Here is a 56,188-nt window from a genome sequence, read left to right as displayed (position 1 = left end):
CCCCCGCCTCAGCCCACTTCCAGGAGAGACCGCCATGCCCAACTTCACCGCGTACGCCGCTCACGAAGCGCTCGCGTTCGCCCAGCTCACCCCCAGCACAGACCGCCTGGACAATCTCCACCGCCACATGACGGCCCTGGAACCTGATGTGCCCCCCAACATGCGCCTGTTGATGCTCACCGTTGCCTCCGCCCTGGCGGCCGCAAGTGAGGCCACGGCCAAGGCCGGGAGCCTGTCAGGAAGGGACCGCACCCGGGCCTACGCCGAGGCCCGAGAGCTCACGGAGCTTGCTCTACGGGACGCCGAAGAACTCATCTTGGCGATCGAGCCGACCGCCGCACGCTTCCGAGGTATCGACATGCCCGTGACACCGGAGACGATCACCGCTGCCACGTTGGCCTATGCCAAGGTCACTGCCAGCACTGAAGAGGTAGAGGCCATCCGCCGGGGGACACCGGTGGTGCGGGTATGGTGCAGTTCCGACAAGCAGCAGGGCAAGCGGATCACGGCCCGTATCTCCGCTGGAGTGCACACCGACAGCGGATGGCAGGACGCCCATCCCCCCATCCTGTATCACTTCTGGCGAGTCGACGGCCGGAGGGACGCCGCAGCGAACGCACGCCAGCGGCTATGGCGCAGGAACCCTGCGCGGCGATACCTCGCCGTCACTGACGTTGACGTCGAGTTCTGCAACGACCCCCGGGTGTAGATCTCTCCCACGCGTGGGGTTGCCAACCTAGCTGAAAGAGCGTAGATTTATCACTGTCGGAACGGGGAGGGCGGCAACCACCCCGAGCCGGCTCCAACCCACCAACCAAGGAGTGTCGTGGACTACGCGAACACCTTTTACCGGGCCCGCATGGGCGAAAAGGCCCTGACTGCCTTCGGTTTCCTGGCAAGCGAGCACCCGCCCACCAATGAGGTGCTGGAAGCCATCGCGGAGAGGGTGGCCAACGAACACGCGGTGCAGAAGGGCAACAAGGAAAGGAAGTTGCCCGAGGAGGAAGAGATCAACCCCGACGCGACAATGGCAACCCTCATCGACGTTGCCACCGACGTTCTGCACCACATGGATGGAGTTGTGCACGCTGACGCGCTCGTATCCGTCGCGCATCGCGTGTTCAAGGTGAGGACGGGAGAGGACAAGGAGTACGGGGGTGTTGCGCTGGTGGCCGGGCCCATGTCGGAAGTCGAGCACCGGGAGACCAACGACACCGTCGAATTCCTCGTAGCTCTGTGCCATGTCGCCGTCTCGTTCGGATGCGATCCGGTGCAGGTGCTGTTCGATTCCATGTCTTCCTTCGAAGAGACCGTTGAGGCCGAGCGGTTCGAACGCGCGGCGCGGGACCGTGAGAAGCGCCTGAACGGCTGAGTTCAACGGGTGTGGTGCGGGCGCAACCCGCACCACACCCCCGGCCCAACGGTTCTCCAACACCGCATCAACCGCTACGGCCCATCGCCCCATGTCAGGGAGCAAAGATCGTGATCACTCTTGGACTCACCCGCACTGACGCGTCGCTCTCTGTGTGGCAGCGTTCCGAACGATTCGCCACCATGCGCGCGGCCCAGCGCAAGGCGTACAACCTCCGTGGCGACGCGGACCACATGGCGGGGGTACCGGCGATGTTCGGCCCCCAGGAAATCAGCGCCGTGCGCCAGGAGGCAGCCCAGTGGGAGCACCTGGCCACCTGGCTTGGCCAGTCCGTGCGCACTGCCTAGCGCCGCTCCAACACGCACTGAGGCCCAGCCGAGCTCACCGGCCGCGCACCGCATACCACGCGCCACGTTCGGCCCGGGGGGCACCCCCGCCCCCGGGCCCGCCTTCCCTTCCCCAGGACTTGTCTCCAGGAGATCTCCGTGAAGCTCAGCCCCCCTCAGCAGCGGGCCCTCATGACTGCCGTCAACGGCCGGATTCAGGCCCGGCCCAACACCCTCGAGTTCCTGGTCCGTCACGACCTGGCCGAGTGCCGTACCGAGCAGTGCGGCACCACGCGGCGCACCGTGGTGCACCACTACGTCACCGACACCGGTCGTGTCGCGCGTGGTGAGATCATCGCTGCCCGGGCCACGCCCGGAACGCGGATCAGCACCCCGATGGGGAAAGGCACAGTCACGGGGAAGGAAGGGAGAGAGGGTGGGTCGTGGGTCGTTCTGTTCCGGCCGGACGGACAGGCCGAGACGAACATCCACGCTATTCCTGCGATGTCTGTGTACCTTCACCTGCTGTGCGCGCGGTGCGACGCCATCGGCGACAACTCCATGCCTGCCCGTGGCATGCTGTGTGGATTCTGCGCGGCCCAGGAGGACCGCGAGGACTCCCCCGAGACTCGGGGCCGGACCGCCGCCCTCCATGTGCGTTCCGGTCGTCTCAGCCGAGCTTCACGGTCTTTTGCCGACCAGTCCGCTCCGTCATCTGAGGACGGGGCGAGGAGGCCGCTTCCTCGGATTGCCTTCGAGTCGGAGGTCTGTACGCGCTGTAGCGGGACCGGGCGCCGCTCGTTCGGGCGGGTGTGCTTCAAGTGCAACGGCACGAAGCGGTCGCTTACTCGCCGGGGACAGCGAGCGTGCACGGCGTATCAGGCTGCGGTGGCGAAGCGCTGCACCGTAACGATGAGGGAGTTGGAGCCGGGCGACGTCATCTGGCACCTGACATCAGGCAACCGCAGAGGATGGGTGACCGTCCGATTCAAGCGGGAGTACGAAGCTGACCCCGCACGGGGCGTATTGGAGACCAGCGGGAAAGGCTATCTGGGGCCGTTCGGTACCCGGTTCACGATCTACCGCCCGGATGTGCTGCGCGAGATTCGGACCGACATCGCGAAGCGCTTCAAAGGCGCATCGCTGGCAGAGCCGGAACCCGGTGACCCGGAATCCGATGACCGTCGAGCGGCAACGTCCGCCGCCCACCCCTGACCAACTCAGCCCCCCTCTCTCGGAGTGCTGGCTGCAATCTGCCCTATCTACCAGCCAACCCATCCCCTTGGACGAGACAGATGCTCAACGAGCCCATTCCTCCCGACCTGTGCCCATCCCACCGCGATATGGCTCTCAGGTGGAGGGACAACCACTACGACCGGCGCCATCCGGGTGAGTGGCCAGCCGGAATGTCGATTCCGGCTAGGGGCAGAACCGAGTCCGACGACTGGGGCCGGGGTCACGGGATCATGGACAGCCGCACCACACACTCCGAGCGTGACGCCGAGTTCGACCGGAAGAACTGGGCAGAGGTGGAGCGGTCCATAGCCGCCTGCCGGTCGGGGGACTCGCCGCAGTGCACGCCCTACGAGGAGTGGCCCGCCTCTGCCAAGGCCGCCCGCAATGCCCTACGCACACGGTTGCAGTTGCCCACCCCGGCCCGCGCGGTGCCGCGGCCCGGCACCGATGTGCCGCCGATCGCCCCCGTTCCCGATCTGGCCGATCTGACGGGTATGCCCGACGGGGGAGGCTACCGGCGGGAGGAGGCCAACGCGGCAGCTCGCCGAGCCGGGCGGACTCAAGCCACCGGGGAGGGGATGCGTCGATGGCATGCCAGCGTCCACGATGCAGTGATGTCCAACCTCGCAGCCGCCGAGACACTTGCCCCGGCAGAAGACCGGGCGTGGCACGCGGCGCGCCTGGACGCCTACGCGGCCGCCTACGGACTGCGCGGCTGGCACCGGTACGCCGACCGCGCGGGAAAGCACATGGTTCAGTGCAACCGGATCCGGACCCATCTGGAGGGGGATCGTGGCCGTTACTACACGGTGCGCCTCGGGCCGCGGGGGGCCGGGATGGACCCCGGTCCGCGTAGCCACGCGGTGATAGACCGGGACTCCCAACGCACGGTCTACGCAGCAGTTTCACAGGGCATCGCTTGGCAGTGGATCGAAGCACACGAGTGCGGCGCAGCGGTGTTGCACACCACTCTCTGAGGCGTAGAATTATCACTGTTGGACCGATTGGGCGGCAACCCACCGGCCCGGCACAGCTCATCCAACCCACCTCCGCACGGCAGCGGTTGCACGCCAGCCGCCCCGCCGAAACCGAAGGAGCCACATGTTCCACGACGCGGACCCCCCGCAGCACAACGCGCTCCCCGACAACTACCGCCAGCGTCGCGGCCACGACTTCTACCCCGAGCCGGAAGCCATCGCGCAGATTCCGCCGCTGACCGAGACGGAAGGCACGCCCACGCATGAGCTGGTGGTGCACCTGCATTACTTCACCGTCGCCGGTTCGGACTGGTTCGTCACCGAGCTGAACCCGAGGGACGGAATGGCGTTCGGATGGGCGCGGATCAACGTGCCCTACGGGGAATGGGGCCTCTTCCGTCTCCCGGATCTGGCGAACGTCTCCAGCCCGTTCCTCATCCAGCGGGACCTGTACTTCACCCCCACGCGCGTTGGTGACATCCCCCTGATCAACGTCGCGAACCGCGCGAGCTAGCCCCCAGCGCCGGGCCCCGAAACGGGGCCCGGCCACCGGGTGGCCGCTGCGCCCGGCAAGGCACGGTCGGCCACCGTCATCCACCCACCAAGGAAGGGAAGTCCCATGAGCGACACGCTCACCATGTCCCAGGTCACCTCGTTCATCGCGACGCACACGAGCGAGGACGACCTCGCTCGTATCCAGGAGGTCGTTAAGGAGCGCCGGAAGGCACTGGCGAATGCTGCTGCCGCCGCCGTGACCACCGGTGCACTGGTGGAGGTGGTCAACATCCGCCCCGCTGACTTCAAGGGCAAGCGCGGCACCGTCCAGGCGATCATCGGCCGGTCCGCAAGCATCACCTTCGACGAGGAGTCCACCAAAGAGCTGCGCTGGAGTGCCCGCAGCCGGAAGATCAATGTTCCGGACAACGTGGAGCAGTGGACGCCTGAGACCCTCTTCCCCCTGATCTGTCTGCGCGTCATCCGCTGAACCCCTGCTCACCACGGGTTCCGCCGGGCCCGGCAAGGCCCGGCGGACCCCACCGCCCGGCTGCGCACTGGCGCGCATCCCCGGTGCGGCGGCACCCAACCCACCAGGAGGCACCACATGGTCAATCCGGTCCGCACACCGTCCCCGTCCACCGCCGAGCGCCCGGTTCGTTTCAGAGCCCGTCATCAGGACCTCACCACCGCGCTGAAACTCACCGCTCTCGCCGTCCCTGCCCGTCCCGCCGTACCGATCGCCGGGGGCATCGTTGCCCAGGCGCAGGGTCGCGTCGTGAAGCTGCGCGCATCCGATCAGGAAGTCGCGGTCACGGTGAGCGTCCCCGCGGAGCCCGGCCCCTCCGGGTGCAGTGTGCTGGACTACGACGAGTTGAAGAAGGTCGTAGCCGCCGTCGTGAAGGGTGAGCCCAAGGCCGCCGCCGCCGAGACCGTCGTCACCGTCGAAGATGGTCAACTGTCAACGCCGCACGTGTCAGTACCGCTCACCACGTACCCGCTGGAGGAGTACGCCAGCCTGCCGCCCACCGTGCCGCCGACCGTCACCGTCGCCGGGCCGGAGTTCTTCGGCCAGCTGGCCCGTGTGCTCCCCGCCGCGAGCACTGACCCGACCCAGACCACGCTGACCATGACGCACTTCACCTTGTCCGGCGGAGTGCTCGAAGTAGAGGCCACCGACCGGCGCCGTGTCGCACGAGCCGAAGTGGCAGCGCAGCCACGACAGACCATGGCCACCGAGCCGCCCCGCAGCGCCCTCATCCCCGCTCGCGTGCTGACCGCAATCGTCAAGCACATGGGCAAGCACACCGGCCCCATCGGAATCGGCATCCGTGCGGACGACTCGAACGCGTTCATCTCCCTGACCATGGGGACAACAGAAGTCACCATCCACTGCGAAATGCGTGACTTCCTCTTCCTCAATCCCTACTTCCCCCGTGAGAGCCACACCGCCCTAACGGTCAACCGCACCGCCATGGTCAACGCCACCAAGAAGGGTCACGCCCTGGCCACAGCGAAAGGCGTGGCCGCCGAGTACGTCACGGTCACGGCACAGTGGAACGCTGACGGCGAACTGACCCTCGCCCCGTACGTCGGCGACGACGAGGAGCAGGCCAGGGTACGCGGCGTGAAGGTACCCGCCGACATCACCCACGGCCGCGGCGCTCACGTTCCCGGAGCCACCCTGACCCTGGGCACCGGCTACTTGCTGGACGCCCTGAGCGCGTTCAGCAGCGACACCGTCACCCTGCACCTTGGCGAGTCCGAGAACGGCCAGTTCCGCCGGCCCGTACTGTTCACCGAATGTGACGCCATCTCCGGCGAGGGATACCGGCACCTGTTGGTCCCTGTCGAGTTGCACTGAGTGCCTGTGCCATATCCCATGATCTGTCACCTTCTGTGACGGATGGCAGAGTCGTTCAGTTGTGTGCCGGGATCGGTGCTGCGCTCGGGCAGGAGCGGGACGGTTCGCACGTGATGTGGGGTTTTTACGGTCGTTTGTGGTGACCTTGGGGTGGGCGGCGGAGCCTGGCGGGCATATGCGGGCCGGAGTTGCTGCGGCTGGTGAGGGGCCAGCCCTTCCGCCCCGTCCAGGGAGTGGGTTGTCGTGCCCCAGACGATCGGCAGCGTGCCGGGTGAGCGTTTCGAGGATCTGGTGGACCAGTCGGTTCAGCTGGTCCATGTGATGACGGGATGCCAGTTCACGCTGGGTGACATTGCGTTGGAGATCGCACCGCTGCGTACGCACGGCGGGAACATGTCGCTCGAGGACGACGAGCTGGGGGTGGAAGGCTGTCTGCGGCTGTTCGCCGAGGCGATAGGCCTCTCCTTCCATACGGTGCGGACGTATCTGGGTGGCCGCGCGATGGCCGAAGGACCAGCGCCAGAAGGGCGTCTCGTTCGAGGTCCACCGGATCTTGGCGTCGACGCCGGACGCGTACGAGCTGATCCAGCATCCGCCGGCCGACGAGCGCACGGGCGAGTCCCGGTGGAGCGGAGACGCGGCGAAGCGGGCGGCGGGCTGGCCCACCGCGACGCCGGTCACGGTCGCGGAAAAGGTCGAGGCCATCCGGGACCTCGCGCAAGACGAGCAGGTCGCGGCGCTGGCTGCGTGTGAACTGCTGCACCGGCCGGAGGTCGCTTTCCGCGCAATGCGGGACCGGCAAGCCCGTGAGCTCGTCAATGAAGCCCAGTTCGACCAGGCTGAGCACGACGAGGACGATGATGAAGAGGACTGGTGGGACCAGCCGGAGGCGGACCAGGACGACGGTGTCCTCGATCCCGTCGCGATCGTGCGGGGCTTCCACCGCGCCATGGAGTTCACCGACCTGATCGGGGTGTGCCAGGGCTTCGTGGCCGGGGCGAGCCGGCTGGTTCCGAAACTACGCGGACGCGAGTTCTCCGAGTCACAACTCGATCTGGTGGCACGGAACTTGGAGAAGATCCGGGCGACCGCGGATTGGATCGAGACCGCGGTCTCCACCGGCAAGGTGGACCTGGACGAGGCCTTGGCTGAACTGCTGCGGGACCAGTAGCCATGAAACGGCGGGCGGGGCATCCCGCTCATGTTCATGCCGAAGCGATACGCAAAGCCCTGGAAGAGGCGAAGCCTGCCGGACTGCACGGAAAGCAGCTGGCCAAGGCCACCAAACGGAGTCCAGCACAGGTCTGGACGGCCATCCGGTTTCTGCGCAAGAACGCGGTCAAGGACGGACTTCCGCCGGTGACGCACAACCGCCGGGACGGGTTCCAGCTGTCCGAGGATCCCGAGGTGTGGATCGCTTACGAGAAGGCGGTCTTCAAGGCGGAGTTGAACCGGATGACGAATGTCATCGAGGGGATCGTCGCTCCGCACACCAAACGCAAGCCGAAGGACGAGTGGGCCCGCCTGGTCCTCGACCAGCTCGGCGGCGTCAGAGCGACCCTGGAAGTCCTCTGGCGCATGGAACGGCCATGACCTGCCCTCATACCCAGCAGAGCGCCGTGCGCGAGCGGCACTACCCCAGCGACACCCCGGACGCCGAATGGGCCGTCCTGGAACCTTTACTGCCCCGGCCGGCGTGCTGCCGACCGACGGGCGGGCGCCCCGAGGTGCACCCGCGCCGCAATGTCGTCGACGCGATTCGCTACGTCAACGACAACGGCGTGAAATGGAGATCCGTGCCGGTCGACTTCGGCATCCCCTGGCGCACCCTGTTCGGGTTCTTCCAGCGGTGGAGAGCCAGCGGGGACCTGGCCCGCATCCACGCCGAGCTGCACGAACAGGTCCGTATCCATGACGGACTCAATCCCCGCACCGTCGCGGTGATCCTGGACTCGCAGTCGGTCAAGGGCGCCGAGACGGTGGGAGCGGATACGCGAGGCTTCGACGGGCACAAGATGATCAATGGGAGGAAGCGCCACCTCACGGTGGACATGCGCGGCATGCCGCTGACCGTGATGGTCACCGAGGCCTCCCCGCACGACAGCGTTCCTGCCCGTGACCTGCTCTTCCGGCTCAGCCTCACCCACCCTGAAGTCACGGTCGTCTGGGCTGACTCCGCCTACGGCGGACCTCTCGCCGACTGGGCTCGCACCCGCCTCGGCCTCACCCTCAAGGCGGTGCCCCGCCGAAAAGACCAGGACGGCTTCGCCGTCCTCGCCAAGCGATGGCGAGTGGAACGCGCCATCTCCTGGGTCATGCGAGCCCGCAGAAACGTACGGGACTACGAAAGACTCATCTCACACAGCGAAGCCCACATCACCTGGACCACCATCACCCTCATGACCCGCCGGCTCACCCAGCCACCAAGACGGCCCCGCACCAACTCCCACCCCGTCGAGCCGGAGAAGGAAGCCTGCAAGCCCATGCCCATACGCCTGCGGACAGAGCTGCCCCGGCCGATCCGCCTCGCCCCCGCAGTCCTGCGCTGAAACTCTGAGCAGAGTTGGTGAATGTGGCCATCGAACTGTTGTCTTAAAATTGTTACTTGATGTGAAAGTGGGTGACGCGCAGCCACCGGCTATGACATGGTCGGGTCATGAAGAGGATCGCAACGGGGGCGGCGACCATTGCCGCAACGGCCCTTCTCACCGGAATCATCACTACACCCGCTCAGGCCGGCCCGGCCTGGGACAAGACCGTCAAGTGCCAACAGAAAGACTGGGACGGCCGAGTGGTTCCCACTCGGGTCGGCAACAGCGAGCTGGGATGGAAGCACTTTTCCGGCCGACACAACATCAAGAAGTGCAAGATCGTGAATGCGGCCATCGACGGCAAGCCCGACAAGGTCAGCGGCGCTCGCCTCGAGTACTGGGCATACGCGTGGAACGGCAGCCGCCGGGTGAAGGTCATCGTCATCGCCCAGTACGCCCGCAAGACCAGCGACGGACGTTACGACGCCGGCCGCGGCAAGAAGATCGGCGTCATCACCGCCTACTGCAAGGGCATGACCAAGTGCCCGAACTGGCTCAACCAATGACAGCATCAGCAAGTGACCTTCGAACCCGATGACATCGCGGAGCAGCAGGCGGACATCACCCGCCTGCTGCTCCACCATTTCCACATGCCCCTGCCCGGTGGCCAGTTCATCCGGGGCATCCTTCCTGCGCCTCTTCGGAGCGAGGCCATCCAGGTCGTGACAGGCCCTTTGCCGCGGGATGCAGCGGATGAGTTGACTGCCTGGCAGATCCCGCTGGCCTCCGTGCAGGACCCGGAGTCCTTGCTCAGCGGAGAGGATGTCCTCGCCATCGTGAGAGCCCTGCTCAGCGGAACCCATATCTACTCAAGCAACCGTGTCGACACGGTGATGGGCATGCCCCTGGTCCGCGTGGACGTAGCGTCTCTGAAGCCTGCCCCGGCCTCGTCGCACGACGGCGCCTTCACCATCCTGCGCAGCCTCACCTGCCCGTGGACCGAGGACCAGCCCGAACCACGGCTGCGGGGGTTCCTCCTGCACGCCCCCGACCGTCTGCGGCTCTACCTCGACAGGGAGGACGACACCACCGTCACGGCCGCCGACGTCCGACCATCCGGCGCCGTCACCGCCCTGGTCTCCGCCCTCGGCTCATTGATCACCGAGGAACCCCACGCCACGGACCATGGTGATCCATACTGCGCGACGCTGATGGACCTTACTCACTGGTGACAAGCACGATGGCCCAGACCCGGTCCCTGGCTGCCAGCGCGTGGCGTCAGGGAGCCTCACCGAACCAGTCCCAGCGGCGCGGCGGTGGGCCGCCTCCACACTCCTCACGGTGCGTCACAGATCATGGGATATGGCACAGGCACTGAGGGCATGTACCTGGGGACGGCCCGCCGTGACCGGACCGTCCCCGCCCAGGTCGAAGCGCGGTGGTTGACACCACCCCCCAAGAGCGTAGAATTAGCAATGTCGGAACGAGTTGGGCGGCAACCCACCCGTACCGGCGATCCAACCCTCCAGCACCGGGCAACTGGGCCCGACCGAAGGAGTCAACGTGAGTTCCCCCGAGCCCCCCGCCACTCCCGAACCGATCACCGTCACCGTGCAGCACGAGGGCACGGCGTTCACCCTCACCCTGACCCTGCACAGCATGGAACGCCGCTTGGATCGTGGTGTGCTCGGCGACGTGGACGGCATCGAGGCGCACCTCAAGCTCGCCTCAGCAGCCAGTGAGAAGCCGTCCACGCTGTTCCTCTCGCGGCTCGCGGGGGAGAAGCAGTGGGTCATTGACGCGAAGTTCGGCGCCAACGGCTTTCCCCACTTCTGTCACGGCTTCGGCGCTCGCTACCTGCGGTGCACCGCTGTGGTGGACGAGATCGGCGACGTCCTGGACCAGGCCGCCCGTGATCGTGGCCTTGCCGAGCAGATCGGCCGCGACATCCCGCTCGTCCCCGTGCCGATCAAGCGCTGACCACAGCTCACCGGCTGGCCCGGGACGGCAATCCCGGGCCAGCCACACCCGACCCACCACCTCAGCAGGAGCCCGAGATGATCGCCCCCCTATGGACCTCCTCCACCCGCACCGACCAAGGCCCGCGGTTGTACATGGCCGATGCCGCTCACGACTTTGAGTACCGGGCATGGGCTGTCGCCGACGGGATCGGTGACGACTTCGAGCCCGCCGACGCGGCCGCCACGGCCGCCGACCTCGCCCCCTTCGCGGCAGCTTCCGGCGGCGCCGCCTACGGCTTGGCAGCCGCCCGCAGCGAACTCCAGGACTTCTACCGGGGGTGTCCCAGCGGGCAGGAAGGCGATTGCGTCATGGTCACCGCGGTCCCCATGCCCACCAGCGGCGGATGGGATTTCGCCTGGGTCGGCGACTGCCGCGCCTACGTCGTCCAGCACGGGCAGCTGCGCCAGGTCACCGAGGACCACACCGAAGGCCAGAAGATGAGGAACTGGCAAGACCCCTACTGGGCAACGCTGGCCCCCACCTTTGACCACGTCGTCACGCGCACGGTGCTCCGCGACGATGAGATCGCCTCCGTGCGCGTACCCGGCCCGGTTGAACTCGTCCTGCTGTGCACAGACGGGATCTCCAAGGTCGTACCGCACGAAGTCATCGAGCGGATCGTCACGGCCCCGGTCCGGCCGCGCCACATGACCCGTGCACTGGTCGACGCCGCCCGCTCCCGGAGGAGCACCGACAACATCGCAGTCACCGCCATCGCGCCGCACACCGCGTAACGCTCCCCCATTCTCCTTCGGCCGGTCCGGGCGGTAACCCGGACCGGCCCCCAACCCGCCCAGCCATGGAGGCACCCCCGTGACACGATCCCGCCGGCCCCGCCCCCGCGGACAATGCCAGTACGACCTCAGCCCCAAGACGTCACCGGAGACCTTCGCGGCGGCCGCCGCGGTCCTGGCCGAGCGAGGATGGCGCGATGGTGAGACCTTCCGCATGCGCCCGTCGGCCCTCGGCCCCCATGAACTGCTGATCGCGCCCATCGTGGGCGGAAACGACATGGCGCCCGGGAGCGGCATGTACGAGTGGCAGGAAGGGCAGGGCATGGAGTGGTTCAACGCCGCCCGCCGTCTGGCCCGGGACCTGGCAAAAGAGGGGTGGACCTCCCACGGAGCCACCAACCGGGGGACCTACTTCCAGCGCCCCGCCCGTCCCGGCCTGGACCACACGCCCTACTCCGGAGATGTGGCCACCGCGCCGCCGGGTGCCCCCGTGCGGCTGCTGGCCATCGCGGCCGAAGTCGGCATCACGGACGCCGCCTTGGACGCGGCAGTCTGCGCAGCCGCGCACGAAGTGGCCGCCGACTCCTACAACAGCGGCGCGTACCCGGAGGTGAGCGACGATCGAGCCCACCGGGCGGTGCACGCCGACGCTGACGTCATCGCCAGCAAGATCAATATGGAAGGGCGGTCGGCCCAACTCGCCTACTTGTATGAGGGGTGCGCGAGCGAGGCCGCGTTCCGCTCTCTCCTTCACGAGCTGTGCGACTGATTTGACCACACCCCACCCAAGAGCGTATAGTTATCTATGTCGATAAGGGGTTTGGGCGGCAACCCTTCCCTGACCGACCCATCCAGCCCATCAATCGCAAGGAGCGATCGTGAGCACCACGACAGCCCCCACAGTCACCAGGACCACCCTCCCCATCGACCAGCTGGTGCCCAACGGCGCCCGGGAAGACATCCGGCTCGATGACTGGCTGATCGACTCCATCCAGGCCAACGGCATCAGGGTTCCGCTCACCGTCGTGCCCCTGGGCGGCAAGGACGACCTGTACAAGGTCCTCCAGGGAGACCGTCGGCTCGGCACGGCCAAGCAGCTCAATCACACCGAAGTCCCCGTCTACATCGTGGACCCCGCCCTGCGCGAGGCGGGCGAGGACTACATCGACGCGCTCATCGAGAACGCCGACGAGGGCCGTCTCGCACTCACACCGCTGGAGCAGGCCACCGCGCTGTTCAACGCGGAAGAGGCAGGCATGCCGCGCGCCGTCCTCGCCAAGCGCACCAACCGCTCCGAGCAGGAAGTTGGCCATGCCGTCACGGCAGCGGGGAAGATCGGCAAGCGGACACGATCGGCCCTGGTCCAGGCCGACGACTACGAGTTCACCATGGACGTGCTGGCCGCCCTCGCCGAGTTCGACGATGACCCGGAAGCCGTCGACCGGCTGATCACCGCCCACACCATCGGCTATTTCGCCCACCAGGTCACCCGGGAGCGCGCCGACCGCGAGACGGCCCGCGCACGCGAGGCCAAGCGAGGCGAACTCGCCGCCACAGGAGTGACGCTGATCGAGGAAGACGGCGAGTGGCCGACCGGCGCCGAGTACCTGGCCGACCTCCGCGACGCTGACGGCAACGACCTCGACCCGCAGGCGCACGCCGAGTGCCCTGGGCACGCCGCCATCTGGGATGAGGACCTGGACGATCCGGCAGCGGTCGCCTACCTGTGCGCCGACCCCGCCGCCCACGGGCACACCCCCCGCTGGGCGGTGGACACCGATGCAGAGGAGACGGCACAGAGCGAGGACGGAGCCACCGACGGCGACCGTCCGGCCCCGCCGACCGGGCCCGCCGGGCCCGCGAAGGACGAGATGCCGCACAAGCTCAAGGTCGAGGGCAACGCGGCGTACCGGGCCGCGCTCAAGACCCGGCGCGAGTGGCTGCGCACCGAGTTCCTCTCCCGCAAGACCGCCCCGAAGGTTCTTGCCCGCTTCGTCACCTCCCAGCTGCTCAGCTGCCCCAAGCCCGTCGCGTCCTGGACCGGCGATGTCGCCCGCGTGGCGCTGCTGGCTGAGCTGCTGGGCGAGGAGAAGACCGGGGACGCGGAGGGACGTTGTGAGTGGGCACCGGCCAACGCCACGCCCGGACGCCTGATGCTGATGAACTTCGCCGTTCTGGCCGCCTGCTACGAGAAGCGGATGGACCAGGTGCAGACCTGGCGGCATGACCGGCCCTCGTGGGACACCGACGAGATCCGGGCGGACGCCCGTGTCTACCTGGAGTTCCTGGGCGAGGTGGGGTACCCCCTCGCGCCGATCGAGCAGGCGATCATCAGCGGCGAGCCCTACGCCCCGCAGGAATCCACGGCCCTCGACCAGGACCAGGAGGACGACCCGGACGGCGAGCCCAGCGCCGACCAGGGCGACGCCGACGACGACTGACCCATCACCCCGGCCCCTCCCCCGTTCGGGAGGGGCCGAACCCCGGGCCCGCGGCGCGGCTCGCCGCCGCGCCGCGGGCCCGGCCCACGTCCTTCCACCGCCCATCAGCGAGGTCCTTCCCATGCATGCTCTTCCCGCACCGGTCGGTGAGCGCGCCGCCCGCGCCGCGCTGGCCGCCTTCCACTCCCCTGAATCCATCGCCGCCGAACTGGCCGAACACGGCCCCGAAGCCCTGTGGCACATCCGGGTCCGCCACGACCACACCGGCGCGCTGTCCAGCTACCGCCCCGGCCCCCAGCTCGATGCCGCCCAGCGCACCGCGCAGTTCGTCATCCCCGGGGACGCCTGCTGGCCGGCCGCCCTCGACACCTTGGGCACCTCCACACCGCTGGGACTGTGGGTACGCGGCACCGGCGATCTGGCCACCCTCTCCAGCCGCGCCATCACCGTCACCGGCAACCGGTACGCCACCAGCCGGGGAAAGCAGCGGGCCGCCCTGATGGCAGGCACCCTGGCCCTCGCCGGACACACGGTCACCGCATCCCTGGCCCACGGCATCGACGCCGCCGCGCACTCCGGTGCACACCTGCTGTCCGCGCCCACCCTCGCCGTCGTGCCGTGCGGACTCGACCTGTGCCACCCTCATGATCAGCGCGACTTGCTGCGCGCCACCGCCGAGCGAGGCGGCGCCGTGGTGAGCGTGTACCGGCCGGGCACAACCGCCAGCGAGGTCACGCTGCGCACCACCGCCGCGCTGGCCGCCGCACTGTCGGCCGCCGTGGTCGTGGTCGAATCCATCGCCCATGACCCGGCCATGGACAGCGCGGCCGCTGCCCGCCAGCTCGGGCGCCCGCTGTTCGCCATCCCCCCGGATAACGACCTGTTGGACATGTATGCCACGGGCACGGCCCAGCTGCTCAAGAGCGGTGACGCCCGCCCTGTGCTCACCGCGGAGCAGGCTCTGGCCGCGCTCGCCTGAACCCCCGACGCGGGGTGCCGGGGAGGCAGTGACCGTGGTCGGCGCCGACGCCACCAAGCGGCACCTCAGCGCCGACCACGGGTCCGCCCAATGCCTCGGTTGCGATCAGGGCAGGGTGCCGCTGCGTGCTCCAGCGCCAACAAATCGCAGCCCCTATTTCCGGCGTGCTTATGGGAGTTGACCCGAGCACCTATGCGCGTATAATTACCTGTGTCGTCACACGGCAATGGGGCGACACCATCCAACCCGCACTACGCAACCGAGGAACAGAATATGGCGCGTTCATTTTCAAGGGTGAGTCGCTTTTCAGAGGGAGCCGCGTACAAGCTGCGCAAGCTGCACAGCTTCCGGGAAAAGGGAATTGAGGGTCATTCGTTCGGAGTCTGCGCCTTCCCCCAGGGGCAGGGTCAACTGACCGACGAGGAGTACGCCCAGTACCTCGCGGCAGCCGATGGAAAGCACGACACCTACATGCGCCACGGCGCCCCCTTCGCCCCGGGCGATCTCGTGTACGAGGTCATCGTGAACGGAACGGTCGTCGCCTGGCTCCCCTACGACGGCGTGCTGCGCTCCCCCGATCGCGAATTCCCGGACCCGCTCATGAACGAGGCCCGCGACTTCGCCCGACGCCACCTGGGCGTTGACCAGGAGACACAGCAGAGCCTGGCCGACGAGCGCGGCGACATCGAGCGCATGTCGGCAAGCGGCTTCGTCAGCGTGATCTTCGAACACCTGGAGCGGGCAGAGCGAGGAAGCAAGTTCAACGACTTCCCGACGGATATCCCGGTGCGCGTGTACGACGCGCGGCGCCACCAGGAAGCCAAGGAGAAGGCCGCTGCCACCGGTCGGCCCATCCAATCGTGGCCCAACCCCACCGTGGAGTACCGCGAACAGCAGCGGCGCGAATGGGCACTGGAAGCCGCGCATTACCTGGCTGCCTTCCGGGACCGGTTCCCTGCCGAGTACGTGATGTGGACGACCCTCCGTCATCACGATGCCCACCGCAAGGGGAAGAAGCTCAAGCTGCCGGAGCTCAAGCCCTACGACCGGATCGGGATCAGGGATTACCGGGGTATGACCCCCGTGATCGTCCTGAAAACCGAGATGTGGCATTCGAAATTGTTCGCGAGCCTTCGTTCCGAAGACGAAGAGCGAGACCATCAGCGGATCACTCCGCAGAGCTTCATCCCCGAGGCTGAACTCCTCCCCGAAACTCGCGAACTGTTCAAGCCGGTTTGGGAGCGACTGGCCCGAGCCGAACCGAGCAGCGAAGAAGTCGCCGAATAGGCAGCGACCCGCAGCACTCTCAGTCGACGCGGGCCCGGACAGCAACGCCGGGCCCGCCCGGCCCTCGCCCCGACCAGGCGCGGCAACGCCCGGCCGGTCCACCCAGCCCACCAGCCGAACGAAGCATGGAGAAGTCCTGTGAACCCCACCGAACCTCAGCCCTCAGCTGTCTCCCATCCGGTGAGCCGCGCGGCTTACCTGGCCGACCACCTGGAGCCGACACAGAGCGCTCTCGCCGAAGCGGCGCAGGCCGTCGCCACGACCACCGCCGCCGGATGGCACCCGCTGACCGGCTACCCCGGCCGGGATGAGCCCTGGCAGATGCGGTGCCTGCTGTGCGGCTGGGAGGGACCGCGGACCTACAGCCAGGTGCTCTGCTCACTCCCGAACTTCCGGCATCCGGGCTGCATCCCCCAGAGCCAGTGGACGGACAAGCTCGCCCAGCTGGTGAGCGCGGGATGCCGCTGCGTCATCGCCCATCCCACGACTCCCAGCGAGGCGGCCGACGTCGTGGAGGGCATTCGCTACGCCCGCCAGGTAGGTGACGGCACGGGGCTTCTTCTCGGCCTCGCCCGGTTGCTCGGTCCGTGCCCGGCCTCGGCCAACCGCGCCCACGCGCTCGCCCAGAGCAGCCGCTGAGCGCCCCGTGCGGCTGCCTGGCCAGGAAACACAAGTTCCCGACCAGGCAGCTGCTCCCCACCGACCGCCACGTGGCAACGTCCGGTCGCCCCCCTGCACGCCCCCAGCTCAACAGATCTCGAGGACATCGGCCCATGAACACACTGTTCGATCTGCCGCCGCCCAGGAGCACCGTCACCCGCGCCTGGACCCCGGCCCTGCGCGACTATGACCTGATTGCCTTCAGCGATTCCAGCGGCAAGGACTCCCATGCTGCTCTCGCGGTCACCACCGAGGGGGCCCGGGCCGACGGAGTGCTTGACCGGGTGTTCACCTTCCACGCCAGCCTGGGGCCCCTCGAATGGCCCTCGGTGACATTCCAGGGACGGCGGTACCCCAGCTCCGGCGAACTCGCCGCACTGCACAGCACCGCGTACGGGATCCCGGCCGAACGGCACATCGAGGTGCAGCGCACCGTGAAGGACGCGGCCGGGGAACTCGTGCCGTACAGCCTGCTCACGTTCATCGCTGAGCGCGGCATGTGGCCGGTCCAGGGCGACGCGCAGTTCTGCACGGGCGACTGGAAGACCAAACGGATCTTCGCCGCGTGGACACCGCTGGTGCGCCAGATGCGGCCGGGCCTCGGCCGCCCGGTGCGCATCCTGAACGTCCTCGGGCTGCGCGCCGAGGAGAGTCCCCAGCGGTCCAAGAGGCCGCCCTACCGCAACATCCTGCGCAACGGCAACCGGCACGTGGACGAGTGGCTGCCGATCCGGGACTGGTCCATCCAGGACGTCCGCCGCCTCTGCGACGCCTCCGGCATCCCCCACCACTGGACGTACGACTCGGTGCCCGGAGCGGGAGACTGGGGCGGTTCCTCTCGGTGCAGTTGCTCCTTGTGCATCATGGGCAGCCTCAACGACCTCATCCTGGCCGCACGCAGGCGCCCGCGGCTCACTGCGCTGTATGCCGAGGTCGAGCGGGTCCGCGGGCACCACTTCCGCCGGGATCTGTCCATCGCCGCGCTGGTCGAACTGGCGAAGCGGCCGGGTGGGCCGGCACCCGGGGTCGTCCTCCCCGACGACGGGCCGGAGTTCGACGCCCTGGAAGACACCGTCCGTGCTGCCCTCACCGAGCCGCCCCGCCGGAAGCTCAAGACCATGCCGAACGCCCCCCGACAACTCGACCTGCTGGACTTCGGCACCTGCTCCGGATGCGGACTGTGAACGAGGACAGCCCACCCTCCCACCGCTCTCAAGACACGGACGGATTGCGCACCACAACCCAAGAGCGTATAATTATCTATGCAGGCTGGACGGCAATCCGGCACGCACCCTCCAACCCACCATCACAGGAGTCCCCGTGGCGTTCTTCGTGCCGTGCCTCAGCAGGAGCGATCTGGACTTCACCGATCTGTTCTGCGGAGCCGGTGGCAGCTCCACGGGTTTGGTCGACGCCGGATACATCCTGCGGCTGGCCGCCAACCACGACCCGGTTGCCATCCGCACGCACATGGCCAACCACCCGATGGCCGAGCACATCTGTGAAAACCTCAACACCTACGAAAAGCGCCGCCTCCCGCGCACGCGAGTGCTGTGGGGCTCGCCGATCTGCACGGAGATCGCCCCGTGCGGCGGCCGCAAGCGCACCCGAGGGCAGACCGCCCTCGACATCGACGGTGTAGCCAGGGCCGAGACCTACGAGCGCACCCGGGCCACCGCTCTGGACATCATCGCCGCGGCCGACGTGCACCGCTACGACGCGGTGCTGTGCGAGAACGTCCTGGAGTTCGCGACCGACTGGGAGCTGTTCGACTGGTGGCTGAACGGCATGGCGATCCTGGGCTACAACCACCAGATCGTTTGCGCCTCCTCCGCTCACCTCGGCGGTGTGGACAACCCGCTCGCGCCGCAGCTCCGCGACCGCCTCTACGTCTGCTTCACCCGAGAGGGCATCCCGCTTCCCGACCTCGAGGTCCGCCCGGAGGCCATCTGCCCCGAGTGCGGGCCCGTCCAGGCCCGGCAGGTCTGGCGCAACCCGCGCCGCCGGAAGATCGGCAAGTGGGGCGTTCAGTACGACTACAGGTGCCCCAACCGAGCGTGTGGCCACCTGATCCTGGAGCCGACGACCCGGCCGGTGGCCGAGGTCATCGACTGGAGCCGCCCCGGCCGCCGAGTCGGCGATGGCCGTCCCGACCGCAAGAAGTTCACCCCCTACGCCCCGTCCACCCAAGCCCGCATCGCCCTCGGCCTCCGGATGTTCGGTACGGACCCGCACGTGGCCATGCTCCGGCGCAACGGCACCGCGGTTCCCGTCACCGGCCCCGTGCCGACGCTGAATGCCCAGGGGCGTCACCACGCGTTGGTCATCCCCAACGGCCGCAAAGGGCTCCCGCGTACGACCAGCGAACCGCTCACGACGATCGCCACCAAGCAGCACCACTCCCTGGTGCGTCCCGCCCCGGCCGTCGAAGACTGCACGATCCGCATGTTCATCCCGAGCGAGCTGATGGCCGTGCAGCGATTCCCCAGCGACTACACCGTGCACGGGAATCAGACCGAGCAGATCCTCCAGGCAGGCAACGCCGTCAGTGTCAACGCCGCGCACTGGCTCGGCGAACGCCTTCTTCCCTGCCTCGCCTGACATGCCTCCCCCGCCGGTCTCGGGGCGGCAACCCCGAGACCGGCCGCCATCCAACCCAGCCCCGCCAGCCCCGAAGGAGTTCCACCGTGACACTCGACCCCAGGCGCCCGGACCTGTTCGTCATTCAGGCCACGATCCCCCACCCCAACAGGGAGGGATCCCAACTGCTGTCCCTCTCCACGCCAGCCGCGCCCTTCGGCCGGACCCCCTGGCAGCTGGCTCTGGTCGCCGGGTACATCGGATCCCTGCGCAAGCGAGGCGATGAGCCCACCATCGAGTCGTTCCAGGACTACTTCGTCAGCCGGGCCGCATCTCCGGTGCCCGCCCCGGCAGAGCCGTACCTCTACACCCCCTGGCACGACACGCAGGTGACATGCCTGTTCGACCTGGCTTTCCACCGCCACAGCTTCATGCAGTGGCCCAGCATTTCTCTGGCCGTCCTCGAACAGGAAGCACACTGCGGCCGAGGCAGCTGGAGCCGCCTACAGCGACGGCGCGGCGCTCTCAGCGTCATCGCGTTCGCCGTCGAGGAGATGGCTGCCGAGCGGGACCACTTGGCCGACCAGGCCCGCAGTGGCAGGGGCGACTGCGGCGCTTCCCTCCGCGAACTCGCCGGAGAGGTCACCGACTGGATGCAGCAGCTCCACAAGGCCGCTCGGGCTGACCGCACCCTCGGCCAGGCCGCCACCGTCCGTGACGCGATTCGCTCCCGCTGACCACGTCGCGTCCCACTGCGCCAGCCCCCGCCCCGACGCCGTCGCAGGGGCTGGCGCGCCCACTCCACGGCTTTCGACACGCCCGAGAGGGAATGACAACCATGACCACATGCACCAGCCTTCAGCGTCTGTCCCGACAGCCCTTGCCGCCGAATGGCGAGTACCCCGAGACATGCGCTTGTGGACCCGCTGTCCGTTTCCGGTGTGGCCACTGCTGGCACGACCAGTGCCTTGACTGCGGGTTCTGTGCCGTTGACGGATGCGTCTGCCACTGCATGCTCGGATTCACCCCCGGAGAGGATCCGCCCCACGGGCCGACGATCTGGCTCGGCGCGCACCATGCACGCGCTCTTGCCAGGTGGTGCGTCCCGCTCTGTGTCTCCCGCCGTAACCTCGCCAACCTCCGCGACCTTCCGCGGGCCGCCGCGCCCTGGGTGTGCGACTCCGGCGCCTTCACCGAGCTGTCCCTGCACGGCCGCTGGACCATCACCCCCTACGCCTACGCCCGCGAGCTCCGCCGGTACCGGGACGAGATCGGCTGGTTGAGCTGGGCTGGGCCCCAGGACTGGATGTGCGAGCCGCAGATCATCGCCAAGACCGGACTGAGCGTGGCTGAGCACCTGGCGCGAACGGTCGGCAACTACCTCGACCTGATGGCCATCGACGACACTCTGAAGATCATCCCGTCGGTACAGGGCGATACGGTCGCCGACTACGTACGCTGCCTCAGCCTGTACGACCGTGCGGGGGTCGACCTGAGCGCCCTCCCGCTGGTCGGCGTCGGCTCCATCTGCCGCCGCACATCCCCCCGCGAAGCGGCCGCCATCCTCGGCACGCTGGCCGAGACCGGTCTGCCCCTCCACGGCTTCGGCCTCGCACTCGACGCACTGGACAAATGTGCTGAGTTCCTCGTCTCTGCGGACTCTCTGGCCTGGTCCCGCGAAGCCCGCTGGAACCCGCCACTGCCCGGGCACACCCACGCCTCGTGCTCGAACTGCGTCTACTGGGCCATGCAGTGGCGCGAGCGAGTGCTGAAGGTCCTGCACAAGCCCCGTCAGATGGTGCTCCGCACGACGCGGACCCCTTCCTGACCTTCCGGGCCCCACGACCTCACGCCTGTCCCAGGGCGGCAACCCCGGGACGGCGTCCAACCCACCGAAGGGATCCCCGCCATGTCCACGTTCGTCCAGCAGCAGATCGATCTCAGCAAGGACCAGAAGGGCGGGCGCGCGTGATCTCCGTCGTTCAGCAGGATCTGTTCGGCGAGCCGCCGCGCCTGTTGGGGGCGTCCCGCACGGTGCCCGCCATGTTCGCCGGGCCTTCCGCTGAAGCGCCGGTCGTGGTCAGTTGGGGCCTTGGGGTTGACTCCACGGCGTTCCTGACACTGATCCTGGGCAATTCGCAGACCCAGCCGATGTACCGGGCCCTGGGCTACAGCCCCGACAACCTGATCGTGGTGTACGCGGCGACCGGTGACGAATGGGACGACACCCTGAGGGCCGGGGAGCGGTACGTCTTGCCGCTGCTGCGCAAGCACGGCGTGCGCCTGGTCCAAGTCGCGCGGGGCGGTCCCTTTGAGTCCGACGGGATCGTTGTCCTCGACGACAGCCGCTCGCCGACCCGGCTGCACAAGGCCGGGCCCTGGCGGCTGAGCGACGAGCTGCGGACCACCGGCACCGTGCCCATGGTGGCGCAAGGCCGGAGAACCTGCTCGGTCAAGTTCAAGGGATCCGTGATCGACCGGTTCATCGCCGCAGAACTCCACGGCCGCCCGTACCGGCATGTCCTGGGCTTCAATGCCGAGGAGGGAACGCGCGTACTGCGGGATCAGACGTACACCTCGCTCACCCGCTCCCCGGAGTACCCGTTGATCGAGTGGGGGTACGGTCGCGCGGAGTGCCTCGAGCTGTTGCGGGAGCAGTTCGGCATCACCTGGCGCAAGTCGCATTGTGCGCAATGCCCCTTTCCGGGCAATATTGGTAGCTTGCCTCAGCACCTTGAGCGGCTGCGGTCGTTTCCTGAGCGGGCGGCGGACGTGCTCATGCTGGAGCATTCGGCACTTGCCCTGAACCCGAACAGCCGCCTATTCGGGACCACGACCCTGCACAGTCACGTCGTGGCCGACCGCAACACCGATGCGCTGACCGCCTTCCGGCGCGCCCAGCTCGCCGGCACCTGGTCGGTGTACCGGGTTCAGCGGATCATCTGGGCCCGCGGGGACGAGGGAGCCAAGGGTCCGGCCTGGCGGAGCGTTCAGACTCTGAGTGTGGCCAGCACACGGTCTGGGGCGGTGCAGCAGCTGCGGCGCTTGGCCTCCTCCAAGGGCGGGAGCGTGGAGGTCGACGAATACCGCATCCCTCGTTCCTGGGCGCTGCGGCGCGGGGAGCGGTATCCGGTGCGCGAGTGGTTTGACGTCGTCGCCCCGACGCTGGCCAGGGACAAGGTCCGGCCGGGCTTCCTCGGGGCGTGGCGCACGCTTGGACTGAGGACGAAACAGCTGGAGTTGACCAGCCCGTGAGAGCCGTCGGCCGTCGTGCGGCTGGTCCAGTGCGCGCCGGTCTGCGAGGCGTGTACGGCGGGAACCACCGGGTGCCAGCCGCTCTGCGGGAGTGGCTCACCCGGACTGAGGCCGGTCGGTTCGCAAGCACCCGATGGACTTCCTCGCCGAGGTCCGCAGACGCTGACCCCGGACACGCCTCCGAGCTCTGTCAGCAAGACCCGGCGAGTAACGGGCGGCGGCCCGTCACTCACCGGGTAGCGCTCGCACACGCCCGCGTTCGGCGGGTAGGGGACGCCGAGGGCCTGGTTTCTGGTAGTGAGCGTGAGCACCCGGGAGTGCTGGGGTTGGAGGCTCCGCCTCAGCGGAGCCTGTCGGCGTGGTCACGCTGCTGCCGCGCGTACGAAGGAGAGCCCGTTGCGGCGAGCTATGGACTCGCTTGACTCCCCCAGAGCATGAGTGCATAATTACGACTGTCGGTTAGGTCCGGCGTGTGCACCACATGGCGATGGCCGGCGGAATACACCTCGAAAGGTGTCGGTCCAGAGCGGCAACCCCGACCGAACGTCCCACCGGCCATCAATATCCAACCCACCTTCCGCCCCGAGGAGCAGGAAAGTGAACGATCCCGAGTATAAGAGCAACCCCAGCGCACAGGGAGCCCACCATACAGATCCCTCGGAGGTCCCTTTCGCGACCGAGCTGCCGGAGGGCGAAATCGAGGTCATCGATGGCCGCGCCATGGTCAATGGCCGCGCCGTGGTCAACCGGGACTGGATGGTCAAACGCACCGGGGCCGCGCGCGTCACGGTGAACCTGTGGTACCGCAAGCGCCACGAGGCTCCCGAGTACATGACGGATGACGAGGGTAACGAGGTCAAGGTCCCGCGCCACCCGGAGAAGAAGATGAAGATCAGGCGCGTCGACTTCTACGACGAGCGGGAGTTCGAAGCGTTCTACGCGGCCTTGCAGCTGCGCAAGAAGCAGAAGGTGCTTCCGACGTCGCCGGACCTCTATGAAGGGGACGTCGAGGACCGGATCTCGATCAACCAGGCCGCGGAGTTCTTCCACTTCGCCGGCCCGAACGTCATCCGCAAGTACCTCAAGGACAACCCCGGCTACTTCCCGGACTCGGTCGGGACCGTGGAAGGGCCCAGCGGTCGACAGATCCCCGCCTTCCGCCGTGGCGACCTTCAGGACTTCGACCGCAAGCGCCAGGGCGACAACACCGGCACAGCCGGACGGCCCGAAGGCCACCCCCAGTCTCGAGAGCGCAAGCCGGAAACGGAGGAGCGCATCGCCACCGCACTGGCCTTCATCCGCGAGCAGGGCGGCCACCGCCGCGGCATGGGCGCCCAACTCGCCGCACGGCACAACGAGCCGACGTGGAAGTGGGAGCGGGCGGTCAAGGAAGCTCGCATGAAGCTCATCCGCGAGGGCGAATAGGCACTGCCCCTCCCGGCAGGCACGGCGGGTGACCCAGCCCAGCCGGGCACGGACATGAGGCGCGCGGGCCCCGGTCGACATGACCGGAGCCCGCGCGCCTCATGCTGAGACAGTGCGGGTTACGAGCAGTGCTTCCTCTCGTAGAGGCCGTAGGCTCCGTCAGCGCCGCCGTACATGTAGCTGAAGCCGCCCTCGATGTCGACGCACTTGCCCCGGGCCTTCGCGTAGACCGGCCCGGCGAACTTCTTGTGGTGCTGGCTGGGCCGGTAGCCGTCCTGGTCCCAGCGGCCCGTACCGCTCCTCTGGATCCTGACCATGACGTCCGTCGGGCGGAAGACGCCGTTCTTCGGCCGGGCGATAGCGCAGTTCTTGCCGCTGGAGGGGGACCAGTACACGTCGATGTATCCGACCTTCTTGCCGTAGGGGTCGACTTGCCCCGTGCTCTTGAGCGGCCACGACTTCTTGAAGTGGTAGGACGCCCCGCAACGGTTGACCCGGTTGGTGGCACTCGCGCTGGGCGCGGTGGCGACGACGACCGTGCTGCCGAGCACGGCTACAGCCGAGGCCGCCACGATGGACTTACGGATCATGCTCATGAATCGTTCCTTTTCATCGACTTCGTCTGCTGCTGTTGGGTTTCTTCTGGTGATGGAGCGGGCCGGGCTCCTGCCTGAGGGGGCGCGCGGCTGCGCGGGAGTGCCGCAGGTCGTCCTCGGCGGGCAAACCGTGTTGCGCGGCCCGGGGCCGCGGTGCTGCTGGAGGGTGAGCGCTGCACGGTCGCGTCGCTGTGGTGGAGGGGCGCTTTACGAGGCATGGGAGCCGCCATTCGGTGACGGGTGCTGGTGACGCCAGGCGCGCATGTGGGTCTCGACCTCGTGGTCCAGGAGCGCCCCCCAGTGACCGGCGGCAGCCAGGCGCTCGCGCATCTGGTGTCCTTCGCGGGCGGCCGCCGTTTCGTAGGCGTCGTGCGCGGAGGACAGCTCGGCGTCGCAGGTGAGGCGCTCTTCGAGTTCGGCGCGTGCCTGCTCGGCCTGGCGCTGCTCGGCGCGGCGTGCCTGGCAGGTGGCGCAGAGTCGGCCGGTGTTGATGATCAGTCCGTCTTCGCAGGACGGGTCGGGGCAGTCGTGGGCGGTGAGGAGATCGGCCACGTAGCCGACGGGGCGGCGGATGGGGTCGGGCCCGGTGTAGTGCTCGGCCGTCCGTTCGGGGCCCCGGGCCTGGTGCCAGCGGCGGTTGATGCGGGCGATGAGCTGTTCGGGAGTGCGGGGCGGGATCCGGTAGGTACCGGGCGCGGAGCCGGGGATGCCTGTGAGGGCGTCGCAGATGGCGCGGATGAGGGTCGGGGCGAGACGGCCCCCGGCGCGGGCGGGCTGAACTTCGCGGGGCAGTGCGGCCGCGACCTGCTCCCACCCGGCGGGCCGCTTTCGCGGTCGCGGTGTGACGGCTTTCGGGGACCGGGACTTGGGGGTGGCTCCCGCCGTCCTCGCCGCGGCGCCAGCCGCTGAGGAGGCGGACTCCTTACCACCCGCACCAGTCCTGCGGACGTCCGGAAGGTGGTTCCCCTTGGTGGGTTCTTGTTGATTGGTTATGGAGGGGTTGTGGGTGATACCCGGGGAGGGTGTTGTGGGCGACCCCTGGGAGGGGTTGCCCACAACCCCTGCCCCCGGAGCAGGTGAGCCCTGGTCAGGGCAGGGGTTGTCGGCAACCCCTCCCTTGGCAGGGAGGCGAAGTGTCGGGCGGGGGATGAACTCGCCCTCGCGGATGGCCGCGTACCGGTCGTCGTGATCTTGGTAGTAGCTGATCTCGGCGAAGGGGTGGTTGGTGCCGCCCCACTGGTCCCATGGCCCGTGGACGAAGAAGCGGTTGGTCGTCTTGCTGCCGTTGCTGCGATAGCGCTGCCGAGCGGACAGGTAGCCGTCACGCCGGAGCTCGCGCAGCAGGGTTTTGGTGCGCTCTTCACTCACCAACGCCTCACTGGCGATCAGGGCGCGTCCGGGGAAGGCGGAGTAGTTCTGGTCGCAGCGGGTGGCGACCGCCAGGAGCACCAGCTTGTGCGCCGGGGTGGGCAGGTGCAGCCGCATGACGTACGCGGCAGCGTCGACACCGCTCACGTCTCACCGCCGTGGTCTGTGCTGGGCGGGGTGCGAGGGGTCATGCGTTGTCCCCGTGGATGCGGGTGGATTCGAGGTGCTCGCGCGCTGCGGGGGTGTCGTGATCGGGCGATTGCAGACGGATGCGGCTGTCGGTCAGCAGGTCCTCGATTCGGCCCTCGCCGCCGGTCTGGACCTGCCAGCCGCAGGCGAGATCCGCGATCACGCTGCGGGCGAGCCGCAGGTACTCCTCCGGGTGCGTCTCACGTACCGCGAGCCAGCTGCCGATGTTGCGGGTGTGCGTTCTGACGGCCCGCAGTTCGTGGATCAGCAGGGGGGTCGCCGGCGTGTGCTGCGTGGTGCAGTCGAGCGGGGCGGGCGCCGCATGCGGGATGGCACGGCGGCCACGTGAGCGATGGCGCCAGAGCATCGGGCTCCTCCTTGAGGACGGGTTCTGCATGTCGATCAGCAGACCCGTGTGCTCTGACCAGACCGGTCACCAAATCCGGAGCCGGGAGTCACGCTCGCATCACGCTTGCCGTGGTCGATTCGTGGTCAAGGTTCTGGTCGGGGATTGCGCAGTCGAGAGGCGCCGGGGAGTGCGCAGTTGTGGTCTGCGTGCCCGGGCTGCGCAGCCATGCGATGGGCATCGGCTGGCCCGCGGTCGGCTGCGCAGGGCGCCCCTGCTCCTGCCGGGGGCCTCTCGTCGCTCTGGTTGCGGAGTACGGAAGCGGCGCGTCCCGTATCTCCTCGCGGCGGCACGGCCGCGCAGGGCGAAGGAAGGGTCACCGAGGAGAGGCTGACGAGCGTTCCTGCGATCGCTCTGGCGAAGACCGAGCACCCCCGGCTGATCGGGACACCGCGCTGAGGTGAGGTGCCAGCTGCTCGGCAGCGACTGCAACCGGAGGCGCGGGCGGGTCGGGCCGGATGGTGGGGCCCCAGGTGGGGGGCGTGGTCAGGGTTGACCGGTTGGTTGACCACGGCGTGGCCGGGGGGATGTGACGGGGTCGTGACCGTGGTCAATGGGCGCTGGCCAGCCGACCGGTCAGAGGCGGCGGGTTGTCTCCAGGTATCGATCCGACCGCTTGTGACCTGGAGTTCGTCATGCCTGTATTCCCACGCCGTCAGGCGTCGTTGGAGCCCGGAGGTCCGCCTTCGCAGACGGCGGGTGTCTCGGTGCGGCTGCTGCGCGCCCGTCGGTGGGTCCGGCTGGGCCGGGTGGCCGTCTGGGGGGCGCTGGCAGCGGGACCGGCCGCGCTGGTGATCGCAGCGGCCTCGCCCGAGCCGGGGCCGGTGGTTCAGAAGACTGCGTCGGCACCGCGGCCGGTGCGGTCCACCGCCGACCCCTCGGGGTATGCCGAGCTGTTCGTGACGCTGTGGCTGCGCAGTGACAGCCGCAGCGAGGAGCGGGCGGAGGTGCGCAGGCTTCGTGCGATGGCGCCGGGGGTCGATCTTCCGGAGCCGCGTGAGGGTGCGCAGCCGGATGTGGATCGGGTGGTGGCGGTGCGCAGTGCGCGGCTGTCTGGTGGGGCGTGGTCGGTGACGGTGGCTGCGCAGTCCGGTGGGCAGGTGCGGTACTTCGCGGTGCCGCTGGTGGCCTCGGGCCGCTCGGATGCGGGCGCGTTCGTGGTGACGGCTGGACCGGCTCGGGTCGCCGGGCCGTCGGCGGGGCGGGCGCCGGAGTCTGCGTATCGGGTGACGGTGCCGGAGGGCAGTGCGCTGTCGTCGACGGTGTCGGAGTTCCTCTCGGCGTATCTGGCCGGGGTGGGTGAGACGGAGCGGTATCTGGCGCCCGGGGTGCGGCTGGCACCGGTGAGCGGTCCCGGGTATCAGCGGGTGGAGGTCGAGGAGGTCTCGGCCGATGACGCTGTCGCCAAGGGCCCGGTGGCCAAGGAGGGCACAGTGGTCCGGGTCCAGGTGGGACTTCGGGCCGTGGACGCGTTGGCCAGCTGGCCGCTGGTCTACAGCCTGCGGGTGTCAGCCCGGGACGGCCGCTGGGAGATCGCGTCGCTGGACGCCGAGTCCGCCGGGCGGGGGCACCGCGCTTGGGGCGCCGCATGGGACCAGCCGACGGCGGCGGGCACGGACCAGCGGACCGCTGGGGGTGCGCTGTGAACAGCAGTGTTCTTCTGGCGGGGAAGCTTGACGACTTGGGCACTGGCTGGCTGGACATGCTCGGCCGCTGGGCCGACAAGGGTCTGCCGGTGGCGCTGTCGTGGATCGTGATCACGGAGCTGGTGCGCCGGGGAAGTCTGAAGGCGGGCATCGGAGCCCTTCTGGCGATGGCGATCGCGCTGGGCATCTACGCCTCGAAATTCAGCCTGGCGTCGATCTTCGAGGATGAGGTCAAGAACCCCGCGAAGTCCTCCCCCGCCGTGGTGCGCGTCGTGGATCAGGTGCCCCCGGCAGGGGGCTCGGGATGAGTGCGGCGAAGCGGCGGGTCAGCCGAACGTACACCGCGGCGCGTCGGCATCCGTGGGTGCTGGGACGGGTGGGTGACTGGAAGATCCCGTTGGGCCCGTACACGCCGCCGCAGCTGGCGGTCGCCTTCGTGGGTGCGGTGCTGCTGATCAAGACGTTCAGCTGGTGGTCGTGGCTGGGGCCGGTGCCGGTGGCGGCGTGGGCCGTTGCGGTCTGGATGGCCCGGCGGGCCCGGATCGGGGGCCGATCACCGTGGGCGGCTGTGGCGGGCGTGATCGGTGTGCTGTTCCAGCCGCCCGCAGGGCGCATCGGCGGGCGCCCGGCGCGGGACCGCCGTCCTCAGATGCTGCTGGGGGCGTTCACCGTCGAGCGCGCCGTGGTGGGTGCTGTCGCCGGTGCCGTGCCGCCGGTACCGCCAGCGCCGGTAGTGCGGCGGTCGGCCACGCGGGCGCCGTCGGCCGAGCCGGAACACCGGCGCGGACTTCGGTCCCTGGGCCGGCGCCGGGCGAGCCTCCGGCGGGACCGGGAGCACCTCGCTCCGGTGCCGCAGACGGCGCTTCAGCAGCTGCTGGGCGCCGGTACATCCATCGAATCGGAAGGGAGGGAGAAGTGATGCGCGTGCCGATCCGGCACCTGGCCGGGCACATCCTGTGGTCCACCCACGGCGGCGTCTGGGGAGTCTGGCGCCTGACCCCGATCGGTGGCCGGTACGTCCCGGATCAGGTCCGGGAGGAAGTCCTGGGCCAGGTGACCTCGCTGGTGCGGTCGCTGACCGGCACGCCGCGGCTGTTCGGGCTGTGCGCGCAGGTCGATCCCGCCGAGGTCGCCGAGCGGATGGTCACCGGGGTCGATCTGGAGCGGTCTGCGGAGTGGGCCGAGTCGGTCGAGGCGGGCCTGGATCTGCTGGACGAGCAGGAGATGCACACCCGGACGCTGTGGCTGGTGGTGCCCCTGTCCGCTTCCGGTGGTGGCCGGGCCGCTGTATCGGCGGTGGTCGGCTCCATCTGGGCAGACACCCAGGCCGCTTTCGGTCTGCCGCCGACCCCGGTGCGCCGGGCGGAGGTGGAGGCCTACCAGGAGCAGGCGGACCGGGTGGCGGCCGCGCTGGGCAGTGGGCTGCCGCTGCGTCCGGCCAGCCCGTCGGAGGTCGTGTGGATGGTGCAGCACGCCGTGCACCGCGGCATGGACGAGCCCCTGCTGTCCGACGCCGAGTCCGATGACCTGTACGGCGGCCGGGTGCGCGAGGGCGTGCTGTGCTCCCCCTCCTACGCCGATCTGGGCCAGGTCCGGCTGGCCGAAGGCGGCCGGATGTCCCGTCCTGGCACGGGCGATGACGAGGACGAGTCGGCCGCGGGGCGTCGGGGCCGCCGTGCGGAGGCGGGCAGGAAGCCCTGGTGGAGGGCGGCACTGCCCTCTCCGCTGCGGCGGAACTGGTTGCAGGTGGAGGCCGAGGCGGGCACCGGCTATCAGGCACATCTTGCGCTGGCTGAAGTGCCCTCAGCGGTGTCGGAGGACGTCGCGGATCTGTTCGCGCAGCTGGAGAGCCTGCCGTTCCCTGTGGACTTCCTCATCGAGCTGGAGATTCTCAGCGCGGACCGGGCCATGGAGCAGTTGCGGAAGAAGAAGAACGAGCTGGTCGACCAGGCTGACCAGTGGGATGCCAAGCCCAGTGGGATGCCCAGTTCGCTGCCGAGCGCGGCCCAGGATCTGGGCGAGGAGGATGCGCGGCTGTCGCAGTCCAGTGTGGAGGTCGAGGTCCAGCCGGTCACGGTGCTGACGGTGTGGGGCCGGGACACCGAGACCTGTGATGCGCGGGCGCGCACGCTGACCGGACTGTTGCGGGGAGCGGACTACCGGGCGGTGCGGGCCGTCGGTCTCCAGGAGCGGCTGTTGACCTTCGGTCTGCCGGGCGCGTCCTGGCCGCCGAACATCCGGCGGGAGTTCCGGCAGGTTCAGCTCGCCGAGGACTGGGCGATGAGCGGGGCCTTCGCCGACACCGCGGTGGGCGATCAGCACGGAGCCCTGATCGGGATCGATCTGGACTGCGGCACGGTGCGGCCCGTTCTGGTCGATATCGCAGGCGCGCCCCAGCAGCAGGCCTCCGCCTCCGTGGGAGTCATCGGGGATCTGGGCAGTGGCAAGTCCGTCCTGGAGAAGCTGCTGACCATCTCGGTGGTCGACCGCGGCGGCCGGGCGATCGTCATCGACCGCACGCCGGTGCGCGAGTGGGCCCGCTTCGCCCGGGCCACCGCCCCGGACACCTGCCAGGTCATCGACGCGGCCGCGGCCAAGCTGTCGATCGACCCCTTGAGGATCTTCGCCGGTCCCGTCGGCGCCCACTACGCGATGAGCTACCTGACCTTGCAGCTGGGGATCGGGCCGATGACCACCACAGGAGCCGTGCTGCACCGGGCCATTGAGGAAGCAGCCGCCTCCCCCGACCCGTCCATGGTCACGGTCCTGAAAGCGCTGGGCACCATGGCCGACTCCGAGAACGCCGGCCCGGCACGACGCGAGGCCGCGCAGACCCTCACCGATCTGTTCCAGATCGTCGTGGCCAACCCCCTGGCCGCGATGGTCTTCGACCCCGACCTGCCGCCGCTGCGGCTGGACGACCTCGGCCACGACCTGGTGGTGATCACCACGGCCGGGCTGACCCTGCCGCCCCTGGAGGCTCTGGCGCAGCCGGAGGTGCTGCGGCAGCAGCCGCTGGAAGCGCTCATCGGCCGGGCGGTGATGTATCTGATCGCGGCGATCGCCCGCCAGGCCGCCTTCACCGACCCCTCGCGGTTCTGCCAGATCGTCATGGACGAGTGCTACTGGCTCACCAGCAGCGCCGAAGGCCGGGCCCTGGCCCATGAGATCACCTACGACGGCCGCAAGCACAACGCGGCCGGCATCTTCGGCGCCCCCGACGAGCGGCACCTTCACGACGTCAGCGGGCTGCTGGCGTACAAGGCCCTGGCGCGCACCAGCGATCCGGAACGGGCGCGCCGCGGACTGGAGTTCCTCGGGCTCAATCCGAAGGACGAGGACCTGGTGCGGCAGGTCACCACGGGCCTGTCGCCGGTCGGGAAGCCGGGCCGGGAGGGCGAGATGCTGCTGCGTTTCCCGTCCATGCAGGTGGGCCGGATCAAGGTCATCGTGCCAGCCGTCGCCCGGATCCAGGACCAGATCTTCACCACCCCCGGTGACCTCTCCAAAGGCTCTGCCGAGACAAGTGGACCGGAGTCAACGGCGGCTGCGGCCGGAGGGAGGCAGGCATGACACCCCGCAGGAACCTGCGATCGGCCGCCGATGCCCGGTGGCGTCGCCGACACCACTTGGCGTCCCTGTCGATCTTGGTGATGCTGATCGTGGCGGGAGGAGCTCTGGCCTGGGGGCTGCTGGCCGGGACCGAGGCCGTGCTGGGTGAGGCGCTCCCCCGCACAGGCAAGGCCTTCACCGCCACCGCGACCACGTCCCCCAGCGGAGACCAGACCGGGCCGGAGGGGCCCTGTCCGTCGCCCTCGAGCAGCGGCCGCCCCTCCTGCCACGTGTCGCTTCCCGGGGAGGACACCGGTGCCGAACCCGCCGGGCCGGGGTGGCTGATGCTGCTGGCGCCTCTTGCTCTGGGACTGCTGGCCTTCGCGGCATCCGGTCGGCGGCGGTGATGACCTGTGCGACGGTTTGACCGGGGCACGCTGCGCGCGGCTGGCTTCGTGGCGCTGGCCACCAGTGTCTTCTTGATCGTGAATACGTCCGTCGCCGCGGCCGCGGACGGCAGGGGAGAGGACGGCGGCGGGCTGTTGGCGCCGCTGAACGTCACCACCTCCGAAGGCGCCCCGCTGAACCGGTACGAACTCGGCGCCGACGGCGGCAAGGTGACGAACGTCGGCGGGCAGATCCGCACCCTGATGCTGGGCGGGCTGTTCACGCTGGTGCGGCTGCTGGTGGGCCTGAGCTGCTGGCTGATCAAGACCGCGTTCGACTTCCCGCTGCTCAAACTCCTGATCAAACCCGCGCAGGAGGTGGCCGACGAGTACAACAAGGTCGTCGTCGACGCCCTCGGGCTGAAGGGCCTGCTGCTGTCCTGGGCCTTCGTCTTCGGATTGATCCTTTTCCAGCGGGGCAAGGTCGGCCGCGGGCTCGGCGAGATCGTGCTGACGCTGCTGATCGCGGCCATCGCCGCCAGCAGTCTGATCCGGCCCGATGTCCTGCTGGGGAAGGACGGGCCGCTGGAGCAGACGCATCAGGCGGCCATGGAGGTCAGCCAGATCACGGTGGACAGCCATTGGGGGAAAGGCACCGGGGACGACCCGTGCGACATGATCGTGGGGCCGCTCCAGGACACCTGTGACGACACCGACGTCCACGCCTCCTCGGTATCCCAGCCGATGACTGATGTGCTGACCGACGTCCTGGTGGTCAAGCCGTACCAGCTGCTCCAGTACGGGCGGATCCTCCACCCCAAGGACCCTGATGAAAAGGAGGCGTACCAGGCGCACCTGAAGTGGGTGCGGGGCAAGGAGTACGACACGGCGGCCAAGCGTGCGGAGCGGGAGAAGATCTGCAAGGCGGAGCCCGCGCTGACCGGCAGATCCCTGGAGTACTGCCTGCGGGGCGAGAGCCGCCGGAAGGCGACGCTCCACGAGATCGGCGACACCATCAAGCTCAAGTTCGATCCCTTGAGCGCGCTGAACCCGTCCGAGACGGACTTCGACGACTTCATGGACGACATGAAGGACGCTGGGAAGACAGGGGAAGCAGCGGCCGCGTATGCCGAGAATCCCACCTGGGACCGGGTCGGCGCCGTGGCGCTGCTGTTGATCGCCGTCATCCTGATCGCCGCCCTGGCCAGCACGATGGCCCTGGTCCTGCTCGGCGCCCAGGGCGCCGATGTCGGCGCCGCCGCGGTCGGCGGCGTCGCCCTGGTCTGGGGCATGCTGCCCGGCCCCAACCGCATGGTCGTGTGGCGATGGATGAGCATCTTCTTCGTCTCCGTGCTGCTGATGTTCGCCACCGCCGGCTTCCTGCCTGCCTTCGGCATCGCGGTGGACACGGTGCTGATGAACGGGCCGGACCTGATGGTCGAGCGGCTGCTGCTCGTCGACGCCCTGGCATTGGCCGGTCTGGCCTTCCACCGCCGTCTGCTGCGCGGGGCGAACGAGTTCGGGTCCCGGATGGCGATGCGGATGCGCTACGCCAAGGTCGGCGGTACGCACCTGCCCGGGGACACTTCCGAGATCGGAGCCGCCCTGGCCATGCACGGGGCGGGCAGCATCGGGCGCGCCCCAGGCCTGCTGCCCTTCGGTGGCGGGTCCCCAGCGCACTCCGCGCTGGGCATGCGCCACAAGGTCCTCAACAATCTGGCGGCATTGACCGACGGGACCGGGATGCCCGTCGATTCCGGTCAGTTGCTGGGGGATGCCGCGGCCGAGGCGCGCCGTGGTCTGGCTCCGGGACTCATCGCGGGGCGTCTCGGTGCGGGGGCCGCCTACGGTCTGCTGATCGGCCGCCGCCCGGACGACGTCAAGCTCGACCGGTGGCGCAAGCCGACGGCGGCCTCGGGAAGCAGTGGTGACGACGGCGCTGACGGTGCGGACGGCGGTGAGGGAACGAGCTCCGGGCGGACTGGCGGCGCGCGGATGGTCGCCGACTCGCGTACCGGGGAAGTCCTCTACGACCCCCAGGACGGGCGGACGCTGCTGGGCGCCCGGGTCCACAACCGCATGGTGCGCTTCCGCGGGTACCGGATCGCACGCCGGGCCGGGCGCCTGGGCTACTACTCCACCTACGGACTGCCCACCGCCGCCTCACGCGGCCGCGGCCGCGCCACCCGGGCCGCGCAGGATGCCCGCACGCAGCTGCGCGTCTATCGCAACCGGGGTCGGGAGGAAGCGGCACGATGGGTGACCGGTGCGGATGCGGTGCACCGGGCCGGCCAGCGCACCGCCGCGGCGGTGACCCATGCCGGCCAGCGCACCGCCACAGCTGCGCGGGTGTATGGCCCGCCTGCTGCTGCCGCCGTACGCCGCGGCGTACGGAACACCGCTACGGCGGCTGTCCTTGCCACCTCACCGGACCGTCCGCACTCGCACATCGGAAGCTCGCGGCCCGCAGCCTCCTCCAGCGCCGGTGTTGACCCGCGTCGCGAGGCGCGGCGCCGGATCCTCGACAGCCTCATGGAGGCCCAGCGCGCCACGTGGGAGCGACGGCCGCGATGGGGCGCCCGCGGAGGCGAGGGGGGTGAAGACTCGTGAAGCGGAAGATGGGGTGCCTGGGCCTGGTGCTGTTCTTCGCGCTGGTGTGCTGCGCAGGCCCGATGGCGATATCCATGTCGCAGTCGTCGGGCTCGGGCAGCGCCGCGTCGAACGCGGGAGCCGGGCCAGCAGACATCCCCGCCCGCATGTTCGCCGCCTACGTCGCGGGCGCGGAGAACGTGCGCGCCTACCGGCCGCGGTGCCGGGGGATGACGTGGCCGGTGCTCGCCGGGATCGCCAAGATCGAGTCGGGGCACGCCTCCGGGCGCACAGTCAGCGCCAACGGCGATGTGCGGCCGCGCATCCTCGGCCCGAAGCTCGACGGCTCCGGAGCAGGCGGCAACACCACCGCGGTGCGGGACACCGACCACGGCCGGTGGGACGGTGACGCGGACTTCGAGCGCGCCGTCGGCCCCTTCCAGTTCCTGCCCTCCACCTTCCGCAGCGTCGGCAAGGACGGCAACAAAGACAGGAAGAAGGACCCGAACAACGCGGACGATGCGGCGCTCAGCGCGGCGGTCTACCTGTGCGGGAAGGGCCGTGATCTGACGCAGCTGCGGCAACTGAAGGCAGCCATACGCTCCTACAACCACTCCGACGCCTATGTGTCAGACGTGATGGGCTGGATCAGCCGCTACAAGAGCACGGGGTCGGTCGCATCGGTCAAGGGCGTGAAGGGCAGGGCCCGGCGGGTCGTGGCAGCGGCGCTCAGCCAGCGCGGAGTGCCGTACTCCTGGGGCGGCGGATCCGCCAAAGGCCCCTCCTACGGCATCTGTTGCAGCCCAGGCGGTTCCTCCGGCGAACGCATCCGCGGGTTCGACTGCTCGGGACTGACCACCTACGCCTACGCCAAGGCGGGCATCAGCCTGCCGCGTACCGCGGCAGCACAGGCCGGAGTGGGGCGGCGCATCCCCGCGTCCGCCGGGGTGAAGGCGCTCCAGCCAGGTGACCTGGTGTTCTTCGGCTACGTGCCCACGCAGGACGGGACCATCCACCATGTCGGGATCTACCTCGGTAACGGCAAGATGATCAACGCGCTACGACCGGGCGCGAAGGTACAGGTCGACCCGGTGAGCGTCATGCCGGACTTCGCCGGAGGGGCTCGGCCATGGTGACGTTGTCCAGGAAGTCCTCTCAGCCGCAGAAGCGTCGCAACCCGCGCTCCTCAGCGCGCTCTGGCCGCGCGATACTGGGGGCGGCCGCCGCGCTCGCCCTCGTCGGCGGCATGCTGCTGGTCCAGGGCAGCGAATGGGGCAGCGCATCGTCCGGCCATGCCGACGACGGCTCGTCACCACCGGCTTCTTCCTCGCCATCCTCGCCATCTGTGCGGGATGCGGTCGTGCCATCGCGTTCAGCGGGCCCTACGCACCCTGCGCACGGTCCGCAGGCCCGCGCATCGAAGCCGACCGAGCGCGAGGTGCTGCCGCCGCCCGGCGACGGAGCCGCCGGGGATGCCGCGATCCAGCGGGGTCTCGAGCGTGCGGTCCCTTCTCATCTGGCCCAGGGGAGGGCGCGGCGCCTGGCCCAACTCGGGCGCGCGGTGTGGACAGCGGAGGTCACCGGCCGCGGCCGGGAGCGATGGCCCGGCTACTTCGGAGAGGACACCGGCGATGTGCGTCCCTATCGCCGTTTCCGTATCCAGGCCGCTGTCGCACGACAGGTTTCCGGCCGCCTGGTGGCGGTCCATCTGGTGTGGGCCGGGGCCTCCCCCTCCGGCTCTGGCTATCAGGACAACCGCACAGCACGGGTGTTCCTCACCCGGGATGGAGGTGACAGGTGGAGGCCGTCACGTTGAAGGCGTATGCGATGACCGGCGCATCCTCTGATGGCTGGCAGGCCGGCAGCGTGCTGGAGACCTCGCTGAGCATCGTGAGGTGGGAATGGGATCAGTGGTTGTGGCTGGCGGTGGCCGGTCTGCTGGTCTGTGGCGCAGTGGCCTTCGTCAAGCGGCGGCTGGCCGATCGAGCGGCTCCACGACGCGTGGCGGTCGAGCTCGTGCCGTCCCGGCGCTTCGAGCCCTCTGCTGAGGAGATCTTCCGGTACGGGGCGTTGCTGACCCGTGCGGCGGCGGCCGAGCCGTGGTGGATGCCGAGGCAGGCCAAGGCGGTACGGGTCCGGTTGCGTGCGGATGGGACCCGCCCGCTGTCCTACCGGGTGGAAGGGCCGGGAGCGGCGGTGCATCTGCTGCGGACTTCGCCGTATGGGCAGGTGCGCTGTGAGAGGACCGCTCCGGTCGTGCGGGACAAGCAGCGCAAGTATGTGGTCCGGGCCCAGTTCGAGCTGCGCGGCGGTGCGGGCGACCGGTTGCGAGACGTGCCGTTGGAGCCCGACCCGTTGCAGCCACTGGTGGATGCGGTCGCTGATCTGCGTGTCGAGCTGGGTGATCTGGCGGAGGTGTGTCTGGATTTTCAGCGGGCACCGGGATGGAGGCTGAAGGCTCGCCGGTGGCAGGTGCTCCAGGCCGCCCGGCAGCGCGAGCGGCGCGAGGCGCACCGGGCCGCTCGGTGGGTGCAGCAGGACTACCGCGACGTGGAAGACTCGATCGGCTATCACCTGTCACGTCTGCTGACCCCGGGTGAAGCAGAGCGAAGGCAGCACCCGCACAGGCGCCTGATGGTGCCGCCAGCGCCTCGCCGGGTGGAGCGTGAGAAGGCGCTGGGCAAGTTAGCTGATGATGCGCATCTGGTGTGTGTTCAGCTGATGGTGCGCTGCGCCTCCGATACGGCGGGCCGGGCCGAGCGACGGCTGCGGCACATCGAAACGGCGCTGGATGTGTTCGCGGCTCGGACCCGGTTCGCGTGGATGGGCCGGGTGTGGGGTCCCATCAGGTGGGGCCCTGACCGGCGCCCGTGGCGCAGCGTCTTTGACCACCGCTGGCGCACCGGTCAGATGCGTCCGCCTCGGGCCAACTGGGTTCATCTGGAGGAGCTCGCCGGGCTTCTCAAGCCCCCGACCGTGCACTGCCGTCTGCCTGTGCTGGCCAGTGATGTCCCCACCTTCCGGGTCGGGGATCCCGCCGTGCTGCTCCAGGGCTGGCACCGCGGAGCGGACGGCCGGTGGAGACTGCTGGCAACGCGGGAAGAAGAGACTCTGTATGAGCTCGCCGTCGGCAAGTCGGGCGGTGGGAAGACGGAGCGGGCGCTGTGCCAGGCCGTCGGCGCCGCTCACGCCGGTCACGGTCTGGCGTACGTGGATCCGCACGGTGATTCGTGGAGACGGGCTGCTCCGTATCTCGCCCATGACGCGATCATGGAACGGATTGCTCGGATCGACCTGGCTGTCACCGGCCCGCGCTCACTGGTGGGAACCTGGAATCCGCTGGGGGTGGACCGCGGGCAGCCAGCCCACGAGGTCGTCGGTGCTGTGGTGGACGCTCTTGCTGCCGCGCTGGGCTGGAGCGATATGACCGCACCACGGGCGATCACCATCGCGACGAAGGCCGTCGAGGCCTTGGTCGCGGTCAACATCGCAGCCTGTCGGGCGCAGAGGCCGGACTGCCAGGCCACGATCTTCCACGTGCGGCCGCTGCTGTCCGACCAGGCCTTCCGTGAGGCAGTCGTGGCGCGGCTGGACAGCGAGCAGGCCGCCTGGTGGCAGACGTCGTTCGCTGCGATCCCCGCGGATGCACTGCCGACGGTGCTCAACCCGCTGGACCGGCTGGCCGCGACCCCGGCCGTGCGGGCGATGCTCGGCAGCCCGGTGGGTGCCTACGACATCCGTACAGCCATGGACCAGCGGATGGTGGTGTGGATCTGCCCGGCTGGCAACGGCCCCACCGATCGTCTCGTCGTGGCCTTGCTGGTGCGTGACCTGCTGCGGGCTGGACTGTCGCGGCGGGAACTGGACGAGCGCGTGAGGGTGCCGTTCCGGGCCTACCTGGACGAACTCATTTCCCTGGACGGGGCCGCAGGATCCAGCATCGCGGAGATCCTCGAGCAGCTGCGGAAATTCCGGGTGCGGGTGCACGGCATGACCCAGCTGCTCCAACGGCTCTCGCCGGAGGTGCGGGCCTCCTTGATGCAGAACTCCTCGACCTTGGCCACCACCGCCGGGGCCGTCGACGCGATCCGGCATGTGACCAACGAGTGGGGCGATCAGGTCGACCCCGCGGAGGTCACCGAGCTGGACCTCTACCACCACTACATCAGTCTCACCGTCGACGGGCGTCGGGTCGGCCCGCTGCAACTACGCGGCCCCGACCTTACTGAGACCTTCCGCGAACTGGCCCGCCCCAGAGCAGTCGGCGCCCTCACCCGTGCGGCCGACGCCCAAGCACAGGCGAAGCCCCTACACCAGCTGACGGACATCGCCGACAAGCAGCGGGACAAGGTCCTCGGCTTCCTGACCAGCACCGCACCCCACGTGACGGCGCGGGCTACCACCACTACTTCTTCCGGCCCTGGCGAGGCCGCTTCACGACCCCGGAGGAACCGATGACGACATCCGCGACCGACCGCCACGGGGCACGGCCCTCGCTGAGGGAGACGGTGGCCCATGAGGTCATCGCCGCAATCGCTCAGCACCGCGTGGTGGACACACGGCAGTTGCAGGCCCTGCTGCTCCCCGACGGCAGCCGTCAACACATGTCGGAAGTGCTGACAAAGCTCCGCAAGGAGCACCTGATCGACTGCGTCACCCTGGCAGGAACCCACCGGCTGCGAGCGTGGTTCCTCACCCGGCGCGGCGTGCGGGCTACGGAGTCGTGGCCGGAGGTCCGCAGGCGAGCCCAGTACCCGATCACGGGCAGGACTGTCGCGTCGCTGACTGCCGCTCACGCCCGCGCGGTGGTCGATACCCATCTGGCCTTCGTCCGCGATGCACGCCGGCACGGGGATGAGCACGGGCCCTGGGATTGGATTCCCGAGACCACCCACAACCTGACTGATGGCGAACTCCTCCAGGCCGACGCCCTGTTGCACTACAGCGCAGCCTCGCTTGAAGGTAATCGCGCGCAGCTGCGCGCGTTCATCGAGGTCGATCGGGCGACGACGAGCAGTGGCACGCTCGCGAGCAAGCTCATCCGGTACGCCCGCTTCTACGCTCACACCCATGTGCCGGTCCTCGGGCGCCGCTCGGCGGCAGCCCAGCAGACGGCAGCCCCTGGGTGGCAGCGCTGGTACCCGGTCTTTCCGCGCGTGCTGTTCGTCTTGACCAATGCCAGCCCGGTGACCTACCAGCACCGCATCGAGGACCTTCAGGCCATGGTGGCCGAGCATCCGCTGGTCGCCCGTATGGCCGCGAAGGTGCCCCTCGGAGCGGCGGTGCTGTCCGAACTTGAGGAGCGCGGTCCCCGCGCGCCGGTCTGGACTCCGCTCGGCGGCCTCCCGGAAGCATGGCGTTCGCTGGAGGCCCCCGCAGGGCGCTGTGCGTGGACAGACCTGTAGCCACTTCCTCACAAAGCGAAGCATTTCCAGTCAAATGCCCTTGCCAGTGGGCAAGTTGCGGTACAGCGCAAGCCGTGTGTCGGTATGTCGCTTGCGCTGTGTAGTGGTTCGAGTACTAGCATCGGAAGTCCGAAGCGCGTTTTGCGATTCGCAAAACCATGGTGTCGCCGCGGGCGCGGTTGGCTGGCACGGGACGGGAGCGGCGTGTTCGAGGACAGTCCGGCGATTCTGCGCAAGGTGCTCGCCCGGCACCTCCAGACTCTGCGGGAGCGGGCCGGACGCAGCTTCACCCAGGCGGCCGGCGAGCTTGGACTGCATCACACCACCGTGCGGCGCATGGAGCGTGCGGAGCACCGGCTGCGCATCTCGGACCTTCGAGCCCTTCTCTCCTACTACGGAGCTGACGAGGCTGAGGTCCGCGCCCTGGTGGCGCTGGCCGAGCGGGCGGCGCTGAAGAACTGGTGGGAGCCCTACAGCGATCTGCTGGACGGGCCGATGACCAACTGCCTCACCCTGGAGAGCGGAGCGGCCCGGATCCGGGCGTACGCGCCATGGGAGGTGCCCGCGCTGTTGCAGACAGCGGAGTACGCCCGTGCGATCGCCCCGCGACCGGAGCCCGACCGCTGGATCGAACTCCTCGAACGACGCCAGGCGCTGCTGGACAGCGACGGCAGCCCCATGTTGTGGGCAGTGCTCGACGAATCGGCACTGCGGTGGGAGGTCGGGGATTGCAAGGTCATGACGGGCCAGCTCGCCCACCTGCTGACCATGGCCTCCCGACCGCACATCACTATCCAGGTCGTTCCCTTCTCTGCCGGTCCCGCGCCAGCAGCCCGTGCCGGCGCGTGCTGCGTCTACCGGCTTCGGCCGAAGGAGCTGCCCGACATCGTGTGCGCGGAGCAACTGGAGGGCCTGGTCTTCGTGGACAAACCAGCGGCGGTGGCGGCCTACACCGAGGTCCTGGACCAGACAGCAGGACAGGCCACGCCCCGCGGGGAGCCGACACGCCGGTTACTGGAGGGGATTCATGAAGACTGGAGAAGATCAGCATGACCTCTGATGATGCCCTCCACGCGCACGGCGCGCGGCTCTACGCCGGATTTCTGAGCAAGCGGGGAGAGAAGGACAGCTGGCCGGGAGACATGCAGTTGGCCCAGCGGATCCGGGCGCAGGTGCCCAACGTCGAGCTGATCGCCCGCAACCAGCGCAGCTTCCTGATACGAGCGGTGCGGACCCTGGTCGGCCAGTACGGGCTGCGCCAGGTCCTCGACGTCGGCTCGGGGCTTTCTCACGAGCCCAATGTGCATCAGGTCGCGCAGGAGATCTCTCCTGACTGCCGGGTCGCCTACGTCGACCGGGACGCGGTGATCAGCGCGAACCTGGCGGCCTCCCTGCACCACGACGACCGGGTCGCCCACGTCACCGCTGATGTCCGCGACCCGGATTCCATCCTGGGCTCCCCCGAGGTACGCAGGATCATCAACTTTGAGGAGCCCGTCGCCCTGCTGCTGGCCTCGGTGTTCCTCTTCGTGCAGGACGATGCCGATCCGGCGGGCATCATCAAGCGGTTGGTCGCCGCGCTGCCCTCGGGCAGCTACGTGGCCTTCAGCCAGGGCACCTACGACTACGACGACGACCGGCGCCCGGTCTACAACCTGACGCGGATGTATGGCGAGGGCGGGGTGATCGTCACTCCACGGAGCAAGGCGACCATCGCCGGATTTCTGGACGGGGCGGGCCTGGAGGTCCTGGAGCCCGGCATCGTGGCCACCAACCGGTGGAGACCCGACGACACCGAGACAGGGCTGGAAGCCGACTCCTGCATTCACGCCGCTCTCGCCTACAAGCCGCTTTGACGGTGCATAAGAACGCGATCTCCACCGGTTTGCACCTGATCAATTCCATTGCCAGCGGCCCGGATGGCTTCCGGATCGCGTCGTCAGCACTCAATGAGGGGGTTCTGTGACACCGCCATCTTCATCCGCTCGATCCGCACTCCGTCGCGGCAGGAGGGACCAGGTCACACGGTATTGGGCGGTTGCGGTCGGCGTGGCACTGTCTGTCTCCTCGTGCTCTGGCGGTGACGGGAAGTCGGAGGAGTCCAAGCACCCTTCGAAACCGGCCGCTTCGTCGCCACAGTCCTCGCAGACCACGGCCAGCTCTGACCCACAGGCTCCTGATAAGCGCGACGTACTCACCGCCTACCGGCACTACTGGGACGAACAAGTCAAGGCCTATTCGAAGGTGACCGTCGAGGGCACCGACCTCGACGAATACGCCAGCGCCGACGCTCTGGCCAGGGCAAAGAGCGACGTGATGAGCCTGAAGAAGGCCGGCGTCGTGGCCAAGGGAGCGCCGGTCAACGACGCCAAGGTCTCCGGTCTCGACATGGACCGGAAGGTGCCTCGAGCAACGATCGCCGACTGTCTCGACGTCTCGAAGTGGACACGTGTCGACCGGAAGACCGGGAAGACCGTGCCCTCCCCTAAGGGGCAGCTCAAGCGCTACGCAACCACGATAAATGCTGAGAAGTGGGGGAAGCAGTGGATGATTTTGAAAGTCACGTCAAAACCCCGCACCTGCTGAAGCGACTGGCGCTGGCGGTCGCCGGCGGCGCCGTCTTCGGTGCCGCGCTGCCCGCGACAGCGCATGCAGACGGAAACGGGTTGTGCGGGGGCACGGACTCCTGGGTGAGTGTCTGCGCAACGGATCCTGGATCGCCCGCCTCCAACGGATCGGAAGCTCGGCACAAGCCTGCCCCGAAGGGGAGCAAGGGCGGAAAGCCGAAGGTCCGGTCCTGCACGGTGAGTCGACTCAATCCGCAGCCACCAGCCGGCAGCGCGGTCTGGAAGGGTCACAAGCCAGGTGACGGCGCCATCTACACGCGTTCCTGCATCTTCGACGCGTCCACCGCCGCATCCACCCTCGGTGTTCCGCTACCCCTCCAAACGTTCTGGTCTGCCACACCTCCCGCAGCGACGGGACCGGATCCCGCCCAGCTGGCGCAGCAGGCCGTCGACAAGATGCAGCTGAAGGGGCCGGACATCGTCAGCCCGAGTGCGACGGGCCGGTGGGCGGTGGGTGTTCCGGTGTGGATGCACGTCGGCAAGTCGGCGACCACCTACGGGCCGAACTCGGCCACGGCATCGGCGGGGGCGGTGACGGTGACAGCCACGGCCAAGGTCTCGAAGATCAAGTGGGCAATGGGCGATGGGTCCACGGTGACCTGCACCGGAGCAGGCACGCCGTACCAGAAGGCGTACGGGAAGCGGACCTCGCCAGACTGCGGCCACACCTACGCGCAGACCTCCGCGACGGAGTCCGGCAAGGAGTTCAAGGTGAACGCGACGTCAACGTGGACGGTGAAGTGGACCGGCGGCGGTCAGTCAGGGGAGCTCACGGAAGTCCGGGAGTCCCAGGTGGAGGTGTCGGTCGGCGAGCTTCAGGCTCTCGGCTGACCCCGGTGGAGAAAGGACGAAGTAGTGAGCAAGACCAAGGACCGTAGCGCGCCAGGCGCCGGAGTTCCGGCGCCGGTGGCGGGGCCGGTGACTCCTCCGCGGGTCTCGGCCCGGCGGAGGAGACCAGGGCTGATCGCCTTGGCCGTGGTGCTGATCACCGGCGGGGGCGCCGGTGGGGCGGTGCTGCTGATGGAGAGCGGACACCGTACCGAGGTGGTGACCGTGGTCCGGGCTGTGCCGGTGGGCCAGGTGATCACTGACCGGGATCTGGGCGAGGCGTCGGTCGCGCTGGATCCGGCGGTGAAGGTGGCGGACCGGTCCGATGTGGTGGGCAAGCGGGCTGCTGTGGAGCTCAAACCCGGCTCGCTGCTGTCCAGCGGGCAGGTGACCAGCGGTTCCCTGGTGAGGCCCGGTGAGCAGGTTGTTCCGGTGGGGTTGAAGCCGGAGCAGGTGCCCGCGAGTTCCCTGGCGCCGGGGCAGAAAGTCCAGATCGTCCAGGTGCCCGGTGAGGACGAGGAGGCGAGCAAGGCCCAGGCCGAGCCGATCTCAGCTCGCGTGGTGAGGGTCGGCGACCCCACGCCTGGAACCGGATCGGTGGTCGTCGACGTCGCGGCGGATCGCACCGAGACTCCCCTGCTGGCGGCATGGGTGTCCACGGGGAAGATCCGGCTGCTGATCGATGCGCAGGGCGGTGCGTGATGCCGGTGATCGCTTTGGCGGGCTGTGCGGGCTCGCCAGGTGTGACGACGACGGCGCTGGCGCTGCTGCTGTCCTGGCCCCTGGATCCAGGGCGCCGGGTGGTGCTGGCCGAGTGCGATCCGGACGGCGGATCGGTGCTGTACGGGCTGCTTCAGGGCTCGCTCGGAGACCAGTACGGGCTGAAGAACCTCTCCGTGGCCGCCCGCAAGGGGGAACTGCCCGAGGCCTTCTGGCGGCAGCTGGTGGACATTTCCGGTGACGACCGGACCGCGCAGCCGGAGGGTCATCGTCGAGTGGTGCTGCCCGGGCTCACTGACCCTGCGCAAGCGGCAGCTCTGGCTCCGGCCTGGGATCAGCTGGCTGACCTGTTCGCGGGGATCGAGCGGCACCCTGAGTATCCGCATGACGTGCTCATAGACCTGGGCCGGGGTGGGGCGTTCGGCCCTTCGGCGGCCCTGGCTCAACGGGCCGACCTGCTGGTGATAGTGGCTCGATCGACGATGCGCGCAGTTCAGTCGGTGCAGGTGCGCCTCGAGGCGCTTCGGGGCCGGGTCGGTGAGGTCGGCCTGCTGTTGGTGGACGAGGGCCCGTATTCGGCCGGGGAAGTGCAGAAGCTGCTGAAGACGCCTGTCCTTGGCACGCTGCCCTACCGGCCGTCGCAGGCCCGGGTGTTGTCGGACGGCGCGGAGCAGCCTGCGCGCTTCGCCCGGAGTGAGTTGATGCGGGCTGTGCATGGGGCGACCACGCCGTTGCGGCAGCGGGCCGCGTTGCGGCGTGCTCGCCTGGCTCCCCGCGGTGGGTCGGTTGCCGGGGGCAGGGAGGTGAGGACGAGTGCGTGGTAAGCCCTTGCACCCAGACCCGACGGTTCGGATGCCGCCGCCGTCGACCGCTGACACTCCGGTCTCCGCAGGCACCCTGCGGAGCCCGGGTGTTGCGGCGGGGAGCGCGGGACAGCACCAGGTACTCGGAGCGGCGGTGCCGTCGCTGGTGGTGGATCGGGATGCTGTCGCACTGGTCAAAGACCGCGTGGCCCGGCAGGTGACCGACTTCCGGAAGGCCTCGCCGATGGTGGGCGTGGACACCGTGGAGCAGCGTGCCCGAAACTGGATCAACGAGGCGGTGGCGGAGTGGTCGGACGCCGCCGCGGCCGAGCGCGGAGTGAGTCCTACAGCGGCTGAGGACGCGGCGCTGCGCCGGGCGGTGTTCGACGAGCTCTTCCGGGCCGGCCGTCTCCAGCAGCACCTGGACAACCCCCAGGTCGAGAACGTGTTCATCAACGGGCATGACGAGGTCTGGCTGGACTTGGCCGGTGGACAGCGGGTCCGGGCTGAGCGGGTGGCCGACTCTGAGGAGGAACTTCGGGAATTGCTTCGGCGCCTGGCCAGCGGTGACGGCGGCCAGAGCGAACGCACCTTGACCACGGCCAGCCCGATGCTGGCGCTGCGACTCGCGGACGGATCGCGGTTGCAGGCTGTCACCGAGGTGAGTCCGCGGACCTATGTGACCATCCGTCGGCACAGGGTCCAGGATGCCGATCTCGAGGAGATGATGCGTCTGGGCATGGTCAGCCCCACGCTGTCGGCGTTCTTGTCTGCGTGCGTGAAGGCGGAGAAGAATGTGCTGATCGCGGGCCCGCAGGCAGCCGGTAAGACGTCGCTGATGCGGGCAATGCTCAAGGAGATCGGCCCGGACGAACGGTTCGCGACCATCGAGACCGAGTTCGAACTGTATGCCCACAAGAACGGGTTTCACCGCCAGGTCGTGCCGATGGAGGCGCGGGAGTCCAATGGTGAGCGCGGCCCGGATGGGCGGCTGATCGGCGAGATCACGCTGATGGACCTGATGTACCGGGCGCTGAGGATGTCGCTGTCGCGGATCGTGGTCGGCGAGGTCCGGGGCCCGGAGATCGTGGCGATGCTTCAGGCGATGACCAACGGGCAGGGCGGGAATCTGTGCACCCTACATGCCTCCGATCCCGGGGTGGTCTTCGACCGAATCGCTGAGCTGTATCTGCTGGCGCAGGGCAACATGTCCGAGCAACTGGCGTACCGGCAGGCGGCCAACGGGCTGGACTTCATCGTGTTCGTACGGATGCTGGATGAGTCGAAGATCGGCGGGCAGCGTCACCGGTTCGTCTCCCATGTCCTGGAGGTCACCGGCGTCGGTGAGTACGGCCGCCCCGCTACCAACGCGATCTTCACCCCGGGTGAGGAGTTCGGCGAGGTCAGGGCCGTGCCGAGGATGCCCCCGTCCTGCCTCGCAGACCTCCGCCGCGTCGGGTTCCAGGACCACCTGCTGAACGGCGCATACGACAGCTGGGCTGGGCAGCCGCTGTCGCTGAAGGTGGCCACGGCATGACGAAATTGATCATGATGGCGTGCGGGATGGCCGTCGCCGGAGGTGTGGTGGCCCTGGCACTGGGGGTGGTGGGCACCACCGGCCCTGCGCGGCCGAGTCTACTGGCCCAGTTCAGGGCCCGGAAGGCGGGCCAGCCCGACCCGCTGGAGCTGCGGATGAAGCGACAGGCCCGTCTGATGGCCGGGATCACGCTCGGCCTGGCGGTGTGGCTAGTGACCGGGGTATTCGTGGCCGGGGGCCTGGTGGCACTCACCGTCGTGGGGTTGCCCTGGCTGCTGTCGCCGACCAAGTCCTCCCAGGCCCGGATCATCCAGATGGAGGCTCTGAGCCACTGGGCGCGCCAGGTGGCAGATGGTCTGAGGGTCGGGCGGGGACTGCAACAGGCCCTGACCGCGAGCCGGAAGGGCGCTCCGGCCTCGCTGGAGGAACCAGTGGAGGCCTTGGCGGACCGGCTCCAGCTCGGCTGGAACCCCGAGGACGCCCTGCGCGAGTTCGCCGACGAGCTGGGCGATATCACGGCAGACAAGCTGGTAGCCGCTCTCATTCTGTCCATCGCCGACCGTGGTCCGGGGCTGGCGCAGTCGCTGGAGGACCTGGCCGAGACCATCCGTGAGGAGGTCGGCAAGCGCCGCAAGAGCGAAGCGGACCGAGCCAAGTCACGGCAGACGGTGCGCTGGATGGTGTTCATCACCCTGAGCCTGGTGGGCTTGGGCTTTCTGGTGCCCAGCTACACGGCGCCGTACGGCACGCTGCTCGGCGAGCTGGTCCTGGCCGCGGTGTCCGCAGGTTTCATCGCCGTGCTGACGTGGATGCGGTCGCTGGCCGAGTACCGGCCCATCCCCCGCTTTCTGGCCCCCGATCCGCGCAGCCGTGTCCGCAGCACGGTCGACCCGGCGACGGCCGTCGGACGGGAGACTTCATGAGTACCAGCCTTGCTGTTCTGTCCGGATGCACCACCGGGGCGGGGTTTGCCCTGCTGGTGCGGGAACTGCTGCGTCCGCAACCGTCGTTGGCGGCAGCCCTTCAGCGCACGCCTCCCGGCGGTGCCCAGCAGAGTGAGGCGCCGCGAGACCGGGACGCGGTCTGGGGCCGCTGGCTGGTCGACCGCTTCGGCGACCTGCCCGGGGTGCGGATTCCGACCCAGAACCTCGCCCTGCTTCAGCAGACCCCCGAGCGGTTTGTGCTGACCAAAGTTGCCTTGGCAGCCCTGGGGCTGCTGGCCCCGGCGGTTGCCGCCACACCGTGGCTGCTGCTGGGCGTCGGCATGCCGTTCTACGTGCCGGCCGTGGCCGGGCTCGCCGTCGCAACGCTGCTGTGGATCATGCCGGACCTGTCTGTACGCGACCAGGCCAAGCGGGCCCGGGAAGAGTTCGCCCACGCGCTCACCGCCTACTTGGACCTGGTGGCGCTCAAGCGCTCCGGTGGTTCCGGGCCCACCGAGGCCATGGAGCGGGCGGCCGCCGTCGGCAAAGGGTGGCCGTTCCAGCTCCTTCAGACCGCCCTGCTGCGGGCTCGTGTTGACCGCATTCCCCCGTGGGAGGCGCTGGAGGAACTCCACCGGGAGCACGATCTGCCCGCCTTGGAAGACATCGCCGAGATCATGCGCCGCTCGGCCCATGACGGAGCCGCCGTCTACACCAGCTTGCGGGCCCGCGCCCAGAGCCTGCGCACCGAACTCCTCGAGGCTCAGGCAGCTGAGGCGAACGCCAACAGCGAGCGGATGACCGCCCCCGGTGCCCTGCTCGCGGTGCTGGTCATGCTGCTGATCGCCTTCCCAGCTGTTCTCCGGATCCTCGAGACCTAACTCCCGATCACCAAAGAGGGGAAACCCCTGTCATGCGTTACTTCGCCGCGAAGACCGCTGTTGTGCTGGCCGCCGCTCTGAGTCGGGGGCTGAAGGAGGTCCGGCGCCGTCCCGACCGGGGCGACATCAGCATCACGACCATCATCATCTGGGTGGCGGCCATCGGCGGCGCCATCGCCATCGCCGGGACCATCGCCGCCGTGGTGGCGAAGTACAACGGCAAGCTCTCGGGCATCTGATGCCGTCTGTCACATCGACCGCCCAGCAGAGGTGGAGAAGGCGCCTGGCCAGTGACCGAGGCGACGCGTCGGTGCAGATGGCGATCATTTTCCCGTTCGTCATACTGCTCACGATCGTGGTCGTGCAGGCGAGCATGTGGTACTACGCCCGCCAGATCGCCCTGGCCGCCGCCCGGGAAGGTATTGCCGCGGGCCGCACCTATCAGGCCGGGCCTGGCACGGGAGCGAACCGCGCCCGCGAGGTGCTGGACCGCACGGCCGGCGACAGCCTGCGCCGGGCCACGGTGTCCTCGGCCGGGAGCACGGGAGAGCGGATACGCATCCAGGTCAGTGGCGCGGCACCGTCGCTGCTGCCATTCGTGCCCGACCTGCCGGTCACCCAGTCCGCGTCCGGCGCTGTGGAGCGCTTCACCACGCCGGGGGGATGAGGCGGTTGCGTACTCTCCGGAAGCGCATGCGCGAGGACCGGGGCAGTGAGGCGGTGCAGGCCGCCATCATCACCCCCCTGTTAATCATGCTGGTGTGTCTGGCTCTCGCGGGAGGCCGTCTGGCGATGTCGGGCTCGAAGATCGACGCCGCCGCTGAAGATGCCGCGCGGGAAGCCTCCATCGCGCGAACGTCAACCACCGCCCAACAAGCGGCTACCGCGGCTGCGCGGGAATCCTTGCGCGACCAGGGTCTCAGCTGCGCGAGTACCAGCGTGGACACCAGCGGCCTCAACGCTCCGCTGGGGCAGGCCAGTTCGGTCACCGTGACCGTGCGGTGCACGGTCGACCTCACCGACCTGCTGCTACCCGCCCCGGGGTCCCGCACGCTGACCTCGACCTTCACCTCGGTCATCGACCAGTACCGGCAACGCGAAGGACACTAGATGCGCCTGAACCGAAGCGTGGCCGCGTTCTGCCGCTCCCGCTGTCCCACTGGCGACCGGGGCGGGGTCGCCGTCTACCTGGCCATCTGTGTCCTGCCGCTTCTGGCCATCATCGGTATCGCCGTCGACGGCGGCGGCAAAGCTCGGGCAGTGGAGCGCGCCGATGCCCTGGCCACCGAGGCCGCCCGAGCCGGCGGGCAGGCGATCGACCCCGGCCAGGCCATCCCCGGCCACGCCATCGTCGCCGACCCGCAAGCCGCTCAAGCAGCAGCACGCTCCTATCTGCGCGCCACCGGCACCCACGGCATCGTGCGGGTCTCCCCCGATGGCAAGTCCTTGACCGTGACCACCCACACCACCTACCGCACCAAGTTCCTGGCCGCCGCCGGCGTCGACACCCTCGCCGTGACCGGCCATGGAAAGGCCACCCTTCTCTACGGTGTCGACGCTCCCGAGGAAGGCCCGTAATGCCCCCTCCCCCACTGCCCACGAAACCCCGCCACGCAGTACTGCGCGGCCTGGCCGCCCTCCTGCTCCTGGCCGCCACCATCGCCGGGCTCCCTGTTCTCCTTGCAGTGGTCACCACAGCCCTATGGCACAGCGGCCACGACGACCTCACGCACCTGCTGGACCGCCAGGACACCGGCGGAGCCTTCCTCCTGGCCCTGGTCGCCATCGCCTGGATCGCCTGGGCCCACTTCACCTTCTGCGTGCTCGCCGAGATCCCAGCCCAGCTCCGCGGACGCGCACCGCGGCCCTCCCGCCGGATCAACGTCAGCCGCCACGCCGCTGCTGCCCTGATCAGCAGCGTCCTCGTCCTGCTGCCCACCGGCACCGCACTGGCCACACCCAGCCCGGCGGCCGCAGCCCCCACCGCCGAGTCCACCCCCGGCACCGCCAAGACCCACCACGACCAAGCCCCCTCCCCCACCGCCACCACGGAACGCGGCAAAGGGCAGCACACCTACACCGTGCAGGACACCCGTCCGGCCGAGAGCCTGTGGAGCATCGCGGAGAAGCAACTCGGCGACGGCGAACGGTGGAAGGAGATCGCCGCCCTGAACCAAGGCCGCACGATGACTGATGGCAGCCGCTTCGACGCCGACTCCTTCATCCAGCCCGGCTGGAAACTCCTCATGCCCGGCAGCCCAGGCTCCGGCTCCGGCGACCCTCATCAGGGCGGCTCTGGACGCACGGTCACCGTCGCGCCCGGCGACACACTCTCCACGATCGCCGAGGAGCAACTCGGGGACCCCGAGCGCTACGACGAGATCTTTGACCGGAACAAGGGCCACGCCGGGCCTGACGGCCGCCCCCTCACCGACCCGGACCAGATCCACCCCGGACAGCAACTCCTCCTACCCTCCCCCACCGCCCCGCACGACCGCGACACCCGCCCAGGGACGGATACCGAGCGGCGCCAGTCCGGTGACCACGAGAACAACCACGACAGCACCTCCCCCAGCCCCCGCAAGCCGGACCACGACACCCGCCGGCCGGACGCCAGCCCCCGCCCCCAGAACCCGCGGCATCACCACGACCGGAGCAGGGAGCACACCCCCGGCAGCAAGGACGGCCGTCGCGGCGAGGAGACGACACGACCACCCGCCACCCCGGCCCCCACACAGCAGCACACCGACACTTCGCATCGGTCCACGCCCGAGCCCGCCGCACATTCCGAGGGTGTCTCCGTGCGCACCACCGCGGGGGTTGGTGCCCTGCTGGCCGCCGTCCTGGTCGGCGGCATCGGCCTGCGGAGGCTCATCCAGCAGCGGCGACGCAAGCCCGGCGAGACCATCGCCATGCCCGAGGAGTCCAGCCGGCTGGAGCAGACGCTGACCGCCAGCGCCGCACCCGCCAGCGCCGAACTCCTCGATACCGCGCTGCGCACACTGGCCCACCAGGCCGCCCAAGCAGAGTCCACACTTCCCGTGGTGCGCGGCGCCCGGGTCACCGCGAGAACGGTCGAACTTCTCCCCGACACCCCCGGGGAGCCGATGCCGCCGTTCGCCGCCGGGACTGGCGACTGGTGGGCGCTGGACGCACAGGCCGAACTGCTGGAGCCGGAGCGGGCCCGGCAGGTTCAGGCCCCCTACCCGGGGCTGGCCACACTCGGCACCGATGCCGAGGGCACGCTGTACCTGGCCAACCTGCCCCAGCTTTCGACCCTGCTCATCCAAGGCGATCAGCCGCAGGTGGACGCGGTGTGTACGGCGATCGCGCTGGAAACCGGCATGAGCCCGTGGGCGGACCAGGCCGACATCCTTCTGATCGGCTTCGGACGTGAGCTGCCCCGCCTGCTGCCCACCAGCAGGGCCCGGCACCTCCCCCACGCCGCCGCGGCGATCCGCGACCTGGGCGAGCGGCTTTTGGAAGCGCACCAGGACCCCGAGCTCGGCGCCCAGCTGCCGTGGATGCTGATCTGCGCCAGCCGCATCAGCGAAGAGGAGGCGTGGCAGTTGGCCGACGCCCTCGACAAGGCCCGGGGCCTGAAGGTCGCCGCTGTCCTGCCCGAGAGCGGCATCGGCCATCTCTTCCCCAACGCCGAACAGCTCAACGCGGGAACCGATGAGGAGGCACAGGAACTGGAGGTGCTCGGCGCGCGGATTCAGGTCCAGTCCGTCTCCAGCACGGCCTACGAACAGCTGGTGGCCACCCTCGAAGTCACCGAGCAGCCGTCACGGCCCGCGGACGGCGCATGGGAGAAGGTACCGCCGGAGCCGCCCACGCCCCGCCCCATCCCCGCCCAAGGAGGCGAGGCTCTAGAGGACGCAGGTCCGGGAAACGACGAGCAGGCACCGGAAGGACCTTTCCCCGCCCTGATCGGAGCCGCCAGCGACCCAGCGGGGCTACGGCTCCTCTCCCCCTCCGCGCCTTCCCCCCGTCTCCCGCAGGACAGCGATGACATCGCCGACCCGGTCGAATGCCCCGCTGCTGAGCGAACCGACGTCGAGGCCGCTAAGCCCGAGCTCACCGACGCCGCCGCGGATCCCGGCAGTTCGACGGACCGGAACGCCGGGGACTCCCCCGCTCCGGGCTCTCCCACGGATGACGCGCCGGAGGTACCGACAGCGCGCGATCTACACGCTCCGGAAGTCCGGGTCCTGGGTCCCCTCGAAGTAACCGGCGTCGGGGCCTCCGGGCACGGCCCCAAGCTCACCGAGCTCGCCGTGCTGCTCTACTTCCGGCCCCACCGGGACACCGCGGGAATCTGCGAAGCCATGGACCCGGCCAACCCCTGGTCTACCAGCACCCTCAATTCCCGCATGTACGGGCTGCGCAACAAGTTGGGGGTCGACGCCGACGGCAACCCCTACGTCCCCCGCCGCACCCGCGGAACGGACAGCTACCGCCTGGCCCCCGCCGTTCGCTGTGACTGGACCATCTTCCAGCAACTCGCCGAGAGAGGCCTGACCGCAGCATCACCCACCACCGCGGCAGGCTACCTGGAGCAAGCTCTGAGCCTGGTGCGCGGTCGCCCCCTCGGCGGCCGGGACCTTCCCTGGGCGGCACCGCTACAGCAGGAGATGATCAGCCGGATCATCGATGTCGCTCACACTCTGGCCACCTACCGATCCGACCCCACTCATGGAGAGCTCGACCTCGAGGCAGCCCGCCGCGCCATCGCCGTGGGAATCGACGTCGAGCCCACCGCCGAACTCCTCTACCGCGACTGGATGCGCATCGAGCACGCCGCCGGTAACCGCGGCGGACTCCACACCGCCATCACCACACTCCAGCAGGCCATCCGCACGCTCGACCTCGACCTCGAGCCGGAGACCGAGCAGTTGATCAGTCTCCTGCTCATCAACACTCCGTCCACAAACGCGGTGTAGGAAGAAGGTCAGATGTTGATGAGGCAGCGGCGGCAGGTGGCAACTGACGGAAACGGACACGTGCCTGCAACCTCACCTGGGATCCACAAGGCCTTAATCGCCGTGGTCGTCGCCGGAGCGGTGGTGATCGCCGCGATCGGCTTCGCCGGCTCCTACGCGGCCGTACGCGATCTCGCACATGACAAGGGCTTCGGCGACTTCGCCAACGTCTTTCCCATCGGGATCGACGCCGGGATCGTCGTGCTGCTCGCCCTGGATCTGCTGCTCACCTGGATCCGAATCCCCTTTCCCCTGCTGCGCCAGACGGCCTGGCTGCTGACCGCCGCCACGATCGCCTTCAACGGCGCCGCCGCCTGGCCGGATCCGCTCGGGGTCGGGATGCACGCCGTGATCCCGGTGCTCTTCGTCGTCTCCGTCGAGGCGGCCCGGCACGCGGTCGGCCGGATCGCCGACATCACCGCCGACCGGCATATGGAGTCGGTCCGCATCGCCCGTTGGCTGCTCGCGCCGGTGCCCACCTTCCGGCTCTGGCGCCGGATGAAGCTGTGGGAGCTGCGCAGTTACGACGAGGTCATCAAGCTGGAGCAGGACCGGCTGGTCTACCGCGCCCGGCTGCGGGCCCGCTACGGGCGCGCCTGGCGCCGCAAGGCGCCCGTCGAGTCGCTGATGCCGCTGCGGCTCGCGCGGTACGGGGTACCGCTGAGGGACACCGCCCCGGCGGGGCTGGCCGCGGCCGGACTGGAGACGAACGCGGTCCTGCCGTCCGCGCTTCCGGCCGGCACGAGCACGGGCACGGGGGCGACGGCGGGTGCGGCCGACGCTACCCGGGCCGATGGTGATGACCCGGCTTTCCGGGAAACCCACCCCACACTCAAAGCCGATGGCGCCGGTCCCGCAGCTCCGTCTGCGGCGCCTGCCCCGAGGCTTGCCAACGAGGACGTGGTGCTGCCAGTCGGCGCCCGGGGGCGGCAGCTCGATGGCCACAGCGTGCTGAACGGCCAGGGCGTCCACGTCCCCGAGCAACGCGAGCCAGAGCCGTACCCCGAGCACGAACCGGTAGGGCGACCGTTGGCCGAGACGCCGAACGACATCCCGCTGGACGAGGTGTTCTACGGCGACTTCCGCCACCACCTCGACGACAACGGCACGTTCCCCTCTTCGTTCCAGTTCGGGCAGCTGCGGCAAACTGGTGACGTCACCGAGCTGACAAACCGCGTGCGTCACCCGACAAATGGAGATCACTCCCCCGCTCCCCCGGAGAAGCCGTACGTTCCCTCGGCACCCAGTCAAGAAGCGAACGACGCCCCCACTGGACCTCGCCCTGACACTGCCGAATCACCGAAGAAGCCCGCACCCGAACAGAGACACAGTGATCTACCATCACCCACAGAGACCGTGGCGGACCGCTACTACGACGCCTGGTGCGCCTACCGCGACAAACATGGCGAGCCGCCGAAGGGCGCCCAGCTCTCCCGATGGCTCTACGACCATGGCATAAAGGGACGAAGTAACGGAGCGGTCAGTCCCAGCACCCTGCGCCGTTACATTGCCGCCTTCCCCTGCTTCGAGATCTGGAACGAGCACTGCGACCTCCAGGGCAAAGAGCCGACTGCCGAGCAGCTACTGACAGCCCTGACCGAGCGCGGAGTGAAGCGTAATAACGGGGGCACACCATGGACACTCGAGGACCTTGAGCCCCTACTCCCTGACTTCCATCGGCGGCGCCGACTACGCTCCCCGATCCACCTCCCAATGCGCACCACGACCACTGCGCGATGACAGTTCGCGCTCTGTGCATCAGCCTCAATGCACAGACATCCCGCCTCGAACTCCCTGCTGATCCGACTGCGCAGCACGACGCCTTGCGCGATCTGATCGGGAAAAGCATAGATCGGGCTAAGTACCACCAGCAGGCACTCTTACACGTCCATGGCGATGGAGTCAGGATGCGGCTTCGTCCGACCTGCGTCACCGGCCAGCCCCAAGTCCGTCGATGTGCAGCACCAATGGAAGGTAGCGCTCGTATCTGAGTCAATGTCCCAAGGCACAAGGATCATGCGGCGGCTGCACACGATGGAGGTCTCAGGCACCACCGGAGGTGACGCCGGCGTAAGCGGTCCACTCGGCGGCGAGCCTGACTTGTCATCAGAGGAGCTTCCACTGCTCGAACCTGTCCTGACGACGAAGCCCGTTCACACGTCGCTCAACCTCCTGCAAGCTGCTTGGAGCATGGTTGACCTTCCGGGCATTGGTGGTGACCATCTGCAGCTCACGGATGGCGGCCAACGTACAGTACCCCGACCAGCGTGTGACATCCCAGCCGTAGGCCTCGGCGAAGGCCGCGTAATGCCCTTGTCCGTGGCCGAAACGCCGGCAGTGAACCTCCAGGGTGACCAGATCCCACTCCGGCTGACCGACAGCCACGGTATCCCAGTCGCAGAGGACAGCTTCGCCTTCAACGGTGTGGAGGGCGTTTCGGTGCTGCGGATCGCCCTGTATCACCCCCTCTGGTAGCTCGAACTGCACCGCACCAAGGTCGGCCTCAAGCTGATCGGCATACTCGACCAGAAACGACAGTCCCTCGTCGGGAAGGCAGGTGCTC

At 68.9% G+C, this 56,188-nt stretch carries 54 protein-coding genes (1 of these 54 cut by a window edge); 50 read left to right on the top strand and 4 right to left on the bottom strand.

The window, feature by feature from the left end; translation table 11 throughout:
* The first annotated feature begins 34 nt into the window (after positions 1–34).
* The 26 genes from HUT19_RS41215 to HUT19_RS41090 all read left to right on the top strand — a co-directional run bounded on the left by HUT19_RS41215 (position 35) and on the right by HUT19_RS41090 (position 24,184).
* Positions 35–709, top strand: a complete 675-nt coding sequence (locus tag HUT19_RS41215) for a hypothetical protein (RefSeq protein ID WP_176178467.1) — start codon at positions 35–37, stop codon at positions 707–709.
* A gap of 117 nt (positions 710–826) precedes the next feature.
* Entirely contained in the window at positions 827–1,372 is a 546-nt protein-coding gene (locus HUT19_RS41210; RefSeq protein WP_176178468.1) for a hypothetical protein, read from the top strand.
* Between the two features lie 110 nt (positions 1,373–1,482).
* Complete coding sequence (locus HUT19_RS41205; RefSeq protein ID WP_176178469.1) at positions 1,483–1,719, top strand: hypothetical protein; 237 nt, start codon at positions 1,483–1,485, stop codon at positions 1,717–1,719.
* A gap of 138 nt (positions 1,720–1,857) precedes the next feature.
* Positions 1,858–2,913 (top strand): hypothetical protein, encoded by a 1,056-nt coding sequence (locus HUT19_RS41200; protein WP_176178470.1) that lies wholly within the window; start codon positions 1,858–1,860, stop codon positions 2,911–2,913.
* A 251-nt stretch (positions 2,914–3,164) separates the two neighbouring features.
* The gene (locus HUT19_RS41195) at positions 3,165–3,911 is read left to right on the top strand and encodes a hypothetical protein (RefSeq protein WP_176178471.1); all 747 of its coding nucleotides are present in this window, start codon (positions 3,165–3,167) and stop codon (positions 3,909–3,911) included.
* Between the two features lie 124 nt (positions 3,912–4,035).
* A complete protein-coding gene (locus HUT19_RS41190; protein ID WP_176178472.1) occupies positions 4,036–4,425 on the top strand; it encodes a DUF2958 domain-containing protein in 390 nt (129 codons plus the stop codon).
* Between the two features lie 105 nt (positions 4,426–4,530).
* Positions 4,531–4,896, top strand: coding sequence for a hypothetical protein (locus HUT19_RS41185; RefSeq protein ID WP_176178473.1), 366 nt, complete (start codon positions 4,531–4,533; stop codon positions 4,894–4,896).
* A 117-nt stretch (positions 4,897–5,013) separates the two neighbouring features.
* Positions 5,014–6,270: a DNA polymerase III subunit beta gene (locus HUT19_RS41180; protein WP_176178474.1), complete on the top strand. Its 1,257-nt coding sequence runs from the start codon at positions 5,014–5,016 to the stop codon at positions 6,268–6,270.
* 490 nt (positions 6,271–6,760) lie between these two features.
* Positions 6,761–7,441, top strand: a complete 681-nt coding sequence (locus HUT19_RS41175; RefSeq protein WP_176178475.1) for a DUF6192 family protein — start codon at positions 6,761–6,763, stop codon at positions 7,439–7,441.
* Between the two features lie 2 nt (positions 7,442–7,443).
* Positions 7,444–7,863, top strand: a complete 420-nt coding sequence (locus tag HUT19_RS41170) for a hypothetical protein (RefSeq protein WP_176178476.1) — start codon at positions 7,444–7,446, stop codon at positions 7,861–7,863.
* A 26-nt stretch (positions 7,864–7,889) separates the two neighbouring features.
* Positions 7,890–8,819, top strand: a complete 930-nt coding sequence (locus tag HUT19_RS41165) for an IS5 family transposase (protein WP_368661737.1) — start codon at positions 7,890–7,892, stop codon at positions 8,817–8,819.
* A 107-nt stretch (positions 8,820–8,926) separates the two neighbouring features.
* The gene (locus tag HUT19_RS41160) at positions 8,927–9,367 is read left to right on the top strand and encodes a hypothetical protein (RefSeq protein ID WP_254885323.1); all 441 of its coding nucleotides are present in this window, start codon (positions 8,927–8,929) and stop codon (positions 9,365–9,367) included.
* Between the two features lie 12 nt (positions 9,368–9,379).
* On the top strand, positions 9,380–10,033 hold the full coding sequence (locus HUT19_RS41155) for a hypothetical protein (RefSeq protein WP_176178478.1): 654 nt from the start codon (positions 9,380–9,382) through the stop codon (positions 10,031–10,033).
* Positions 10,034–10,364: 331 nt separating this feature from the next.
* A complete protein-coding gene (locus HUT19_RS41150) occupies positions 10,365–10,781 on the top strand; it encodes a hypothetical protein (protein ID WP_176178479.1) in 417 nt (138 codons plus the stop codon).
* A gap of 77 nt (positions 10,782–10,858) precedes the next feature.
* The gene (locus HUT19_RS41145) at positions 10,859–11,557 is read left to right on the top strand and encodes a PP2C family serine/threonine-protein phosphatase (RefSeq protein ID WP_176178480.1); all 699 of its coding nucleotides are present in this window, start codon (positions 10,859–10,861) and stop codon (positions 11,555–11,557) included.
* 79 nt (positions 11,558–11,636) lie between these two features.
* The gene (locus tag HUT19_RS41140; RefSeq protein WP_176178481.1) at positions 11,637–12,326 is read left to right on the top strand and encodes a hypothetical protein; all 690 of its coding nucleotides are present in this window, start codon (positions 11,637–11,639) and stop codon (positions 12,324–12,326) included.
* 109 nt (positions 12,327–12,435) lie between these two features.
* The gene (locus HUT19_RS41135; RefSeq protein WP_176178482.1) at positions 12,436–13,998 is read left to right on the top strand and encodes a ParB N-terminal domain-containing protein; all 1,563 of its coding nucleotides are present in this window, start codon (positions 12,436–12,438) and stop codon (positions 13,996–13,998) included.
* A gap of 121 nt (positions 13,999–14,119) precedes the next feature.
* Positions 14,120–14,977, top strand: a complete 858-nt coding sequence (locus tag HUT19_RS41130; protein WP_176178483.1) for a DNA-processing protein DprA — start codon at positions 14,120–14,122, stop codon at positions 14,975–14,977.
* Positions 14,978–15,250: 273 nt separating this feature from the next.
* On the top strand, positions 15,251–16,264 hold the full coding sequence (locus tag HUT19_RS41125; RefSeq protein ID WP_176178484.1) for a hypothetical protein: 1,014 nt from the start codon (positions 15,251–15,253) through the stop codon (positions 16,262–16,264).
* Between the two features lie 138 nt (positions 16,265–16,402).
* Positions 16,403–16,903 (top strand): hypothetical protein, encoded by a 501-nt coding sequence (locus tag HUT19_RS41120; protein WP_176178485.1) that lies wholly within the window; start codon positions 16,403–16,405, stop codon positions 16,901–16,903.
* A 134-nt stretch (positions 16,904–17,037) separates the two neighbouring features.
* Positions 17,038–18,108 (top strand): phosphoadenosine phosphosulfate reductase, encoded by a 1,071-nt coding sequence (locus HUT19_RS41115; protein WP_176178486.1) that lies wholly within the window; start codon positions 17,038–17,040, stop codon positions 18,106–18,108.
* Between the two features lie 136 nt (positions 18,109–18,244).
* Positions 18,245–19,525: a DNA cytosine methyltransferase gene (locus HUT19_RS41110; protein ID WP_254885324.1), complete on the top strand. Its 1,281-nt coding sequence runs from the start codon at positions 18,245–18,247 to the stop codon at positions 19,523–19,525.
* 86 nt (positions 19,526–19,611) lie between these two features.
* On the top strand, positions 19,612–20,241 hold the full coding sequence (locus tag HUT19_RS41105; protein ID WP_176178487.1) for a hypothetical protein: 630 nt from the start codon (positions 19,612–19,614) through the stop codon (positions 20,239–20,241).
* Between the two features lie 275 nt (positions 20,242–20,516).
* The gene (locus HUT19_RS41100) at positions 20,517–21,332 is read left to right on the top strand and encodes a hypothetical protein (RefSeq protein ID WP_254885325.1); all 816 of its coding nucleotides are present in this window, start codon (positions 20,517–20,519) and stop codon (positions 21,330–21,332) included.
* A gap of 215 nt (positions 21,333–21,547) precedes the next feature.
* The gene (locus HUT19_RS41095) at positions 21,548–22,759 is read left to right on the top strand and encodes a hypothetical protein (RefSeq protein WP_176178489.1); all 1,212 of its coding nucleotides are present in this window, start codon (positions 21,548–21,550) and stop codon (positions 22,757–22,759) included.
* Positions 22,760–23,356: 597 nt separating this feature from the next.
* A complete protein-coding gene (locus HUT19_RS41090) occupies positions 23,357–24,184 on the top strand; it encodes a hypothetical protein (protein ID WP_176178490.1) in 828 nt (275 codons plus the stop codon).
* A gap of 119 nt (positions 24,185–24,303) precedes the next feature.
* On the opposite strand, the gene HUT19_RS41085 is transcribed toward HUT19_RS41090, so the two are convergent.
* The 3 genes from HUT19_RS41085 to HUT19_RS41075 all read right to left on the bottom strand — a co-directional run bounded on the left by HUT19_RS41085 (position 24,304) and on the right by HUT19_RS41075 (position 26,704).
* Positions 24,304–24,780: a hypothetical protein gene (locus HUT19_RS41085; RefSeq protein ID WP_176178491.1), complete on the bottom strand. Its 477-nt coding sequence runs from the start codon at positions 24,778–24,780 to the stop codon at positions 24,304–24,306.
* Positions 24,781–24,987: 207 nt separating this feature from the next.
* A complete protein-coding gene (locus HUT19_RS44130; protein WP_176178492.1) occupies positions 24,988–26,295 on the bottom strand; it encodes a hypothetical protein in 1,308 nt (435 codons plus the stop codon).
* A 40-nt stretch (positions 26,296–26,335) separates the two neighbouring features.
* Positions 26,336–26,704 (bottom strand): hypothetical protein, encoded by a 369-nt coding sequence (locus HUT19_RS41075; RefSeq protein WP_176178493.1) that lies wholly within the window; start codon positions 26,702–26,704, stop codon positions 26,336–26,338.
* Between the two features lie 674 nt (positions 26,705–27,378).
* Here HUT19_RS41075 and HUT19_RS41070 point away from each other — a divergent pair.
* The 24 genes from HUT19_RS41070 (at position 27,379) to HUT19_RS43860 (ending at position 55,365) form a co-directional block, all read left to right on the top strand.
* Positions 27,379–28,389, top strand: coding sequence for a conjugal transfer protein (locus tag HUT19_RS41070; RefSeq protein ID WP_176178494.1), 1,011 nt, complete (start codon positions 27,379–27,381; stop codon positions 28,387–28,389).
* The gene (locus tag HUT19_RS41065) at positions 28,386–28,697 is read left to right on the top strand and encodes a hypothetical protein (RefSeq protein ID WP_176178495.1); all 312 of its coding nucleotides are present in this window, start codon (positions 28,386–28,388) and stop codon (positions 28,695–28,697) included. Before HUT19_RS41070 ends, HUT19_RS41065 begins: the two co-directional genes overlap by 4 nt.
* Positions 28,694–29,308: a hypothetical protein gene (locus HUT19_RS41060; protein WP_176178496.1), complete on the top strand. Its 615-nt coding sequence runs from the start codon at positions 28,694–28,696 to the stop codon at positions 29,306–29,308. Before HUT19_RS41065 ends, HUT19_RS41060 begins: the two co-directional genes overlap by 4 nt.
* Positions 29,308–31,962 carry an ATP-binding protein gene (locus HUT19_RS41055; protein ID WP_176178497.1) on the top strand — a complete coding sequence of 885 codons (2,655 nt, stop codon included), beginning with the start codon at positions 29,308–29,310 and terminating at the stop codon, positions 31,960–31,962. The genes HUT19_RS41060 and HUT19_RS41055 overlap by 1 nt, the downstream gene beginning before the upstream one ends.
* Positions 31,959–32,348, top strand: a complete 390-nt coding sequence (locus HUT19_RS41050) for a hypothetical protein (RefSeq protein WP_176178498.1) — start codon at positions 31,959–31,961, stop codon at positions 32,346–32,348. The genes HUT19_RS41055 and HUT19_RS41050 overlap by 4 nt, the downstream gene beginning before the upstream one ends.
* 6 nt (positions 32,349–32,354) lie before the next feature.
* Positions 32,355–34,937, top strand: a complete 2,583-nt coding sequence (locus HUT19_RS41045; RefSeq protein WP_176178499.1) for a hypothetical protein — start codon at positions 32,355–32,357, stop codon at positions 34,935–34,937.
* A complete protein-coding gene (locus HUT19_RS41040; protein ID WP_254885326.1) occupies positions 34,934–36,052 on the top strand; it encodes a bifunctional lytic transglycosylase/C40 family peptidase in 1,119 nt (372 codons plus the stop codon). The genes HUT19_RS41045 and HUT19_RS41040 overlap by 4 nt, the downstream gene beginning before the upstream one ends.
* A gap of 691 nt (positions 36,053–36,743) precedes the next feature.
* A complete protein-coding gene (locus HUT19_RS41035; RefSeq protein ID WP_176178500.1) occupies positions 36,744–39,374 on the top strand; it encodes an ATP/GTP-binding protein in 2,631 nt (876 codons plus the stop codon).
* Complete coding sequence (locus tag HUT19_RS41030) at positions 39,371–40,321, top strand: replication-relaxation family protein (RefSeq protein WP_176178501.1); 951 nt, start codon at positions 39,371–39,373, stop codon at positions 40,319–40,321. The genes HUT19_RS41035 and HUT19_RS41030 overlap by 4 nt, the downstream gene beginning before the upstream one ends.
* Positions 40,322–40,525: 204 nt before the next feature.
* Entirely contained in the window at positions 40,526–41,374 is an 849-nt protein-coding gene (locus tag HUT19_RS41025; protein ID WP_176178502.1) for a helix-turn-helix transcriptional regulator, read from the top strand.
* On the top strand, positions 41,371–42,177 hold the full coding sequence (locus HUT19_RS41020; protein WP_176178503.1) for an SAM-dependent methyltransferase: 807 nt from the start codon (positions 41,371–41,373) through the stop codon (positions 42,175–42,177). The genes HUT19_RS41025 and HUT19_RS41020 overlap by 4 nt, the downstream gene beginning before the upstream one ends.
* Positions 42,178–42,370: 193 nt before the next feature.
* The gene (locus tag HUT19_RS41015) at positions 42,371–42,907 is read left to right on the top strand and encodes a hypothetical protein (RefSeq protein ID WP_176178504.1); all 537 of its coding nucleotides are present in this window, start codon (positions 42,371–42,373) and stop codon (positions 42,905–42,907) included.
* A complete protein-coding gene (locus HUT19_RS41010) occupies positions 42,853–43,779 on the top strand; it encodes an ATP/GTP-binding protein (RefSeq protein WP_254885327.1) in 927 nt (308 codons plus the stop codon). Before HUT19_RS41015 ends, HUT19_RS41010 begins: the two co-directional genes overlap by 55 nt.
* A gap of 24 nt (positions 43,780–43,803) precedes the next feature.
* Positions 43,804–44,478, top strand: a complete 675-nt coding sequence (locus tag HUT19_RS41005; RefSeq protein ID WP_176178505.1) for an SAF domain-containing protein — start codon at positions 43,804–43,806, stop codon at positions 44,476–44,478.
* A complete protein-coding gene (locus HUT19_RS41000) occupies positions 44,478–45,320 on the top strand; it encodes a hypothetical protein (protein WP_176178506.1) in 843 nt (280 codons plus the stop codon). The genes HUT19_RS41005 and HUT19_RS41000 overlap by 1 nt, the downstream gene beginning before the upstream one ends.
* A gap of 28 nt (positions 45,321–45,348) precedes the next feature.
* On the top strand, positions 45,349–46,836 hold the full coding sequence (locus HUT19_RS40995) for a CpaF family protein (protein ID WP_176178507.1): 1,488 nt from the start codon (positions 45,349–45,351) through the stop codon (positions 46,834–46,836).
* Entirely contained in the window at positions 46,833–47,759 is a 927-nt protein-coding gene (locus tag HUT19_RS40990; protein ID WP_176178508.1) for a type II secretion system F family protein, read from the top strand. Before HUT19_RS40995 ends, HUT19_RS40990 begins: the two co-directional genes overlap by 4 nt.
* On the top strand, positions 47,756–48,640 hold the full coding sequence (locus HUT19_RS40985) for a type II secretion system F family protein (RefSeq protein ID WP_176178509.1): 885 nt from the start codon (positions 47,756–47,758) through the stop codon (positions 48,638–48,640). Before HUT19_RS40990 ends, HUT19_RS40985 begins: the two co-directional genes overlap by 4 nt.
* Positions 48,641–48,672: 32 nt before the next feature.
* Positions 48,673–48,879, top strand: coding sequence for a hypothetical protein (locus HUT19_RS40980; RefSeq protein ID WP_176178510.1), 207 nt, complete (start codon positions 48,673–48,675; stop codon positions 48,877–48,879).
* Complete coding sequence (locus tag HUT19_RS40975) at positions 48,879–49,307, top strand: TadE family protein (RefSeq protein ID WP_303331491.1); 429 nt, start codon at positions 48,879–48,881, stop codon at positions 49,305–49,307. Before HUT19_RS40980 ends, HUT19_RS40975 begins: the two co-directional genes overlap by 1 nt.
* Positions 49,308–49,333: 26 nt before the next feature.
* Entirely contained in the window at positions 49,334–49,750 is a 417-nt protein-coding gene (locus HUT19_RS40970) for a TadE/TadG family type IV pilus assembly protein (protein ID WP_254885329.1), read from the top strand.
* Entirely contained in the window at positions 49,751–50,218 is a 468-nt protein-coding gene (locus HUT19_RS40965) for a pilus assembly protein TadG-related protein (RefSeq protein ID WP_176178512.1), read from the top strand.
* A complete protein-coding gene (locus HUT19_RS40960; RefSeq protein WP_176178513.1) occupies positions 50,218–53,586 on the top strand; it encodes a LysM peptidoglycan-binding domain-containing protein in 3,369 nt (1,122 codons plus the stop codon). Before HUT19_RS40965 ends, HUT19_RS40960 begins: the two co-directional genes overlap by 1 nt.
* Before the next feature lie 60 nt (positions 53,587–53,646).
* Entirely contained in the window at positions 53,647–55,365 is a 1,719-nt protein-coding gene (locus HUT19_RS43860) for a DUF2637 domain-containing protein (protein ID WP_254885330.1), read from the top strand.
* A gap of 366 nt (positions 55,366–55,731) precedes the next feature.
* Here the strand turns inward: HUT19_RS43860 and HUT19_RS40950 are convergent, their stop codons facing one another.
* Positions 55,732–56,188 carry the 3' portion of a phosphotransferase gene (locus HUT19_RS40950; protein ID WP_176178514.1) on the bottom strand. The gene runs 449 nt beyond the window's last position, so 457 of the gene's 906 nt are visible here — the last part of the coding sequence; its start codon lies beyond the right edge, outside the window; it ends in the stop codon at positions 55,732–55,734.

The sequence above is a fragment of the Streptomyces sp. NA02950 genome (assembly GCF_013364155.1).
GTDB lineage: Bacteria > Actinomycetota > Actinomycetes > Streptomycetales > Streptomycetaceae > Streptomyces.
This window is presented reverse-complemented; position numbering and strand designations above follow the sequence as displayed.

Coding starts and splice junctions, on each gene's coding strand:
- HUT19_RS41215 (WP_176178467.1), top strand. CDS start 35: ATGCCCAACTTCACCGCGTACGCCGCTCACGAAGCGCTCGCGTTCGCC.
- HUT19_RS41195 (WP_176178471.1), top strand. CDS start 3,165: ATGGACAGCCGCACCACACACTCCGAGCGTGACGCCGAGTTCGACCGG.
- HUT19_RS41190 (WP_176178472.1), top strand. CDS start 4,036: ATGTTCCACGACGCGGACCCCCCGCAGCACAACGCGCTCCCCGACAAC.
- HUT19_RS41185 (WP_176178473.1), top strand. CDS start 4,531: ATGAGCGACACGCTCACCATGTCCCAGGTCACCTCGTTCATCGCGACG.
- HUT19_RS41180 (WP_176178474.1), top strand. CDS start 5,014: ATGGTCAATCCGGTCCGCACACCGTCCCCGTCCACCGCCGAGCGCCCG.
- HUT19_RS41170 (WP_176178476.1), top strand. CDS start 7,444: ATGAAACGGCGGGCGGGGCATCCCGCTCATGTTCATGCCGAAGCGATA.
- HUT19_RS41160 (WP_254885323.1), top strand. CDS start 8,927: ATGAAGAGGATCGCAACGGGGGCGGCGACCATTGCCGCAACGGCCCTT.
- HUT19_RS41145 (WP_176178480.1), top strand. CDS start 10,859: ATGATCGCCCCCCTATGGACCTCCTCCACCCGCACCGACCAAGGCCCG.
- HUT19_RS41130 (WP_176178483.1), top strand. CDS start 14,120: ATGCATGCTCTTCCCGCACCGGTCGGTGAGCGCGCCGCCCGCGCCGCG.
- HUT19_RS41125 (WP_176178484.1), top strand. CDS start 15,251: ATGGCGCGTTCATTTTCAAGGGTGAGTCGCTTTTCAGAGGGAGCCGCG.
- HUT19_RS41115 (WP_176178486.1), top strand. CDS start 17,038: ATGAACACACTGTTCGATCTGCCGCCGCCCAGGAGCACCGTCACCCGC.
- HUT19_RS41100 (WP_254885325.1), top strand. CDS start 20,517: ATGCTCGGATTCACCCCCGGAGAGGATCCGCCCCACGGGCCGACGATC.
- HUT19_RS41095 (WP_176178489.1), top strand. CDS start 21,548: ATGTTCGCCGGGCCTTCCGCTGAAGCGCCGGTCGTGGTCAGTTGGGGC.
- HUT19_RS41085 (WP_176178491.1), bottom strand. CDS start 24,780: ATGAGCATGATCCGTAAGTCCATCGTGGCGGCCTCGGCTGTAGCCGTG.
- HUT19_RS41075 (WP_176178493.1), bottom strand. CDS start 26,704: ATGCTCTGGCGCCATCGCTCACGTGGCCGCCGTGCCATCCCGCATGCG.
- HUT19_RS41070 (WP_176178494.1), top strand. CDS start 27,379: ATGCCTGTATTCCCACGCCGTCAGGCGTCGTTGGAGCCCGGAGGTCCG.
- HUT19_RS41060 (WP_176178496.1), top strand. CDS start 28,694: ATGAGTGCGGCGAAGCGGCGGGTCAGCCGAACGTACACCGCGGCGCGT.
- HUT19_RS41055 (WP_176178497.1), top strand. CDS start 29,308: ATGCGCGTGCCGATCCGGCACCTGGCCGGGCACATCCTGTGGTCCACC.
- HUT19_RS41050 (WP_176178498.1), top strand. CDS start 31,959: ATGACACCCCGCAGGAACCTGCGATCGGCCGCCGATGCCCGGTGGCGT.
- HUT19_RS41035 (WP_176178500.1), top strand. CDS start 36,744: ATGACCGGCGCATCCTCTGATGGCTGGCAGGCCGGCAGCGTGCTGGAG.
- HUT19_RS41030 (WP_176178501.1), top strand. CDS start 39,371: ATGACGACATCCGCGACCGACCGCCACGGGGCACGGCCCTCGCTGAGG.
- HUT19_RS41020 (WP_176178503.1), top strand. CDS start 41,371: ATGACCTCTGATGATGCCCTCCACGCGCACGGCGCGCGGCTCTACGCC.
- HUT19_RS41000 (WP_176178506.1), top strand. CDS start 44,478: ATGCCGGTGATCGCTTTGGCGGGCTGTGCGGGCTCGCCAGGTGTGACG.
- HUT19_RS40995 (WP_176178507.1), top strand. CDS start 45,349: ATGCCGCCGCCGTCGACCGCTGACACTCCGGTCTCCGCAGGCACCCTG.
- HUT19_RS40990 (WP_176178508.1), top strand. CDS start 46,833: ATGACGAAATTGATCATGATGGCGTGCGGGATGGCCGTCGCCGGAGGT.
- HUT19_RS40985 (WP_176178509.1), top strand. CDS start 47,756: ATGAGTACCAGCCTTGCTGTTCTGTCCGGATGCACCACCGGGGCGGGG.
- HUT19_RS40980 (WP_176178510.1), top strand. CDS start 48,673: ATGCGTTACTTCGCCGCGAAGACCGCTGTTGTGCTGGCCGCCGCTCTG.
- HUT19_RS40975 (WP_303331491.1), top strand. CDS start 48,879: ATGCCGTCTGTCACATCGACCGCCCAGCAGAGGTGGAGAAGGCGCCTG.
- HUT19_RS40970 (WP_254885329.1), top strand. CDS start 49,334: ATGCGCGAGGACCGGGGCAGTGAGGCGGTGCAGGCCGCCATCATCACC.
- HUT19_RS40965 (WP_176178512.1), top strand. CDS start 49,751: ATGCGCCTGAACCGAAGCGTGGCCGCGTTCTGCCGCTCCCGCTGTCCC.
- HUT19_RS40960 (WP_176178513.1), top strand. CDS start 50,218: ATGCCCCCTCCCCCACTGCCCACGAAACCCCGCCACGCAGTACTGCGC.